This window comes from Micromonospora sp. CA-249363 (assembly GCF_050950185.1).
Taxonomy (GTDB): Bacteria; Actinomycetota; Actinomycetes; order Mycobacteriales; family Micromonosporaceae; genus Micromonospora.
This window is the reverse complement of record NZ_CP192020.1, coordinates 2,444,381-2,501,539: the sequence shown is the minus strand read 5'-3', so window position 1 is coordinate 2,501,539 and position 57,159 is coordinate 2,444,381. Positions and strand designations below refer to the sequence as shown.

The 57,159-nt window shown below is 73.0% G+C and carries 51 protein-coding genes (1 of these 51 running past the window's edge); 8 read left to right on the top strand and 43 right to left on the bottom strand.

Going from position 1 to position 57,159, the window contains the following annotated elements:
• The 5 genes in view from carB to pyrR are tightly spaced (each overlapping or abutting the next) and all read right to left on the bottom strand, a layout consistent with a single transcriptional unit that may run on beyond the window.
• Positions 1-748, bottom strand: partial view of a carbamoyl-phosphate synthase large subunit gene (carB, locus tag ACQPZK_RS11505; RefSeq protein ID WP_433538273.1) — the beginning only. 2,600 nt of this gene lie to the left of the window's left edge; only the first 748 of its 3,348 coding nucleotides appear in the window; the start codon lies at positions 746-748; its stop codon lies off the left edge, out of view.
• Entirely contained in the window at positions 741-1,934 is a 1,194-nt protein-coding gene (carA, locus tag ACQPZK_RS11500; protein WP_433538272.1) for a glutamine-hydrolyzing carbamoyl-phosphate synthase small subunit, read from the bottom strand. The genes carB and carA overlap by 8 nt, the downstream gene beginning before the upstream one ends.
• Positions 1,931-3,208: a dihydroorotase gene (locus tag ACQPZK_RS11495; protein WP_433538271.1), complete on the bottom strand. Its 1,278-nt coding sequence runs from the start codon at positions 3,206-3,208 to the stop codon at positions 1,931-1,933. The genes carA and ACQPZK_RS11495 overlap by 4 nt, the downstream gene beginning before the upstream one ends.
• Positions 3,205-4,131: an aspartate carbamoyltransferase catalytic subunit gene (locus ACQPZK_RS11490; RefSeq protein WP_433538270.1), complete on the bottom strand. Its 927-nt coding sequence runs from the start codon at positions 4,129-4,131 to the stop codon at positions 3,205-3,207. Before ACQPZK_RS11490 ends, ACQPZK_RS11495 begins: the two co-directional genes overlap by 4 nt.
• On the bottom strand, positions 4,128-4,712 hold the full coding sequence (gene pyrR / locus ACQPZK_RS11485) for a bifunctional pyr operon transcriptional regulator/uracil phosphoribosyltransferase PyrR (RefSeq protein WP_433538269.1): 585 nt from the start codon (positions 4,710-4,712) through the stop codon (positions 4,128-4,130). The genes ACQPZK_RS11490 and pyrR overlap by 4 nt, the downstream gene beginning before the upstream one ends.
• A 289-nt stretch (positions 4,713-5,001) precedes the next feature.
• On the opposite strand from pyrR, the gene bldD reads away from it, so the two are divergent.
• Positions 5,002-5,490, top strand: coding sequence for a transcriptional regulator BldD (gene bldD, locus ACQPZK_RS11480; RefSeq protein ID WP_007458348.1), 489 nt, complete (start codon positions 5,002-5,004; stop codon positions 5,488-5,490).
• Positions 5,491-5,598: 108 nt separating this feature from the next.
• Here the strand turns inward: bldD and nusB are convergent, their stop codons facing one another.
• From nusB to ACQPZK_RS11455, 5 genes are read right to left on the bottom strand one after another with little or no spacing between them, the layout of a single operon-like run.
• Positions 5,599-6,009: a transcription antitermination factor NusB gene (gene nusB, locus ACQPZK_RS11475; protein ID WP_355053144.1), complete on the bottom strand. Its 411-nt coding sequence runs from the start codon at positions 6,007-6,009 to the stop codon at positions 5,599-5,601.
• A gap of 23 nt (positions 6,010-6,032) precedes the next feature.
• Positions 6,033-6,590: an elongation factor P gene (gene efp, locus ACQPZK_RS11470; protein ID WP_433538268.1), complete on the bottom strand. Its 558-nt coding sequence runs from the start codon at positions 6,588-6,590 to the stop codon at positions 6,033-6,035.
• Positions 6,591-6,634: 44 nt separating this feature from the next.
• Entirely contained in the window at positions 6,635-7,102 is a 468-nt protein-coding gene (gene aroQ / locus ACQPZK_RS11465) for a type II 3-dehydroquinate dehydratase (protein ID WP_433538267.1), read from the bottom strand.
• A 58-nt stretch (positions 7,103-7,160) separates the two neighbouring features.
• Positions 7,161-8,240 (bottom strand): 3-dehydroquinate synthase, encoded by a 1,080-nt coding sequence (gene aroB, locus ACQPZK_RS11460; protein WP_433538266.1) that lies wholly within the window; start codon positions 8,238-8,240, stop codon positions 7,161-7,163.
• 10 nt (positions 8,241-8,250) lie between these two features.
• The gene (locus ACQPZK_RS11455) at positions 8,251-9,249 is read right to left on the bottom strand and encodes a helix-turn-helix transcriptional regulator (RefSeq protein ID WP_433538265.1); all 999 of its coding nucleotides are present in this window, start codon (positions 9,247-9,249) and stop codon (positions 8,251-8,253) included.
• 79 nt (positions 9,250-9,328) lie between these two features.
• On the opposite strand from ACQPZK_RS11455, the gene ACQPZK_RS11450 reads away from it, so the two are divergent.
• Entirely contained in the window at positions 9,329-10,057 is a 729-nt protein-coding gene (locus ACQPZK_RS11450) for an alpha/beta fold hydrolase (protein WP_433538264.1), read from the top strand.
• Between the two features lie 131 nt (positions 10,058-10,188).
• Here the strand turns inward: ACQPZK_RS11450 and ACQPZK_RS11445 are convergent, their stop codons facing one another.
• From ACQPZK_RS11445 to ACQPZK_RS11375, 15 genes are all read right to left on the bottom strand, one after another.
• Positions 10,189-10,692: a shikimate kinase gene (locus ACQPZK_RS11445; protein WP_433538263.1), complete on the bottom strand. Its 504-nt coding sequence runs from the start codon at positions 10,690-10,692 to the stop codon at positions 10,189-10,191.
• Positions 10,692-11,870, bottom strand: coding sequence for a chorismate synthase (gene aroC / locus ACQPZK_RS11440; RefSeq protein ID WP_433538262.1), 1,179 nt, complete (start codon positions 11,868-11,870; stop codon positions 10,692-10,694). Before aroC ends, ACQPZK_RS11445 begins: the two co-directional genes overlap by 1 nt.
• 104 nt (positions 11,871-11,974) lie before the next feature.
• Positions 11,975-12,895, bottom strand: coding sequence for a glycosyltransferase family 2 protein (locus tag ACQPZK_RS11435; protein ID WP_433538261.1), 921 nt, complete (start codon positions 12,893-12,895; stop codon positions 11,975-11,977).
• A complete protein-coding gene (locus ACQPZK_RS11430; RefSeq protein WP_433539182.1) occupies positions 12,892-13,500 on the bottom strand; it encodes a glycosyltransferase in 609 nt (202 codons plus the stop codon). Before ACQPZK_RS11430 ends, ACQPZK_RS11435 begins: the two co-directional genes overlap by 4 nt.
• 68 nt (positions 13,501-13,568) lie before the next feature.
• Complete coding sequence (locus ACQPZK_RS11425) at positions 13,569-14,045, bottom strand: UDP-N-acetylglucosamine--LPS N-acetylglucosamine transferase (protein ID WP_433538260.1); 477 nt, start codon at positions 14,043-14,045, stop codon at positions 13,569-13,571.
• A gap of 215 nt (positions 14,046-14,260) precedes the next feature.
• Positions 14,261-15,523 (bottom strand): hypothetical protein, encoded by a 1,263-nt coding sequence (locus tag ACQPZK_RS11420; RefSeq protein WP_433538259.1) that lies wholly within the window; start codon positions 15,521-15,523, stop codon positions 14,261-14,263.
• Complete coding sequence (locus tag ACQPZK_RS11415) at positions 15,520-16,422, bottom strand: sulfotransferase domain-containing protein (RefSeq protein WP_433539181.1); 903 nt, start codon at positions 16,420-16,422, stop codon at positions 15,520-15,522. The genes ACQPZK_RS11420 and ACQPZK_RS11415 overlap by 4 nt, the downstream gene beginning before the upstream one ends.
• Before the next feature lie 8 nt (positions 16,423-16,430).
• The gene (locus tag ACQPZK_RS11410; RefSeq protein ID WP_433538258.1) at positions 16,431-18,038 is read right to left on the bottom strand and encodes a lipopolysaccharide biosynthesis protein; all 1,608 of its coding nucleotides are present in this window, start codon (positions 18,036-18,038) and stop codon (positions 16,431-16,433) included.
• On the bottom strand, positions 18,035-19,396 hold the full coding sequence (locus ACQPZK_RS11405; RefSeq protein WP_433538257.1) for an O-antigen ligase family protein: 1,362 nt from the start codon (positions 19,394-19,396) through the stop codon (positions 18,035-18,037). The genes ACQPZK_RS11410 and ACQPZK_RS11405 overlap by 4 nt, the downstream gene beginning before the upstream one ends.
• Positions 19,397-19,399: 3 nt before the next feature.
• On the bottom strand, positions 19,400-20,998 hold the full coding sequence (locus ACQPZK_RS11400) for a lipopolysaccharide biosynthesis protein (RefSeq protein WP_433538256.1): 1,599 nt from the start codon (positions 20,996-20,998) through the stop codon (positions 19,400-19,402).
• Complete coding sequence (locus ACQPZK_RS11395) at positions 20,991-21,542, bottom strand: acyltransferase (RefSeq protein ID WP_433538255.1); 552 nt, start codon at positions 21,540-21,542, stop codon at positions 20,991-20,993. Before ACQPZK_RS11395 ends, ACQPZK_RS11400 begins: the two co-directional genes overlap by 8 nt.
• Positions 21,543-21,636: 94 nt before the next feature.
• Positions 21,637-23,574 (bottom strand): hypothetical protein, encoded by a 1,938-nt coding sequence (locus ACQPZK_RS11390; protein WP_433539180.1) that lies wholly within the window; start codon positions 23,572-23,574, stop codon positions 21,637-21,639.
• 225 nt (positions 23,575-23,799) lie between these two features.
• Positions 23,800-25,500, bottom strand: a complete 1,701-nt coding sequence (locus ACQPZK_RS11385; protein ID WP_433538254.1) for a glycosyl hydrolase — start codon at positions 25,498-25,500, stop codon at positions 23,800-23,802.
• Positions 25,501-25,755: 255 nt separating this feature from the next.
• Positions 25,756-26,097 (bottom strand): hypothetical protein, encoded by a 342-nt coding sequence (locus ACQPZK_RS11380; protein WP_433538253.1) that lies wholly within the window; start codon positions 26,095-26,097, stop codon positions 25,756-25,758.
• 221 nt (positions 26,098-26,318) lie between these two features.
• Positions 26,319-27,149 (bottom strand): shikimate dehydrogenase, encoded by an 831-nt coding sequence (locus ACQPZK_RS11375; RefSeq protein ID WP_433538252.1) that lies wholly within the window; start codon positions 27,147-27,149, stop codon positions 26,319-26,321.
• 154 nt (positions 27,150-27,303) lie between these two features.
• On the opposite strand from ACQPZK_RS11375, the gene ACQPZK_RS11370 reads away from it, so the two are divergent.
• A complete protein-coding gene (locus ACQPZK_RS11370; protein ID WP_433538251.1) occupies positions 27,304-27,795 on the top strand; it encodes a peptidoglycan-binding domain-containing protein in 492 nt (163 codons plus the stop codon).
• 96 nt (positions 27,796-27,891) lie between these two features.
• Here the strand turns inward: ACQPZK_RS11370 and mltG are convergent, their stop codons facing one another.
• The 8 genes from mltG to ACQPZK_RS11330 form a co-directional block, all read right to left on the bottom strand.
• Positions 27,892-29,085: an endolytic transglycosylase MltG gene (mltG, locus tag ACQPZK_RS11365; RefSeq protein WP_433538250.1), complete on the bottom strand. Its 1,194-nt coding sequence runs from the start codon at positions 29,083-29,085 to the stop codon at positions 27,892-27,894.
• Positions 29,085-29,543, bottom strand: coding sequence for a Holliday junction resolvase RuvX (gene ruvX / locus ACQPZK_RS11360; protein ID WP_433538249.1), 459 nt, complete (start codon positions 29,541-29,543; stop codon positions 29,085-29,087). The genes mltG and ruvX overlap by 1 nt, the downstream gene beginning before the upstream one ends.
• A 73-nt stretch (positions 29,544-29,616) precedes the next feature.
• A complete protein-coding gene (alaS, locus tag ACQPZK_RS11355) occupies positions 29,617-32,295 on the bottom strand; it encodes an alanine--tRNA ligase (protein WP_433538248.1) in 2,679 nt (892 codons plus the stop codon).
• Positions 32,292-32,597 carry a hypothetical protein gene (locus tag ACQPZK_RS11350; RefSeq protein ID WP_355053621.1) on the bottom strand — a complete coding sequence of 102 codons (306 nt, stop codon included), beginning with the start codon at positions 32,595-32,597 and terminating at the stop codon, positions 32,292-32,294. The genes alaS and ACQPZK_RS11350 overlap by 4 nt, the downstream gene beginning before the upstream one ends.
• A gap of 28 nt (positions 32,598-32,625) precedes the next feature.
• Positions 32,626-33,090, bottom strand: coding sequence for a DUF948 domain-containing protein (locus tag ACQPZK_RS11345; RefSeq protein ID WP_355053620.1), 465 nt, complete (start codon positions 33,088-33,090; stop codon positions 32,626-32,628).
• Between the two features lie 148 nt (positions 33,091-33,238).
• On the bottom strand, positions 33,239-33,937 hold the full coding sequence (locus ACQPZK_RS11340; RefSeq protein ID WP_433539179.1) for a hypothetical protein: 699 nt from the start codon (positions 33,935-33,937) through the stop codon (positions 33,239-33,241).
• A 2,531-nt stretch (positions 33,938-36,468) separates the two neighbouring features.
• Entirely contained in the window at positions 36,469-38,064 is a 1,596-nt protein-coding gene (locus ACQPZK_RS11335; RefSeq protein ID WP_433538247.1) for a replication-associated recombination protein A, read from the bottom strand.
• 75 nt (positions 38,065-38,139) lie between these two features.
• On the bottom strand, positions 38,140-38,352 hold the full coding sequence (locus ACQPZK_RS11330; RefSeq protein WP_433538246.1) for a hypothetical protein: 213 nt from the start codon (positions 38,350-38,352) through the stop codon (positions 38,140-38,142).
• 1,662 nt (positions 38,353-40,014) lie between these two features.
• Here ACQPZK_RS11330 and ACQPZK_RS11325 point away from each other — a divergent pair.
• Positions 40,015-40,764, top strand: coding sequence for a GNAT family N-acetyltransferase (locus ACQPZK_RS11325; protein WP_433538245.1), 750 nt, complete (start codon positions 40,015-40,017; stop codon positions 40,762-40,764).
• Here ACQPZK_RS11325 and ACQPZK_RS11320 read toward each other — a convergent pair.
• The 4 genes from ACQPZK_RS11320 to aspS form a co-directional block, all read right to left on the bottom strand.
• The gene (locus ACQPZK_RS11320) at positions 40,761-42,230 is read right to left on the bottom strand and encodes an MFS transporter (RefSeq protein ID WP_433538244.1); all 1,470 of its coding nucleotides are present in this window, start codon (positions 42,228-42,230) and stop codon (positions 40,761-40,763) included. The genes ACQPZK_RS11325 and ACQPZK_RS11320 overlap by 4 nt on opposite strands.
• Positions 42,231-42,285: 55 nt before the next feature.
• Positions 42,286-42,888: an ArsR/SmtB family transcription factor gene (locus ACQPZK_RS11315; RefSeq protein ID WP_433538243.1), complete on the bottom strand. Its 603-nt coding sequence runs from the start codon at positions 42,886-42,888 to the stop codon at positions 42,286-42,288.
• Between the two features lie 64 nt (positions 42,889-42,952).
• Positions 42,953-43,762: an SDR family oxidoreductase gene (locus ACQPZK_RS11310; protein ID WP_433538242.1), complete on the bottom strand. Its 810-nt coding sequence runs from the start codon at positions 43,760-43,762 to the stop codon at positions 42,953-42,955.
• A gap of 96 nt (positions 43,763-43,858) precedes the next feature.
• Positions 43,859-45,664, bottom strand: a complete 1,806-nt coding sequence (aspS, locus tag ACQPZK_RS11305) for an aspartate--tRNA ligase (RefSeq protein WP_433538241.1) — start codon at positions 45,662-45,664, stop codon at positions 43,859-43,861.
• 155 nt (positions 45,665-45,819) lie between these two features.
• On the opposite strand from aspS, the gene ACQPZK_RS11300 reads away from it, so the two are divergent.
• Positions 45,820-46,536: a DUF998 domain-containing protein gene (locus ACQPZK_RS11300; protein WP_433538240.1), complete on the top strand. Its 717-nt coding sequence runs from the start codon at positions 45,820-45,822 to the stop codon at positions 46,534-46,536.
• 61 nt (positions 46,537-46,597) lie between these two features.
• Here the strand turns inward: ACQPZK_RS11300 and ACQPZK_RS11295 are convergent, their stop codons facing one another.
• Both ACQPZK_RS11295 and ACQPZK_RS11290 read right to left on the bottom strand, forming a co-directional pair.
• The gene (locus tag ACQPZK_RS11295; RefSeq protein ID WP_433538239.1) at positions 46,598-47,641 is read right to left on the bottom strand and encodes a S1 family peptidase; all 1,044 of its coding nucleotides are present in this window, start codon (positions 47,639-47,641) and stop codon (positions 46,598-46,600) included.
• 345 nt (positions 47,642-47,986) lie between these two features.
• Positions 47,987-48,463 (bottom strand): winged helix-turn-helix transcriptional regulator, encoded by a 477-nt coding sequence (locus ACQPZK_RS11290; protein ID WP_433538238.1) that lies wholly within the window; start codon positions 48,461-48,463, stop codon positions 47,987-47,989.
• A 55-nt stretch (positions 48,464-48,518) separates the two neighbouring features.
• On the opposite strand from ACQPZK_RS11290, the gene ACQPZK_RS11285 reads away from it, so the two are divergent.
• Positions 48,519-49,025, top strand: coding sequence for a PaaI family thioesterase (locus ACQPZK_RS11285; RefSeq protein WP_433538237.1), 507 nt, complete (start codon positions 48,519-48,521; stop codon positions 49,023-49,025).
• 193 nt (positions 49,026-49,218) lie between these two features.
• Here ACQPZK_RS11285 and ACQPZK_RS11280 read toward each other — a convergent pair whose 3' ends face one another.
• The 3 genes from ACQPZK_RS11280 to ACQPZK_RS11270 form a co-directional block, all read right to left on the bottom strand.
• Complete coding sequence (locus ACQPZK_RS11280; protein ID WP_433538236.1) at positions 49,219-50,160, bottom strand: acyl-ACP desaturase; 942 nt, start codon at positions 50,158-50,160, stop codon at positions 49,219-49,221.
• Positions 50,161-50,231: 71 nt separating this feature from the next.
• On the bottom strand, positions 50,232-51,560 hold the full coding sequence (hisS, locus tag ACQPZK_RS11275; protein WP_433538235.1) for a histidine--tRNA ligase: 1,329 nt from the start codon (positions 51,558-51,560) through the stop codon (positions 50,232-50,234).
• 72 nt (positions 51,561-51,632) lie between these two features.
• Positions 51,633-52,343 (bottom strand): MBL fold metallo-hydrolase, encoded by a 711-nt coding sequence (locus ACQPZK_RS11270; RefSeq protein ID WP_433538234.1) that lies wholly within the window; start codon positions 52,341-52,343, stop codon positions 51,633-51,635.
• 266 nt (positions 52,344-52,609) lie between these two features.
• Here ACQPZK_RS11270 and ACQPZK_RS11265 point away from each other — a divergent pair, with 266 nt between their 5' ends.
• Together ACQPZK_RS11265 and ACQPZK_RS11260 are read left to right on the top strand one after the other, a co-directional pair.
• Positions 52,610-53,482: a peptidylprolyl isomerase gene (locus ACQPZK_RS11265; RefSeq protein WP_433538233.1), complete on the top strand. Its 873-nt coding sequence runs from the start codon at positions 52,610-52,612 to the stop codon at positions 53,480-53,482.
• 59 nt (positions 53,483-53,541) lie between these two features.
• Positions 53,542-54,381: a peptidylprolyl isomerase gene (locus ACQPZK_RS11260; protein ID WP_433538232.1), complete on the top strand. Its 840-nt coding sequence runs from the start codon at positions 53,542-53,544 to the stop codon at positions 54,379-54,381.
• A 69-nt stretch (positions 54,382-54,450) separates the two neighbouring features.
• Here the strand turns inward: ACQPZK_RS11260 and ACQPZK_RS11255 are convergent, their stop codons facing one another.
• Positions 54,451-56,976: a RelA/SpoT family protein gene (locus ACQPZK_RS11255; RefSeq protein ID WP_433538231.1), complete on the bottom strand. Its 2,526-nt coding sequence runs from the start codon at positions 56,974-56,976 to the stop codon at positions 54,451-54,453.
• Between the last annotated feature and the right edge of the window lie 183 nt (positions 56,977-57,159).

Genomic DNA, 57,159 nt, shown 5'->3' with positions numbered 1-57,159 from the left:
CCATCGGGTCGATGTTCTCGATGGAACAGACCACCACGACGTTGTCGTGCCGGTCGCGCATCAGCTCGAGCTCGTACTCCTTCCAGCCGAGCACGCTCTCCTCGATGAGCACCTCGTGCACCGGGCTGGCCGCCAGGCCGTCGCCGGCGATGCGGGCCAGGTCCTCCGGGGTGTGCGCCATGCCCGAGCCCAGGCCACCCATGGTGAACGACGGCCGGATCACCACCGGCAGACCCAGCTCGGCGACGGTCGCCTCGACCTCGTCCATCGAGTGGCACACCCGGGAGCGGGGCACCAGCGTGGTCGGGTCCTCGACGCCGAGGCGTACGCCCGCCTTCGCGACGATCTCCTTGAAGAGCTGGCGGTCCTCACCCCGGTTGATGGCGTCGATGTTCGCGCCGATCAGCTCGACGCCGTACTTCTCCAGGACGCCGTTGGAGTGCAGGGCGACGGCGGTGTTCAGCGCGGTCTGCCCGCCGAGGGTCGGCAGGATCGCGTCCGGGCGCTCCTTGGCGATGACCAGCTCGACGAACTCCGGGGTGATCGGCTCGACGTAGGTCGCGTCGGCGAACTCGGGGTCCGTCATGATCGTGGCCGGGTTGGAGTTGACCAGGCTGACCCGGATCCCCTCGCTGCGCAGCACCCGGCACGCCTGGGTGCCGGAGTAGTCGAACTCGCAGGCCTGCCCGATGACGATCGGCCCGGAGCCGATGACGAGGATGTGCTTGAGATCAGTCCGCTTAGGCATTGCTGCGCCCCTTGCTGTGCGTCCGGCCCTCACTGGGCCGCCGGTCGAGGGCGCGGCCCTCGATCAGCTCGGCGAAACGGTCGAAGAGGTAGTCCGCGTCGTGGGGACCGGCCGCCGCCTCCGGGTGGTACTGGACGGTGAAGGCGGGCACGTCCACGGCCCGCAGCCCTTCGACCACGTTGTCGTTGAGGCAGACGTGCGACACCCGAACGCCACCGAAGTCGGTGTCGATCACCTGGTCGGGCACCACCGCGCCGACGCCGGCACCGGGCACCTGCACGGCGAAGCCGTGGTTGTGGCTGGTCACCTCGACCTTGCCGGTGGCCCGGTCGAGCACCGGCTGGTTGATGCCCCGGTGGCCGTAGCCCAGCTTGTACGTGCCGAAGCCGAGCGCCCGACCGAGGATCTGGCTGCCGAAGCAGATGCCGAACAGCGGCACCTGCCGCCGCAGCGCCTCCCGCGCCACGGCCATCGGACCGTCGGCCGTGGCCGGGTCGCCGGGGCCGGGCGACAGGAAGATCGCGTCGGCACCCGTGGCGAGCAGGTCCTCGATGCTCGACGAGGCCGGCAGCACGTGCGTGGTCACCCCGCGTGCGGCGAGCCGGCGCGGCACGTTGCGCTTGATGCCCAGGTCGAGCGCGGCCACCGTGAACCGGTGCTCGCCGACCGCGTCGACGACGTACGGCTCGGGGGTGGTCACCTCGGCGGACAGGTCCGCGCCGACCATCTGCGGTGACTGCCGGACCCGGGCCAGCAGGCTCTGCGGGTCCTTCTCGACGCTGGAGATGCCCACCCGCATGGCGCCCCGATCGCGCAGGTGCCGGGTCAGCGCCCGGGTGTCCACCCCGCTGATGCCCACCACACCCTCGGTGGCGAGGCGGTCCTCGAGGCCGCCGGTGGCTCGCCAGTTCGAGCCGATGCGGGCCGGGTCACGAACGACGTACCCGGCCACCCAGATCCGGCCGGACTCGTCGTCCTCGCCGTTGACGCCGGTGTTGCCGATGTGCGGGGCGGTCTGCACGACCACCTGACGGTGGTAGGACGGGTCGGTCAGCGTCTCCTGATAACCGGTCATGCCGGTGGTGAAGACCGCCTCGCCGAAGGTCTCCCCGACGCTGCCGTACGCCTCACCGGGAAACGTGCGTCCATCCTCGAGCACGAGGATCGCGGAACGTCTACGCGTCACTTGATTGCCTTTCCGTCCAGGACCGTCGGCTCGCCGCGCAGGAAGGTCGCCACGATGCGACCCGGCAGCGTCATGCGGGCGTACGGGGTGTTGCGACTGCGGCTGGCCAGCTCCGCCGGCTCGATGGTGCGGCGCGCGGCCGGGTCGACCAGGGTCAGGGTGGCCGGGGCGCCCGGGGCGGGGTCGACGCCGTGCCCGGTCAGCCCCGCGATCCGGGCGGGGACGCGGGACATCCGCTCGGCGATCAGATCCCACTCGGGCCCGAGCACGTCCAGCGCGATGGACAGCGCCGTCTCCAGGCCGAGCATCCCCGGCCGGGCGTACGCCCACTCGCACTCCTTGTCCTCCACGGCGTGCGGGGCGTGGTCGGTGGCGATGATGTCGATCACCCCGTCGGCGAGCGCGGCGCGCAGCGCGGCGACGTCCGTGGCGGTACGCAGCGGCGGGTTCACCTTGAAGACCGGGTCGTAGGACTCCGCACGCTCGTCGGTGAGCAGCAGGTGGTGCGGAGTGACCTCGGCGGTGACGCGTACGCCTCGGGCCTTGGCCTGGCGCAGCACCTCGACGCTGCCGGCGGTGGAGACGTGGCAGACGTGGAGTCGGCTGCCCACGTGCTCGGCGAGCAGCACGTCGCGGGCGATGATCGCCTCCTCGGCGACCGCCGGCCAGCCGATCAGACCGAGCCGGGTCGAGACCTCACCCTCGTGCATCTGGGCGCCCTCGGTGAGGCGGGGCTCCTCGGCGTGCTGGGCGATGATCCCGTCGAACGCCTTGACGTACTCCAGGGCCCGGCGCATCAGCAACGGGTCGGCGACGCAGTGCCCGTCGTCGGAGAAGATCCGTACCCGGGCCGCGGAGTCGGCCATCGCCCCCAGCTCGGCGAGGCGCTCGCCGGCCAGCCCGACGGTGACCGCCCCGATGGGCTGCACGTCGACCATTCCGGCTTCCCGGCCGAGCCGCCAGACCTGCTCGACCACGCCGGCGGTGTCCGCGACCGGCGACGTGTTGGCCATCGCGCAGACCGCCGTGTAGCCGCCCAGCGCCGCCGCCCGCGACCCGGACTCGACGGTCTCGGCGTCCTCCCGGCCCGGCTCGCGCAGGTGGGTGTGCAGGTCGACGAGGCCGGGCAGGGCCACGAGGCCGGTTCCGTCGATGACGGTGGCGTCCGGCGCGGACAGCCCCGGACCGACCTCGGCGACGACGCCGTCGCGGATCAGCAGGTCGGTCGGCGCGGCGCCGACGATGCTCACGCTGGTGATGAGGTACGCGGTCACCGGTTGTTCCCTCCGAGCAGCAGGTACAGAACAGCCATCCGGACGGAGACCCCGTTGGTGACCTGTTCGACGATGGTGGAGCGGGGTGAGTCGGCGACCTCGGGGGTGATCTCCATCCCCCGGTTCATCGGGCCGGGGTGCATGACGATCGCGTGCTCGGGCAGGCGGCGCATCCGGGGACCGTCCAGCCCGTAGCGGCGGGCGTACTCGCGGGCCGAGGGGAAGTAGGAGTCCCGCATCCGTTCCCGCTGCACGCGCAGCATCATCACCGCGTCCACGTTCGGCAGCACCGAGTCGAGGTCGTACGAGACGTCGATGCCCGGGGCGAGCGCCGCGGCGATGTCGACGGGGATGAGCGTGGGCGGGCCGACCAGGGTGACCTTCGCGCCGAGGGTGGACAGCAGCAGCACGTTGGAGCGGGCCACCCGGGAGTGCAGCACGTCCCCGACCACCGCGACCGACAGGCCGGCGAGCCGGCCCAGCCGGGCCCGCATCGTGTACGCGTCGAGCAACGCCTGGGTCGGGTGCTCGTGGGTGCCGTCGCCGGCGTTCACGACCGACCCGTCCACCCAGTTGGCCAGCCGGTGCGGGGCGCCGGAGGCGGGATGCCGTACGACGACCGCGTCGGCGCCCATGGCCTGCAGGGTCAGCGCCGTGTCCTTCAGGCTCTCGCCCTTGGCGACGCTGGACCCCTTGGCGGAAAAGTTGATCACATCGGCGCTGAGTCGCTTCGCCGCCGCCTCGAACGAGATCCGGGTCCGGGTGGAGTCCTCGTAGAAGAGGTTCACCACGGTCCGTCCACGCAGCGCGGGCAGCTTCTTGATCTCCCGGCCGGCGACGGTGGCCATCTCGGCGGCGGTGTCCAGGATCTCGGTGGCGGTGTCGGCGTCCAGGTCCGCGCCGGAGAGCAAGTGCCTGATCATGAGTGAGCCCCCCCGTAGAGCTTGACCTCGTCCGTCCCGTCGGTCTCGGCGAGCGTCACCTTGACGCTCTCGGCGAGCGCGGTGGGGATGTTCTTGCCCACGTAGTCGGCGCGGATCGGCAGCTCGCGGTGGCCGCGGTCGACCAACACGGCGAGTTGCACGGATGCCGGGCGGCCGACGTCGTTGAGCGCGTCGAGCGCGGCCCGCACGGTGCGGCCGGAGAAGAGCACGTCGTCGACGAGGATCACCCTCTTGCCGTCGATGCCACCGCTGGGCACCTGGGTGGGGCCGATCGCGCGCGTGGCGTGCCGGCGCAGGTCGTCGCGGTAGAGCGTGATGTCGAGCACACCGACCGGGACGACGACGTCCTCGAAGGTGCTGATCCGTGCGGCGAGCCGCTGCGCGAGGGGCGCGCCCCGAGTGGGAATCCCGAGCAGCACCGTGTCGGCCGCTCCCTGGGTCTTCTCCAGGATCTGGTGGGCGATGCGGTCGACCACACGCTGCACGTCGGCGCTGGCGAGGATCACCTTCACCGAGGGTTGTCGCGGTGGTGACGGGCGGGCAGCCGGCGGGGACGCCACGGCGGACCTCCTTCCCCGCCTCACGGGACGGGTCGTTAAAGGATGTCGGGCACCTCCGGCCGGGGAGCGCGAGCTGCCCGGACCGGGGCTTCACGCCACGTTACCAGTGGTCACCGCGCCGGCCGACGGCGGCCGCTGACCACCGGATCAGATCCACGGAAGACCGCTGACCCCCTCGGCGCTCCCCAACGGTAAGGTCACGACCACTTGACCAGGTGTCCCATTCCCCGTACCGTCACGCTCCGTAGCGATCGACGGGAGAACCCCGAGCAGCACTGGGAGTGTCCGAATGCCCTCTGAATACGCCAAATCTCTGGGCGCCCGCCTGCGCTCCATCCGCCAGCAGCAGGGTCTCTCCCTGCAGGGTGTGGAGGAGAAGTCGAACGGGCGGTGGAAGGCCGTGGTGGTCGGCTCGTACGAGCGTGGCGACCGGGCCGTGACGGTGTCCCGTCTGGCCGAGCTGGCCGAGTTCTACCGTGTCCCCGTCTCGGAGCTGCTGCCCGACGGCAGCGGTGTCCGGCACGAGCCCACCAGCAAGATCGTCCTGGACCTGGAGCGGCTCTACGACGAGGCCTCCGAGGACCTGGCCTACGTCGCCCGCTACGCCCGCGCGATCCAGCAGCAGCGCGGTGACTACAACGGCCGGGTGCTCTCGATCCGCGCCGACGACCTCCGGGCGCTCGCCATCGTCTACGACGCCTCACCGTCGGGTCTGATCGAGCGGCTCACCGAGCACGGCGTGCTGGTGGCCGACCCCCGGGCGTTCTTCGCCTCCTGAGCTGTCGCTTTACCGTAGAAGGGCCCGTGCCGTCCGGCACGGGCCCTTCTGCGTGGCGCGGGTGTCTCTGTGACGCGGGTGTCTCTGTGTCGCGGGTACGCGGAGCTGTCAGCGGGTGGCGTACTCGGCGATGCGGCCGAGAACACCGTTGAGGAAGCGCGGCGAATCATCGGTCGACATCTGCCGAGCCAGCTCGACCGCCTCGCTGATCGCCACCGCGTCGTCGATCTCGTCGACGTAGAGCAGCTCGTAGACGGCGATCCGGGCCAGGTTGCGGTCGACCACCGGCATCCGGTCGAGGGTCCAGCCCTCGGCGTAGCTGGCGATCAGCTCGTCGATCCGGTCCAGGTGCTCGGCGACCCCCTCGACCAGCCCCACGGTGTAGCCCAGGTGCTCCGGGCGGGGCTGCTCGATGCGCTGGAGGTAACCGGCCAGGACCTCGACGGGCGGACGATCCCGCAGATCGGCCTCGTACAGGACGTCCAGCGCCCGCTTACGCGCCTTGCGGCGCGCCGGCATCTGCTGCTTGGGACCCTCAGCCATCAGGCGCGGCCGAGGTAACGGCCGTCGCGGGTGTCGACCTTGATCTTCTCACCGGTGGTGATGAACAGCGGAACCGGCACGGTGGCGCCGGTCTCGACGGTCGCCGGCTTGGTGCCGCCGGTCGAGCGGTCGCCCTGCAGACCCGGCTCGGTGTAGGTGACCTCGAGCACGACGCTGGTGGGCAGCTCGATGTAGAGCGGGACGTCCTCGTGGGTGGCGACGGTCGCCTCCGCCTCGGGCAGCAGGTAGTTGGCTGCCTCCCCGACGGTGCCGCCGGGCACGGTGATCTGGTCGAACGTCTCCAGATCCATGAAGACGTAGTCCTCGCCGTCGGCGTACAAATACTGCATCGTGCGCTTGTCCACGGTCGCGGTCTCGACCTTGGTGCCCGCGTTGAAGGTCTTGTCGACCACCTTGCCGGACAGCACGTTCTTCAGCGTGGTGCGGACGAACGCACCACCCTTACCGGGCTTGACGTGCTGGAACTCGACGACGGACCAGAGCTCGCCGTCAAGGTTGAGTACCAGGCCGTTTTTGAGGTCGTTGGTGGAGGCCATTTCCTGCCTTGATCATCAATTGGCGGACAGACCTCACGAGTCTACTAGCTGCCCCGAATCGGCCGCCCGCCGCTTCCGGCGGCATCCGCACGGCCGGCCAGATGGTGCAGCGCGAGACGATAGCCGTCAATGCCGAGCCCGCAGATCACCCCGGTCGCCACCGCCGAGATCACCGAGTGGTGCCGGAACTCCTCGCGGGTGTGGATGTTGGAGATGTGCACCTCCACCAGCGGCCCGCGCAGCATGGCGCAGGCATCGCGCACCGCGTACGAGTAGTGCGACCAGGCGGCCGGGTTGAGCACCACGGCGGCACCCTCGTCGGCGGCGTCGTGCAGCCAGCCGAGCAGCTCGTGCTCGGCGTCGGTCTGCCGGACCGTGACGTCGAGCCCCAGCTCCCGACCGGTGGCCGCACAGAGCGCCACGAGGTCGGCGTAGGTGGTCGAGCCGTACACGGCGGGCTCCCGGGTGCCCAGCCGACCCAGGTTCGGCCCGTTCAGCACGTACACCCTCATGCGGTGTTTTCTTTCGTTCGCGACTGCGGGGCTCGCAGAACCGGCTCACTCCTCGCGCTCACGGGGTGGCCAGCTCGCGGTAGGCGGCTTCGAGCAGGGCGTCGTCCGGGCCCTCCAGCATCGCCGGGCGGGCCAGGCCGTCCAGCACCACGAACCGCAGCCGTGCGCCGCGGGCCTTCTTGTCGACCCGCATCGTGGCCAACAGCCGCGGCCACGCCTCGGCGGGGTAGCTCACCGGCAGGCCGAGCGCCGTCAGGGCGCTCCGGTGCCGATCGGCGGTCGGGGCGTCCAGTCGGCCGGCGAGCCGGGCCAGTGTGGCGGCGTACACCAGGCCGACCGCGACCGCGTGGCCGTGTCGCCAGCGGTAACCCTCGTTCTGCTCGATCGCGTGCGCCAGGGTGTGGCCGTAGTTGAGCACCTCCCGCAGGCCCGACTCACGCAGATCGTCGGCGACCACGTCGGCCTTGACCCGGATGGCCCGCTCGATCAGCTCCCGCGTCACCGGTCCGCGCGGGTCGGTGGCCGCCGCGGGGTCACGCTCGACGAGGTCCAGGATCACCGGGTCGGCGATGAACCCGCACTTGACCACCTCGGCGAGCCCGGCCGCGAGGTCGACGGCGGGCAGGCTGTCGAGGGTCGCCAGGTCGGCGAGCACACCGACCGGCGGGTGGAACGCGCCCACCAGGTTCTTGCCGGCGGCGGTGTTGATCCCCGTCTTGCCGCCCACGGCCGCGTCCACCATGCCCAACAGGGAGGTGGCGACCGGCACCCAGCGCACCCCGCGCAGCCAGCAGGCCGCGACGAAGCCGGCCAGGTCGGTCACCGCGCCGCCGCCGACCCCGACCACCGCGTCGGTACGCGTGAAGCCGGCCGCGCCGAGCCGGTCCCAGCAGCCGGCCGCCACGTCGATCTGCTTCCCCGACTCCGCGTCGGGCACCTCGATCGGCAGCGGGTCGACGCCCGCCGCGCGCAGCCGTTCACCGATCGCGTCGGCCAGGGCCTTGAGCGGGGGCGTGTGCAGCACCGCCGCCCGGGTCGCGCCGGGCAGCAGCCCCGGCAGCGCGCCCAACAGGTCGCGTCCGACCAGCACGTCGTACGGTCGTTCGCCGCCGACCGGAATCCGGGTCACCTCGTCCATCGCCGGCAGCCTAGTCGAGCGGACGGCGTGGCGCGGGCGGCTGTCCACCTGCTGGCCGGGCCGCCCAGCCGGCGAGGAGGCGGGCGTGCTCGGCCACGGCGGCGCGCAGGGCGTCCGGGTGTCGCACGGTGAACGGGCAGCCCAGGCCGGCGAGCAGCGCGGCCATGCCGGGCAGGCTCTCGGCCCGCGCCCGCAGCAGCACGCCGTCGGCGGTGGCGGTCAGCTCGGCCACACTCGCCAGGATGCGGCGGCGGGCGGTCACCAGGTCGGTCTCCAGCAGCACCTCGATCTCGTGGGTGTACGGCACACCGGCCAGCGACCGGGTGACCCGGGCCACCGGGTCGAAGCCGTCCGGCACCGTGAACGTCGCCGTGCCGAAGGTGACGGCACCGACCCGGTCCAGCCGGAAGGTGCGGACCTCCCCGCGCCGGTGGTCGTGACCTGTGACGTACCAGCGGCCGGCGTGGAAGACCAGCCCGTACGGGTCGAGTTCCCGGTGCGACCGCTCGCCGCGCCAGGAGCGGTAGTCCAGGGCGACCCGTCGTCGATGCCGGGCGGCCTCGGCCAGCGCGAGCAGGGTGCCCGACGCGGGTCGTGGCTCCGGCCCGGGCCGGCGCAGGGTGAAGCCGAGGTGCTCCTGCACAGCGGTCAGCCGGTCGGCGAGCGCCACCGGCAGCACCCGGCGGATCTTCGCCAGCGCGGTGGCCGTGGCCGGCTGCTCGGTGCCGAGACCGACCCGCTCGGCGACGACCAGGCCGAGCAGCACGGCCACCGCCTCGTCGTCGGTGAGCATCAGCGGCGGCAGCTTGAAACCGGGGTGCAGACGGTAGCCACCGTGGCGGCCCCGGTCGGCGGTCACCGGGATGCCCAGCTCGACCAGGGTGGCCGCGTACCTGCGCACGGTCCGCTCGTCCACGCCGAGGCGGGCGGCGAGGTCGCCAGCCGTGGCCCGGTGCCGGGCCTGGAGCAGTTCGAGCAGGGCGAGCACCCGGCCGGCGGGATGCGACAACTACCACTCCTTCAAACCGGGCGGATCCTGTCCGGTTCAGATCGTACGGTCTGTCGGTAGCCGAGAGAAGGAGCGACAGATGGCGACGTTCGTGCTGGTGCCGGGGTTCTGGTTGGGTGCGTGGGCGTGGCGGGAGGTGACCGGACTGCTGCGCGCGCAGGGGCACGACGTCTACCCGATGACCCTGACCGGACTGGCTGAACGCGACCACCTCGCCGGGCCGCAGGTGAGTCTGGAGACGCACACCACGGACATCGTCCGGCTGATCGAGGTCGAGGACCTGCGGGACGTGCTGCTGGTCGGGCACTCCGGCGGGGGGATGCCCGTCGCGCAGGCGGCGGACCGCGTCCCGGACCGCGTCGCCCGGGTGGTCTACGTGGAGAGCGGGCCGCTCCCGGACGGCACGGCACAGTTCGACACGGTGCCGCCGCAGGAGCAGGACCGACTACGCGCCCTGATCGGCGACGGGCACCTGCTGCCGCCGCCCGCCTGGGACCCGGCGGCCGACCCGACCAACCTGGCCGGCCTGGACGAGTCGACGCTGTCCCTCCTGCGCGAGCGCTCCACCGCACAGCCCCTGCGGGCGGCGACCGATCCGGTACGGCGCACGGGTGGCCGCCCGGTGCCGACCGCGCTGGTCGCGAGCACCTTCCCGCTGGCCGTGGTGCGCCAGATGATCGACGAGGGGCACCCGTTCTTCACCGGCCTGGCCGACGGCCAGCTGCACGAGCTGCCCACCGGGCACTGGCCGATGCTCAGCGAGCCGAAGGCGCTGGCCGACGTCCTCGGCCTGATCGCGCACAGCTGACACCGCGCCGATCTTGCGGTTGCGGTTGTCGAGATGCGGGGGATGCCCCGGTACGTCGGCACCGCAACTGCAAGATCGCGCGGAGGGGCGGGGCCGGGGGCGGGGGCAGAGCGGGGGTGGCCTGGCCGGCGTCAGCGCGGCAGTAGCGCCTCGACCTCGGCGACGACCGCCGCCGGCGTCCGGCCGTCGGTGACCACCGTCTCGGTCGCCACCTCGGCGTACAGCGGCCTGCGCTGGTCCATGAGGTGCTTGAGGGTGGCTCGCGGGTTGATCGCCAGCAGCGGCCGGCCCGCGCCGAGCCCCACGCGCTTCACCGCGTCGGGCAGCTCCACCGACAGGTGGACGACCCGGTGCCCCACCAGGGCGGCCCGGGTCTCCTCGGCCAGCACCGCGCCGCCGCCCAGGGCGAGCACACCCGTGCCGGCCGCGAGGGCCGCCGCCACGGCGGCCCGCTCCAGTGCCCGGAAGTGCTCCTCACCCTCGTCGATGAAGATCTCCGGGATGGTCTTGCCGGCCATCTTCTCGATGTCGGTGTCGGTGTCCCGGAACTCCACGCCGAGGGAGTTCGCGAGCGCCTGCCCCACGGTGGTCTTGCCGCAGCCGGGCACCCCGACCAGGACGACGACCGGCGCCATCAGCGGATGACCAGCGCGTCGAGGTAGCCGGTCACGTTGCGGCGGATCTCGGCGACCGAGTCGCCGCCGAACTTCTCGGTGGCCGCCTCGGCGAGCACGAGTGCCACCATCGCCTCGGCGACGACCGCGGCGGCGGGCACCGCGCACACGTCGGAGCGCTGGTTGATGGCGGTCGCCGGCTCACCGGTCACGACGTCCACGGTGGCCAGCGCCCGGTTGAGCGACGAGATCGGCTTCATGGCGGCGCGGACCCGGAGCGGCTCGCCGGTGGTGATGCCACCCTCCAGCCCTCCGGCCCGGTCGGTGACGCGGCGGACGCCGGTGGCCGACGGGATGATCTCGTCGTGCGCCTCCGAGCCACGGGAGCGGGCCTGCTGCCACCCGTCGCCGATCTCGACACCCTTGATCGCCTGGATGGACATCAGCGCCGTGGCCAGTCGGGCGTCGAGCTTGCGGTCCCACTGCACGTGACTGCCCAGGCCCGGCGGCACCCCGTACGCCAGGACCTCCACCACGCCGCCGAGCGTGTCGGCGGCCTTCTTCGCGGCGTCGACCTCGGCGATCATCAGGGCGCTGGCCTCCGGGTCGAGGCAGCGCAGCGGATCGGCGTCGATGCGGTCGGCGTCCTGCGGCGTCGGACGCAGCCCGGGCTTCGCGGCCACCGGGCCCAGCTCGACCACGTGCGAGACGATCTCGATGCCGAGGGCCTGCCGGATCAACGCCTTGGCGACCGTCCCGACGGCCACCCGGGCGGCGGTCTCCCGGGCGCTGGCGCGCTCCAGGATCGGCCGCGCGTCGTGGTGGCCGTACTTCTGCATGCCGGCCAGGTCGGCGTGGCCCGGCCTCGGGCGGGTCAGTGGGGCGTTGCGGGCCTGCCGAGCCAGCTCGTCGGGGTCGACGGGGTCGGCGGCCATCACCGTGCGCCACTTGGGCCACTCGGAGTTGCCGACCCGGATCGCCACCGGGCTGCCCAGCGTGACGCCGTGCCGCAGCCCGCCGATCACCTCGACCTCGTCCTGCTCGAACGACATCCGGGCGCCACGGCCGTAGCCCAGCCGACGGCGGGCCAACTCGCCCGCGATCTCGGTGGTGCTCACCTCGATGCCGGCCGGCACCCCCTCCAGCAGCGCGACGAGGGCGGGGCCGTGCGATTCACCTGCAGTCAACCAGCGCAACACAGCGGTCAGTCTGTCACGGCGCGCGACCGGCACGTCGCGCTGCCCGCCGTGTCCCGCCCTGCGGACGGCCGGGACCGTCCGCAGGGCGGAATTCGCGCGACGGATCAGATGCCCCGACCGCGCTTGTGCAGGGTGCGCAGCACCGAGTCGGCCCGGACGACCCGTCCGGCGACCGCCAGCGCCAGGTAGGCGCGTGGCTCGCGAGGATTGCGGCGCAGCGTGTGCCGGGCCCACCGCAGCGCGCCCCGTCGGTCGCCGGAGGCGGCCCGCGCGAAGGCGATCTGCCCGGTGACCCGGGCCTCGCCGGCCGGTTGCCCGGCGAACTCCGGGTAGCGACTCAGCAGCCACTGCAACGCCTCGGAGATGGTGTCCCAGCGCTGCGCGAAGTAGGACCGCTTGTGCCAGCGCACGAGCACCGACGGCGTCCGCAGGTTGATCAGCGGCGCGCTGCGGGCGGCACGCAGCAGGAACTCGTAGTCCTCCGCGTAGCTGCCCGGGATCTCCTCGTCGACCAGTCCGAAGCCGTCGCGCAACGCGGTCGCCCGGATCAGGAAGGTGGACGGGTGCAGCTCCGTCATCCGGTCCCGCAGGAGGTCGTCCAGGGTGATCCGGTCCTTGTCGAGCACCCGGTCGACGGTGTGCCCGTCGTAGCTGACCCGGATGCCGCAGCAGACGAACTCGGCCCCGGGGTCGGCGGCCAACGCGTCGACCTGGGCGGCCAGCTTGCCGGGCAGCCACTCGTCGTCGTCGTCGCAGAACGCGATCAGGTCGCCCTCGGCGGCGAGGGTGCCGCTGTTGCGCGCGCCGGCCAGCCCGGGCGACCGCCCGTTCGCGATCACCCGGACCGTCCGGTCCGGCCCGGCCAGAGCGGTCAGCGACTCGTCCGGCGTGGACTGGTCGAACACGACCACGGCCTCGATCGCGCCCGGGTACTCCTGGGCGAGGATCGCGGCGAGGGCCGCGCGCAGCAGCTCGGGGCGGTCCCGGGTGGGCACCACCACGCTGACGCTCGGCTGCCGGGTCATCGGGTCTCCTTCGTCGTCCGGCCAGGACGCGGCCAGGTCCGCCAGCGGGATCGGCGCCGGGCCGAACGGGCCACCAGGTCGTCCACGATCTGCCCGACCCGGGCGACGGCCGCCCGGCGGGCCTCGTGCGCGGCCGGGTCCGCCTGCACGGCGTACCGCGACGGGTCGGCCTGTCCGGCGGCGAGCGCCTCGTGCAACTCCTCCCGGGTCTCGCAGAGCACCACCAGCCCGGCCGCGCCGAGGCGGCGCGCGAAGAGCTGCTGGTGGTCGTCGACGTGCTCGCCACGACCTGGGTCGCGGGGCACCACGATCGGCAGGTGACCGTGCCGGCGGGCCTCCAGGATCGTCGCCGGACCCCCGTGACACACCACCAGGTCGGCGTCGGCCATCGCCTGTTGCAGGGCGTCGTGACCGAGGAACGGCACCGCGCCGGGCAGGGACGGCGCGACGGTGTGCCCGTGCTGCACGGTCAGCCCGATCGGGCCGGCCTGCGCGTGCCACTGCGCCAGCCAGTCCACGAGCCGGTCGAAGGGATGCTTGTCCGTGCCGACCGCGACGAGCAGCCAGGGTCGCTCGACGGGTGTCGTGTCGCGCTGGCGTGGCAGCCGGGACGACTCGGCGGCGACGTCGGGCCGGGTCGACTCGGCGCGACGGGCGGTGCCCGTCTCCCCGCTCACAGGAGCGTCCCCACGACGGTCGCCTCCGGGTACTGCCGGCGCTGCTCGTCCCACTGCACGAGCATCGCGGACAGGAACGGGCGGCAGAGCCGGGCCGTCAACGTCGCGGTGTCGATCCGGTCGTACACCTCGATGTAGACCGTCGGGATGCGACGCAGGCGGGCCAGCACCACGAACGGCACGGCCACGCCCGCGCCGGTGGTGACCACGGCGGCGACGCGCCGACGCCGGAGCACCCGCCAGGCCAGCCGTGCGTTGCGCAGCAGATTCGGTACGTTCCGGGTGGTCGGATGGTGCGCCGGCACCAGGTCCTCGCCGGTCAGCAGCGACACCGCCTCCGGGGTGTCGAAGGTGACCCAGCAGCGCCGCCACCGTTCGTACCAGGGCCGCAGGGCGAGAAGTTGGGCCAGGTGACCGCCGCTGGATCCCACCAGCAGCAGCACCGGCGATTCGTCGTCGTCTTTCGTGTCCACGCGACTCCCCACAAGTCAGCTTGGAATTCCGATTCACGCAAGGCAGAAGCAGATCACAGGTTTTCCGGTCGTTGAATAGCGCGACCGGACGAGGCGACGATCTCCTCCCGGCGTGCTCAGGCCCCCTGTCGCGCCGACAGCCCATCGACCACCGTCACGACCTGCCATTATGCAGTCACTCTATGACGCCTCCCCGGCGTCGGGAATTCTCCTGTTCACTCGCTATGTCGTTTCTCGATGACGTCCAACAATCCGGGATGCAACGCGGGGTTCCACCCGGCCCCGGCGTCCGCGAGCCGCCACGTACGCAGCCACATCTCGAGCAGGTACGCGTCGGCCACCAGGGCGCGCCGCGCCGCGTCGAGGCCGAGCCGTCCACCGTGTCGTCCCAACCACGTGTCCACGGCCTCGGCGGCCACCTCGGCCGGCTCGCCGCGCAGCACGAGCGACCGCTGGAACGCGTCGTGGGCGAGATCGAAGCCGACCGGCACGTCCGGGCCGCTGTGCTCCCAGTCCCAGGCGACCAGCCGGCCGTCGTGCGTGCCCAGGTTCCACGGCACCCAGTCACCGTGCCAGTGACCGAACTCGACGCTCGTGTCGCCGTGCCGGCGGGCCAGCGCGGCGACCGCCGCCACCGCCCGCGCCCCGGCCGGGCCGGTGACGGCGGCCCGCTCCGCCTGGGCGGCCAGTCGGGCCAGGAACGTCGACGCGGCCAACGGACGGGGCACGCCGGGCGCGCCGCCCCGGCGGGCGACCGCGAGCAACGCCGCGATCCGCGGCGGATCGTCGGCCGACACTCCACGTACGTCCGGCGGCAGCGGCTCGATCACCGCGACGGCCTGGCCGGCCCACGCCGTCTCGGTGAGCAGCCCCGGCGGCGCCGGATGGTCGGGCACACCCGTCACCGCGCGCAGTGCCCGCAGCGCGGCGGCCTCGGCGGTGACCAGGGCGCGGGTGGCGTCGTTCCAGCCGATCTTCGCGTACCCGCGGGGACGACCGTCGACGGTGAACAGTTGCAGCGTGGGCTTGGCGTTCGGGTCCGGCGGACGGACACCGCAGGCGGCCAGCAGGGGCGTACCGCCCAGCGCGGCGGCGAGCCGCTCGGTCAGCACCAGGTCGGCCACGTCCGCCCCCTCCGGCACCCACACGGTCAGCGTCGGAAAGGGGGCGAGGCCCGCCTTGCCGAACCGGGCCAGCCCACCGAGCGCCGCCCGCAGCGCCCGCACCTTCGGCGGCCGCAACGCGTTGTAGGCCAGCAGCGACGCCGCGCCGGCCCGGGGCGCGCCCAGCGGCACGAGGAACCGCGCCCGCGCCACCGACGGCACCACGGCGTACCGGGCCACCGCCCGCTGCCCGGCCGGTACCGCTCCGCCCAGCGTCAGCTGGACCCGGTCGTCCGGGAACACCGCACGACTCACCCAGCCCAGCCCGTCCACCCGCGAGCGGGGGTCGGTGGCCGGGGTGACCCCGGTCGTCACGCCGCCCGGTCCGCCCAGTCGAGGTCCAACCCGAGCCGCTCGCGCAGCGCGTCGTTGTACGGGCGGTAGTACTCGGTCAGCTCGGCGCGGACCGCCGGCTCCAGCGGCGCCGAGCGCCGGTCGTTGTAGACCTTGAAGTTCGGCAGGTCGTACGGGGGCAGCCCGAGGAAGTCGAGGGTGCGCCGGTAGGTGGCGCGGGAGTCGCGGTACAGGTCCTCGCTGGGCAGGAAGAGGATCTGGGCCGGGTCGAAGCGGTCCAGCCACGGCTCCAGGTGCTCCAGGTAACGCCCGCGCGCCCGGTAGGTGTACCAGTCGTACGCCTCGCTGAACGCCTCCGGCTCGGCGATGAGCCGCTCCCGCTCCCCCGCCGTACGCTCCGGCTCGGCGGCCAGGGCGGCCGCGAAGTCCAGCGGCTCGATGCCGTGCGTACGGCGCTCCTTCCAGTGCGAGTACGCCCGCTCGACCGGGTCGCGCAGCAGCACGATCAGCTTCACGGTGGGCATCAGCGCGGCGACCCGCTGCGCCGCGAGCGGGTGGAACATGTACAGCGGCGCGGCCTCGCCGACGCGGACCGGCCCACCGTGCCGCTTCGCGAGGGCATCACGCTGCCGATCGGTCGGGAAGTGCGAGCGGTACCACGCCTCGCCGCGACCCCAGTGCTCCTCGAAGTAGTGGGCCGACTTGGTGTTCCACGCGGGAAAGAGCCGGGGCACCAGCGGATGCTGGATGAGGTAGTTCCACAGCGAGGTGGTGCCACCCCGCTTGGTGCCGATGATCAGGAAGTCCGGCAGGGGCCGCCGGTCACTGGTGCGTACCCCGTAGTCGACCAGGGACTCCTTCACCCGGGTGGTCACCTGGGTCGGCACCAACTGCTTGACCCGGTCACGGATGGACACCACGACGGCCCTCACCTGCCTCTCGTCGATGCCGGGGCCGGCCCGGCGGCCGTGGGCGCCTCGTCGGACCCACGGATCTGCCTCATGGTCACCCGGATGCCGGCGCGCACCTGGGGCAACGTCAACAAGCCGACGCAGCCGGCCACCAGCACGGCGAGCGCCACCGCCAGGCCGGGCAGGCCACGCCCCGCGGCCAGCACCCCGGCCGTCGCCGCGACGCCGACACCGCCGACGGTGGCCGCCGCCGCGCGCAGCGTCGCCGTGTCGACGAGCGGTTCACCGACCACCGACCGGGCGAGGCCGGCGGCGGTGAGGTTCTCGGTGGCGATGCCGGCGGCCCAGGCCAGCGCGGCGCCCGTCGCGCCGTGTCCGGGGATCAGCCAGAGTCCGAGCGAGACGGTCACGGTGAGCCCGGCCAGGGTGGAGACCAGGTGCAGGCCGCTGCGTCCGCCCATCAGCAGCAGGCTCTGCACGTTGCCCACACCGGTGTTCACCAGCATCGCCAGCGCCAGCACCGTCATCGCCGGCACGCCGGCGGTGAACTCCCGGCCGAACAACTGCAGGAACGCGAGCGCGAACACCGCCAGCAGCAGGTACACCGGCCAGGACAGCACCAGCCCCCAGATGGTCAACTGGCGGTGCACGGCCGCCGCGGCGGCCCGCTCACCGCGCCCGAGCAGCCGGGACAGCTGCGGTGACACCGCGACCCGCAGGCCCTGCATGGCGAGCTGACCGGCCAGCACGTAGCGGCCGACCGCGCCGAACACGCCCGCGTCGGCCGGTCCGGCCAGCACCGACGTCAGCAGCACCCCCACCCACATGCTGCCGGCGTCGATGGCCGCCGAGGCGGCCCGGGGCAGCGCGAAGCGCCAGAACGTCGACCAGTCGGACCGGGTCGGCCGCACCGCCGCGCCCCGACCCAACCCGAGCGGACCGGCCACCAGCACCAGGCAGACCAGCAACGCCAGCGCCGCCGGCACCAACCAGCCGGTCATGCCGGCGAGGAGCCCACCGCTCGCCAGCGCGGCGGCGCCGACCAACGCCGGGCGGGCCACCGGCAGCAGGAGGAACTGGACGCCGACGTACGCGCGGATGGGTCGTACGCAGCGCAACGCGGCCAGCAGCAGGGTCATCGCCACCACCACCGGCACGGCGGCGAAGGTCAGGGTCAGCAACCCGTGGGCCGCGTCGCCCGAGCCGCGCAGCAGGCGGGGGGCGAGCGCGTCGGCGCTCAGCACCCCCACGACGGCGACGACGAGCCCGGCCAGCAGCGGCGGGATGAGCGCCACCGGCAGCACCCGGGCCGCGTCTCCCCGCACGCCCAGGCGTCGCCGGGGCACCGCCCACATGAGACCGGTCTCCGCGCCGAGCGTGCAGACCGCGGTGGCCACGGTCACCACGCCGATCGCGACGAAGAACGCACCCGCGCCGGCCGTCCCGTACCCCCGGGTGATCACCACGGCCAGGACGAAGCCGAACAGGCCGCTGGTGGCCGCGCCGAGCAGTCCGGCCACCCCGCTGCGGGCGCTGCGGCGCGTCTCGACCGCGCCGGCGTCGGCGGCCGCGCCCCGCGGGCCGTCCCGGCCGGCATCGGCCGGCGGTCGGGTGGCGGCCGTCATGCCGGCACCGCCGTGGCGGCAACGAGCGGCGGTTGCCGCCGGTACGGGCGGGGCGCACGTTCGGATTCGGTGAGCGCCATGGCGAAACCGACCGCGAAGAACGCGACGGCCAGGTTCTGGTTGGCCATGCCGTAGAACGGAATCTGCACGAGGCAGACCACCGGCACCACCGCGAGCCACTGACCGGCCGCCGACCTCGCCCGCGCGCAGACCACCGCGGCGGCCACGAACCAGCCCAGGAAGCAGAGCAGCGCCGGTACGCCGTGGCTGAACAGCACCATCCACAGTTGCCCCTGCGTGCCGATCGGCGCGTTTGCGGAGACCGTGTCCACGTTCACCGGAGCGCCGTAGCCCAGCCACGGGGAGTCCTGCACACGGCGGATCACCTCGGTGTAGAGCGACAACCGGTCGGTGTTGGTGTCGCTGGAGTCGACCCGGTTGTTGATCAGCTCGGTGATCGGGATGACGAGCGTGGCCAGTCCCCCGGTCACGACCACGCCGACGATGGACGCGGCGACGCGGACGTTGCCCCGCAGGCTGGCCCGCACCCCGAGCACGGCGAGCCCCGCGCCGAGGCTCAGGAACATCGCCCGGTTCAGGGTGAGGAACGCGGGGGCCAGCGACAGCGGCAACGACGCCAGCAGCGCCCACCGCAGCAGCCCGCGACGGCGCAACATGGTGTACGCCACCACGCACGGCAGGGTCATCGCGTACGCGCTGCCGTAGTTGTTGGTGTACGCGAACGGCGCGGCGGGCCGGTAGATCGGGTTGAGCGAGCGGGGGCTGTACTCCGCGGTGGTCAGGTGCACCATGTCCTGGATGAACGGGGTACGGGCGACGCCGGCCGGCAGCAGCACCTCCATCGGGGTGGTCATCGCGAACCGGGGCACCAGCACACCGAGCCAGCCCAGCACCACCAGCGCGAACCAGAACGCGCAGAGCGGGGTGAGCACCGCCACCAGGTCGGCGCGTTCCCGAGCGGCGACGTAGACGTAGACGCCGACCACCAGCGCGGTCAGATAGAAGGCCAGGCGCAGGGCGAACGTCAGCAGCGAGGCCGGCGACGACAGTTGGGTGGCGCTGACGACCACGATCGCGAGGAACAGCAGCCAGATGCCGGCCAGCGGGGGCAGCGGCACCCGACCCCGGGTGAGCAGCATCGCCAGCAGCAGCGCGCCCAGCAACGACCACCCCAGGTAGAACGCGCCGAGCACCCACCAGATCGGCACGAGGCCGAACATCAACGCCAGGGGCCAGAGCGGCAGCCGGGCGGGTGGCGGTGTGGGCGGCGTCAGCGCGACGGCGGCCGGGATGTCGCCGGGTGGCGGCTCGGTCGCCGGGGCGCGGGTGACCGACACCGATCAGGCCCGGCCGTTGCGGGTGAGGACGAAGCCCAGCGGGGTGACCCCGGCGGCGCGCAGCCGCTCCACGAGCCGCCGCAGGTCGCTCTGACGGGTGCGGTCCCGCTCGATGACCACCACGGCGCTGCCCTGCCGGGCGACCGCGACGCCACGCTCGTCGGACTCGGCCGGTGGCGCGTTGAACAGCACCAGGCCGTGGTCGGCGCCCTGCCGCCAGGTGCCGAAGCGGACGCTGCCCACTCCCACGGTCACCTCGTCCGCCGACGTCGGCCGGCCGTTGTCGGTCCGGGCGGACGACACCCGGGGAAGGGTGAGCGTGGCGTCCGGGTCGGTGGACGGGCGACTGCCGGGCGGGTGTGGGGAGGGCCGTCGAGCAGCCGGCGCCTCGGCGGGAGCACCGCCCGCCGCCGGCGTACCGGCCGGACGCGGCTTGGGCACCAGCGGTCGGGACGGGTCGACGGGCAGCCGCCCACGGTCGGCGAGGACGGCGGCACGCAGCCGCTCGACGCGGCCACTGTCGTCGGCGACGAAGACCTCCCGGCCGTCGGCGGCCAACGCCACGGCCAGCCCGGCGGTGAGTGCCGTGGCGTCCTCGCGGGAGGTGACCAGCGCGACCCGGGCCGGCTGGCGTACCCGCTCGGCTACCGCCATCGCCACGTACCGGATGTCCGCGTCGACAGCCCGTGGACTGCCCCGAAGCGGCGGCCGGCGGACCGTGCCGAGCAGCGGCAGGCCGGTGGCGTCCCGGCCGTCGGTGACCGAGCGGACCCGCCGGTCCGCCGACTCCCACGCGTACGCCAGCACGACACCGATCAGCGCGCCGCCGAGCAGGCCGGCGACCAGGTAGAGCGGCCGATGACCGGCGGAGTTCACCAGCGCCCGCTCGGCGGTCTGGGTGACCCAGCCGGGGTTGACGTCGACGGCGGCGATCTCGGTACGGGCTGCGTTGAGCTGAGTGAGCTGGTTGTTGATGCCGGACAGTTCGGCCAGCGCCGCGTCACCGGCGGCGGTGCCCTTGGCGCTGCTCGCGCGCTTCTGCACCGCGGTCTGCTGGGCGACGACCTTGGCGACGCTCGTGTCGTAGGAGCGCAGCATCTCGGCGCGCTGCTGCTCGTACATGGCACGGCGCACGTCGAGGTAGGCCCGCGCGGCGAGGTTGGCGCCCTGCACCGCCCGCTGCGCGTCGTGCGTCTGGTAGGTGAAGCGCAGGATCTGCCCGCCGGTGGGTACCTCGACCTCCAGGGCGTTGCGGATGTCGCGCGGGTCGCCGCCGACGGCGTCGGCGAGCCGCTGGACCACCTCGGTGCCGGTGGCGAGGCCGCTCTCCACGTTCATGTTGACGGCGCGGTCGGCGCCCGCGCCGCTGGGTGTGAAGGCGTCGGTGACCACCGGCCGGACCGCCACGACCGCGCTCGCGGTCACCGCCGCCGGCACCAGCAGCACGTAGCCGAGGGCGGCGAGCAGGCCGACCAGGGCGACCGCGAGCACCAGCCGCAGCCGGTGCATCGGCACCCGCAGCAGGTCGGTGAGCGTCACGACGCGGGCGGCGCCGGAGCTCGACGATTCGGGTGGCCAGGAGGCGGACGTCGCGTCAGTCATGGAACTTCTTCACCGTCTGTTGAGGATTGCCCACGACGACGACACCCGGTGGCACGTCGGCGCGCACCACCGAGGCCGCGCCCACGACGCTGTCCCGGCCGATCCGGACCCCCTTGAGCACCAGGGCGTGCGCGCCGACCCAGACGTTGTCCTCCAGCACGATGGGCGCACGGGTGGCCGGGCTGGGCGGTGCGTGCCGTTGGTCGGGCGGCAGGTTGTGGAAGTCGTTGTCGAGCAGCTCGCAGTCGGACAGCAGGCACCTGTCGCCGATCGTCACCGACGTCCAGGTGCCGATCCAGGTGGCGTTGAGCAGACAGTCGGCGCCGACGCGTACCTCGCCGGGGCCGGCGAAGCGGACCAGCTTGTTGATGCGGGTGCGGTCGCCGATGGTGACCCGGACGCCCCGACGCAGCCGGATCCGGCCGCGGATCTGCACGTCCCGTCCGAGGGTCAGCCGCCGGTAGCGCAATCCGTACCAGGCGCGTTTGAGCGCGAAGACCAGGTGGACCGCGCGTTTCGCGCGGAATCCAGCGCCGCCGACCAACGACCCCTCCCCACATCGCGGGGTCGGCGGCGGTGGTGCCGCCGCCGACCCGACGTGAACAATCTACCGATCCTCCGTTACGTTTGGTTGACCGTCACTGTACGGAGAAGAACATCGAGGGGATAGACCATGACAACTCGGGCGTCGCTGCGGCGATGAGCGTCGTCGCCAAGCCGTTCACCACCGCGGTCGGCGCGGCCGTCGGGTCGAACGGGACGCTGCGCAACCCGCCGTCCGTCGCACCGTAGACGATCCGACCGTCCACCCAGGCCATGCCACGCACGCTCGACCAGGTGACACCGCTGGTCGGCAGCGCGAACTCGGTCGCGCCGAGGTAGTTGCCGTCGATCTCGAAGTAGCGGTAGTAGAGGTTGTTGGCGCCGGTACGGGTGTAGTAGAGCCGGCCGTCGAGGTAGAAGGCGCCGGTGAGGCCCGCCGGGTTGAACCAGTCGTTGTAGCCCGACGCCTCCCACGGCGAGCCGATCGCGCCGCCGTTGAACAGCGAGACGTCGATCCGGCTACCGGTGGGCGTACCCGCCACCGTGTGCGCCCAGTAGATCCGGTCGTCCACCCGCCAGGTCGCGCCGGACGCGGTGTAGGCCGGCTGGCTGACGGTGGTCGGGGTGCCCAGCGTCACGCCGTCGAACGGCACCTTCGACACCGCGCCCGACCCGGCGCCCAGGTAGAGGTTGCCGGTGCTCCCGCTCGGCGGGTTCTTCGCCGTGAAGGTGCGACCGCCGGCGAGTGGGAACATGCCGAGCCGCCCGTGGTACTCCTCGCCCATGCCGTCGGAGTTGTGCCCGAAGTAGAGGCCGTCCGAGCCGCGCCACAGCACCGGCACCGAGGAGCCCCAGGCGGTGGTGCCGGACGGCATCGAGGCGCTGCCGCTGCGCCGCGGGTTCCAGTTCACCGGCATGCCGGTGGCCGGGGTGACCGCGCCGATGCCGAGCCTGTCGATGGCGCCCGCGCCGGCGTTGTCGCTGGCGTTCGGGTTGTTCAGCCAGCGGAAGTGACCGCCGAGGTAGATGACGTTGTCGGCCACCTCGACCGAGGTGATGGTGTCGTTGCCGGTGAAGTCGACCCAGGTGGCGACCTGGCCGGTGCCACGGGCGGCGGTCTCGAAGCGGACCAGCGCGTCGCAGTACGCGCTCGGCCAGCCACCGCCACCGTTGCTGCCGACCACGAACCAGCTACCGTCCTCGCCGAACTTGATGTCCTGCACGTAGTGCACGAAGGTCGTCGGGGCGGCGCACGGCGCGACGTACTTCTCGCTGCTCCAGTCCAGCACCGTCGGGGTGCCGGAGACGTCGACGAGCGCGATCTGGTTGCGCGGCAGGTCGTTGAGGAGCGTGAAGTTGCCGCCGACGGCCAGGGTGTTGCCGTCCGGGGTGACGTCGATGGTCCACACGTACGAGGTGGTGCTGTGCCGCCCGACGGTGGCGTCGACGGAGAACGTCGGGTCGATGGCTCCGGTGGTCGCGTTCAGCCGGCCGAGACCGGAGTGCGCGGTGCCGTTGAGCCAGTTGAACGCGCCGGCCACGTAGAGCCAGTTGCCCGACAGCGCCAGATCCCGGACGGTGCCGCCGTCCGAGCGACCCACCCAACTGTCGATGATCGCGCCGGTGCTCGGGTTCAGCGCGACCAGGTTCTTGCGGGAGACCCCGTTGACGTTCTTGAAGGCGCCGCCGACGATCAGCGTGCCGCCGGGCCCCGCCAGCAGCGTGTTGACCGCGCCGTCGAGCACCGGCAGGAAGGTGGTGGACATCGTGCCCGTGGTGCGGTCGTACGCGAAGAGGTAGCGCTGCGTGACCCACGCGGACGTGGCGGTCTGCCGCAGCTGGGTGAAACTGCCGCCCACGAAGACGGTGTTGCCGACCTGCGCGAAGGCGCGGGTCTCACCGTCGCGGGCGTGCGGGGTGTTGTCGGCGGGGTTCGCCGACACCAGGGTCGCGGTCCCGGGGACCGGAACCACCGCCGCCGAGGAGGCCGTGGGGGCGCTGAGCACCGCGGCGGCGACCGCCAGCGCGACCACCCCCGCCCGGGTACGACGTCGTCCTGACAAACGCCATGAGTGCGAGAGTGTGGGCACGCTACGCCTCCAAGATGGATGAGAACCCGAGGTAGCGTGCCTCGCCCAGCCTGGTAGGCGCATCCGCCGATTGGGCGGTGCGTGAATCTGCTAGCCGACAGTACAGCGGAAGATCAGCTGGTAGACCTCCGATGAACGGCGGCTGTGTTCACAGTGTCGTCATTAGCGTCAGTTGCTTCCTCCGGTGGGCTGTCGCAGGTATTCGTCCTTGCCGGCCTGGGCGAACCCGGCCACCGAGGCGGCGTCGTGGTTCATCGTCATGTCACAGGTCGCCGTGCGGCTCGTCATGCCCGCCGAGTTGAAGTAGATGGCGGCCTTGATCTTCGGGTGCGCCTTCAGGGCCGCCGGGAACTCCTGGAACCAGCGCTGCTTCGCGCTCGGGTCCTTGGCGTCGAAGTTCGTGCCGAACTCGGCGAGCATCCGGGGCTTGCCCGCACCGATGCCGTTCTCGTCGAGCCAGCGGTAGAAGCCGTCAACTGTCGTGCTCGGGCTCTTCCACACGGTGCTGCCGTTGCAGACGTGGAAGTTGTACGGGTCGTAGGCGACCCAGTCGACGTACCGGTCGCCGGGGTAGAGACCGGCGTACCGCGAGTAGTGCCCGGACCAGCCCATCATCGTCCACACCCAGACGGCGTTGTCCGCGCCCGCCTTGGCGAACCGCTCGTACACGTACTTCCAGGCCCGGACGAAGTCGGCGTCGCTGCCCTTGCCCGGCTCGTCCTCCGGCTCGTGGTCGAAGCCGATGAACACCGGTACCTTGGCGGCCCGGATGCGACCGGCGACCGCGTCGATGGTGGCGTCCTGCCGACCGCCGTACACGTCGGACCACTTCAGCGTCGTACCGGCGGAGAAGTCGCGCGACTCCCAGGCGAAGAACATCAGCCGGCCCTGGCGCATCTGCTCCTGCTCGTACGCGTCGGGGAACGCGCCGTTGCTGCCGGCGTTGGAGAAGTCGTGGTAGCGGTGCACGATGTCGAACTTGCGCCCGACCTGGGCCTCCACGTCGGTGATCGCCTTACCGTGGTCCCACCCGCTGCCGGCGTTGGCGGGTGAGTACATCCCCCACCAGGCGCCGCAGGAGGGCACCAGCGTGTCGGACACCTGGCCGCACTTGCCGGACGGGAGGGTGGGGCTTCCCGTCGGAGTGGGCGTACGGGTCGGCGCGACCGTCGGCGTCGGCCGGGGCGCGGCGGTGGTCGGCGCGACCGTGGGCGTCGGCGCGGGTCGGGTGGTCGGCGCCGACGTCGGCCCGCTACCCAGGTCGTAGCTGATCACCAGGCTGGGACGCAGGTCGGCGTTGCGGTTCTCGACCGACGCCCAGTAGACGCGGGTCTCCAGGCCGGTCTGGGCCAGCGACACCGTCCAGGTGCCGTTACCGGTGACCAGCTTGGAGACGTCCCACTCGTTGACGCCCTTGGCCACACCGGTCACCGTGTCCAGCACGGTTCCCGCCTTCGCCGGGGCCGGCCGCGCCTCCCGGGCGCTCACCGACGAGGCGTGCGCGGTCACCGTCGCGGCGAACTGCTGCCAGGCGTGCATGCGCAGCGTCGCCCGGACGTTGACGGCGGCGGCCGGAAGGGTGGTCACCGCGAACTCGACGACCGCCTCCCGGCCGCCGCGCGGATTGCCGTCGCAGCGCGCGGCGCAGGTCGCCAGGGTCCCCTTGGTGGAGTTGTCGCCGTCCTGCGACACCATCGTCGCGGTGGTGTCCGCCACCGCGCGGATCGACACGTCGTCGCTGGCCAACAGGGGCATCATGGTCGCCACGATGCCGGCCACCACCGAGCCGCCGACGACGCCGATGGCGATCGCCTTGCGTCGAGGGCCGTTGCGGAGCCGGGTGATGCGGTGCAGTCCGTGCCTGGTCAAGGAGAACTCCCTGTGTCTGGTGCGATAACCGTCAGCAGCGTATCGATGACCAGGGCAGGTCGTCGGCAGGACAGTTTTCCGTAAGCGCGTCTTAACCGTCAGCTAAGGATCCCGGCGGAACGAGGTGTCCGGCGCGCCTCGTCAGCGAATCAGCCCAGGTCGCGCCGGGGATTCGATCATCCCCCGACCCGGCCGCGAGGAGCCCTCCGACGCCCGCACCGACCGCGATCAGCACGCCCCCGTCCAGCCGGGACGTCAGCTGCGGCGTTGCAGAAGGCCGGCGGCCAGGAGACTCACGCACGGGACGAGGAGCAGCGCCAGCGCGTACGATGGCACCGAGATGTCGAAGGTGAGGTACAGGACCACTCCCACCAGCCACAACACGGTGACGAAGCCGCCAAGCAGCAGATGCCGCCTGCCACCGTCATGCGGCAGCGCCACACCGGAGCGGCCCTTCCTCCACGCCAGAACGACCACGACAGCAGCCAACGCCGCCACGACGGCCACGAAGGGCCAACCAAGTGAGCCGTACCCGAGGGCGGCGACCAGCGCCAGGACGCTGAGGGCACCGATGACGAGAAGCACCAGGACGGACATCAATACCTCCGCCGGAGGAGGATCACGAAGCGACTGCCAGCGGAAGCCCTGCGGAACAACCAGCTCCGGGAAGTCCGGCCGGTCGATGATCTCCCCTGCCCGCTGCCGGCTCACGCCCAACCGGCGGGCGATTTCACCACGTCCGTAAAGGTGCTTCGGCATCCGCGCAGAGCCGTCACGACACGCTTCCCCGGGGGCCGCTGGGCCCTCCGCCTGCGTAATCAGCGGCGCGCCGCGACCAGCGCCTCGCGCATCGCCTCGACCGGCGCCGCGACCCCGGTGAACTGCTCGAACTGACCCACCGCCTGCGCCAGCAACAGGTCCAGGCCGGACACCACCCGCAGACCGGCAGCGCGGGCCGAGGCCGCCATCGGCGTCGGCCACGGGTCGTAGAGCGCGTCGAAGTAGACCCCACCCGATCGCCACGCCGCCGCGCCGGCGAGCGGGTCCGCGACGCCCTTCGGCACGGTGGCGATGACCACGTCCGCGTCGGCCAGCCCGGCAGCCTCGGACCAACCCGCACCGGTCAGGGCGAGGTCGAGCGCGTCGGCCACCGGCCGCAGCTCGTCGACCGCCTCGACCCGGCGGGCCACCACCGTGACCGACGAGCAGTCCAACCGCGCGGCGGCGGCGAGCGCGGCGCGGGCCGTTCCGCCCGCACCGAGCACCGTCATCGTCGCGCCGGGCACCACCCCGGCCTCGGTGAGCACGTGCACCATGCCGCCGACGTCGGTGTTGTCCGCGTACCAGGAGCCGTCGTCACGTCGTACCAACGTGTTGGCCGCGCCGACGGCGACGGCGACCGGCGACGCGGCGTCGGCCACGGCGAGCGCCGCCTCCTTGCCCGGCATGGTGACCGACAACCCGGCCCACTCCGGGCCCAGGCCGGCGACCAGGTCTGGCAGCTCCGCGGCCGCGCACTCGATCCGGGTGTACGACCACCCGGTCAGCCCGGCGGCGGCGTAGCCGGCCGTGTGGATCACCGGCGAGAGCGAGTGCGCGATGGGCTTGCCCAGCACCGCGGCCCGACGGGCCGCCCCGGTCCGCGTCATGGCCGCCCCTTCGTACACGTCGTCCCGACCCTACCGACCGCACCGAGCGCCGCACCAGCCGTCACCGGCGGCGGGGATGGTATTCGCTTGACGTTCCATCGATGACGGTGAAAGCATTTCGAGTAGGACGATCGATCAGAAACAGGGGGGAAACATGAACAAACGGATTCTGCGCGTCCTCATCGCGATTGCCGCCGCCCTCAGCCTCTCGCTGCTGGCCGGGGCGCCCGCACGGGCGGACAGCGCGGCCGGCAGCTGGTCCGACAACCACCAGCTCTGCAACTCCAGCTCGTGCGTACGGACCGGCAACATCGTGCGACTCTGGCAGTCCATCATCTGGGCCGACGACCTGAGCGGCACCGTCGGCACCAGCTTCATCGACGGGGAGTTCGGCTCCAACACCGCCGCCAAGACCAGGACCTGGCAGGACGTGATGAACATCGGCATCGACGGGTCGGTCGGGCCGCAGACCTGGGGCGAGGCGTACGGCGCGGTCAACCGGAACACCGGCTACGACACGAGCACGCAGACCGGGTACTTCTACTACGGCTACAACCGCACGTTCGCGCTGCGCAAGCAGAACAGCAACGGCGTGTGGACGTTCCTGAACCCGCGCACCGGCTCCTGGACCGGCACGAGCCACTGACGCACGCCAGGGACTGACGCCGAAAGGCTCCCCTCTCCGACGCGACCGATTCCTGGTCGAGGGAGAGGGGAGCCTTTTCCGCGTCGGCGGAAAACCTCAGATGATGCCGGCCTCGCGGGCCCTGGCCTCGTTGCGCTGGTGCTGCTCGTACGTCTCGGCGAAGGCGGAGTGGCCCTGCTTGTCGATCGCCACGAAGTACAGCCACTTACCCACCGGCGTGTCCATCGCCCCTTCCAGGGCCTGCTTGCCCGGGTTGTTGATCGGGGTGGGGATCATGCCGCGCAGCTTGCGGTTGTACGGGTTCTTCGGGTCGTCCAGCTCAGACGCCGTCATCTGCTTGGACGACTTCGTGGGCTTGCCGATCGACTCCAGGTAGTAGTTGACCGTGACGTCCATCTCCAGGCAGTTGCAGTCGAATTCGCCGTACGCCCGGTTGTAGGCGACCCGGGCGACCTTGCCGAGGTCGTCCTTGTTACCGGCCTCGGCCTGGGCCAGCGACGCCACGATCAGCGCCTCGTACGGGCTGACCTTGCGCTCCTTCTGCACCCGGTCGGCGAACTTCATCTCGCCGGTCACCGAGAGGAAATTGTCCACCATGAGCTTGAGGATGCTCTCGGCGGTGGCCTTCGGCGGGATCTCGTACGTGTCCGGGTAGAGGAAGCCCTCCACGGACTTGACGACCTTCTTGCCGTCGTCGCGCTTGAACCACCAGTCCGGGACGCCGAGCGCCTCCGGGTCCTTGGCCGCGGCCTCGAAATCCTTGACCGGGATCTTGGTCTTGTCGGAGAGCAGCTTGTAGATGTTCTTGCTGGTGCGACCCTCGGGAATGGTCAGCCCGTTGACGATCTTGTTCTTCAGGTCGAGCATGGCCGTCACCGCGCTCGCGCCGCTCATCTGCTTGCGCAGCTTGTACGTGCCCGGCTGGATGTTCTTGCTGCGCGAGTTGGCCTCAGCCGCCTCGATGAACGCCTTCTGGCTCTTGACCACGTCGGCCGCGACCAGGGCGTCGGCCATGTCGGCCAGCAGCGCGCCGTTCTTGATCTCGACGGTGATCTCACCGGAACCGGCGCCGTCGTAGTCGGGCGTGACGAAGTAGTTCTGGATCCGGTCGAACCCGTAGTACGCGCCGCCGCCGATGCCGCCCAGCAGGACCAGGGCCATCAGCAGCGCAAAGAACGTCTTGCCCCGACCGCCGCCGGAGCCTTTATTGCGCTTGCGGAAGCTACGCCGGTGCCGACCCTTCTCACCCCGCTCCGGCTCGTCGAACCCAAGGTCCAGATCGTCGATCATTACGTCCGCCTCCGCTGCGCGTCCAGCCAGCTCTGCAGGATCTCCACCGCGGCCGCCTGGTCGACAACCGCACGTTGACGCTTGCCACGAACGCCACGTTCGGCAAGCCTACGAGAAGCGACCACGGTCGACATCCTCTCGTCAGTGAGCGTTACCGGAACCGGCGCTATCACATTGACCAATCGGTCAGCGTACGCCTTCACGCTGACCGCCGCCGGGCCATGCTTACCCGCCAGGTTGACCGGAAGCCCGACGACCACCTCGACGGCCTCATGCTCGGCCACCAACGCCGCGAGCTGGGCAATGTCGCTCGGCACCGCGTCCGGCGCGGCGGTCAGATCGCGGGCGAGGGTCACCAGCGGCGTGGCCAGCACCCCGTGCGGATCCGAGCGGGAGACGCCGACACGCACCTGGCCGATGTCCACACCGAGGCGAACTCCCCGTGTGAGCCCGCTCACCGTGGGTCACCCGTGGGCTGTCGACGAACCAGGGCGGACCATTCGGTCCGCCCTGGTCGACACTGACCGTCCATCACGCCTCGGTGATCGCCTTCTCGACGGTGAGCAGCAGGTTGGGCGCCTCGGTCGCGGGCAGACCGCCACCCTGGGCCAGGTCGGGGCTTCCCCCGCCGCGGCCGGAGAACGCCGCCTTCACCAGGTCCGATGCGGTGAGGCCGCGACTGCGGGCCGCCGCGTTGACCGCCACCACCAACGACGCCTTGCCGTTCGCCCGAGCCGCCACGGCCACGACCGCCGGCCGCGCCGGGTCGATCTTGCCGCGAATCTCCTGCGCGAGGGTCCGCACGTCGTTGCCGGCCGCGCCCTCCGGCGCCTCGGTGCCGACGTACGCCACCCCGCGCACGTCCTTCGCCTGCGCGGCGAGCGCGCCCGCCCCACCCAGAACCAGCTGGGCGCGCAGCTTCTCCAGCTCCTTCTCCGCGTCCCGGAGCTGGGTGACCGTCTGCTCCACCCGGTCGGCGACCTGGTCGTTGGGCACCCGGTACAGCTCGGCCAGCCGGGACACCAGCAGGTGCTCCTTGGCCAGGAAGCCGAAGGCGTCCATGCCGACCAGCGCCTCGACCCGGCGTACGCCGGAGCCGATCGACGACTCGGAAAGGATCTTCACGAGGCCGAGCTGCGCCGAGCGGGCCACGTGCGTACCGCCGCACAGCTCCCGGGCGTAGTCGCCCACCTCGACGACCCGCACCTCCTCGCCGTACTTCTCGCCGAACAGCGCCATCGCGCCGATCCGCCGCGCCTCGTCCAGCGAGGTGATGAAGGCGTGCACCTCCAGGTCGGCCAGCAACACCTCGTTGACCTGCTGCTCCACGTCCCGCAGGACCGTCGGCGACACACCCGTCGGGGTGTTGAAGTCGAACCGCAGCCGGCCCGGCGCGTTCAACGAACCCGCCTGGGTCGCCGACTCGCCGAGGAAGTTACGCATGGTCTGGTGCACCAGGTGGGTGGCCGTGTGCGACCGGGAGATCGCGCGGCGCCGGGTGGTGTCGATCTCGGCGTAGCCGGTGTCGCCCGGGTGCACCTCACCCCGGATGACGCGGGCCCGGTGCACGATCAGGCCCGGCACCGGCTGCTGCACGTCGAGCACCTCGACCTGGCCGTCGCCGACCGTGATGATGCCGTGGTCGGGCTGCTGGCCGCCGCCCTCGGCGTAGAACGGGGTCGTGTCGAGCACCAACTCGACCATCTCGCCCTCGGTCGCCGCCGCGCGCGGGCCGTCCGAGCCCAACAGCGCCCGCACCCGCGACTCGCGCGCCACCTCGCTGTAGCCGGTGAACGTCACCGGGCCGCCCTCGTCGAGCACCGACCGGTACGCCGACACGTCGGTGTGCCCGGTCTTGCGCGCCTGCGCGTCCGCCTTGGCCCGGGTCCGCTGGTCGGCCATCAGCCGGCGGAAACCCTCGTCGTCGACCTTCAGTCCCTGCTCGGCCGCGATCTCCAGGGTCAGGTCGATCGGGAAGCCGTACGTGTCGTGCAGCTGGAACGCCTTCGCCCCGGACAGCGAGGTGCCGCCCGCCGTACGGGTCTCGGCGATCGCCGTGTCCAGGATCGTCGTCCCGGCACGCAGCGTCGACAGGAACGCCTCCTCCTCCGCGTACGCGTACTGCGCGATCCGGTCGAAGTCGGTCGCCAGCTCCGGGTACGACGGCGCCATGCAGTCCCGCGCGACGGGCAGCAGCTCGGGCAGCGCCCGGTCCTGCCAGCCCAGCAGCCGGATCGACCGGATCGCCCGACGCATGATCCGCCGCAGCACGTACCCACGGCCCTCGTTGCTCGGCGTCACGCCGTCGCCGATCAGCATCAGCGCGGTCCGCACGTGATCCGCGACCACCCGCAGCCGGACGTCGTCCGGGTGCGACTCACTCGCCACGTGCCCGGAGTGCGCCCCGTACCGCTTGCCGGTCAGCTCGGCCGCCCGGGCCAGGATGGGCCGAACCTCGTCGATCTCGTACAGGTTGTCGACGCCCTGCAGGATCGAGGCCATCCGCTCCAGGCCCATGCCGGTGTCGATGTTCTTCGCCGGCAGTTCACCCAGGATCGGGTAGTCCTCCTTGTTGGTGCCCGGACCCCGCTCGAACTGCATGAACACGAGGTTCCAGTACTCCATGTACCGGTCCTCGTCGACCGCCGGACCACCCTCGGCGCCGTACTCCGGGCCCCGGTCGTAGAACAGCTCCGACGACGGACCGCACGGCCCGGGGATGCCCATCGACCAGAAGTTGTCCGCCTTGCCCCGACGCACGATCCGCTCGGCCGGCACGCCTACCGACCGCCAGATCTCGAACGCCTCGTCGTCATCGAGGTAGATCGTCGGCCAGATCCGCTCCGGATCCAGCCCGTAACCGCCCTCGGCGATCGGCTTCGTGGACAACTCCCAGGCCAGGGGAATCGCGCCGGCCTTGAAGTAGTCGCCGAAGGAGAAGTTGCCGTTCATCTGGAAGAACGTGCCGTGCCGGCTGGTCTTGCCGACCTCGTCGATGTCCGGGGTGCGGATGCACTTCTGCACGCTGACCGCCCGCTGGTAGGGCGGGGTCTGCTGGCCCAGGAAGTAGGGCACGAACTGCACCATGCCGGCGTTGACGAACAGCAGGTTCGGGTCGCTGATGGCGGGCAGCGGAGCGGACGGCACCACGGCATGGCCGTTCGCCTCGAAGTGCGCGAGGTACCGCCGCTTGATCTCCGCCGTCTTCATCGCTGGTGTTCCTCCGGAAAAATCTCTCGATCGCCGATCCGCGGGGACTCCCGCAGCTCGGCGAACTGGTCGTCGAACGCCTCGCCCTGGACGAACGCCTGGTGGATTTCCTGCTCGCGCTCGGCCATTCCGACCCGCACGTCCTCCACGAAGCTACGCACCGACTCCACCAGGCTGCCAGCGGATTCCGACAACGAGCTGGCGATGCCGGCCGGGGTGTACGCCTGCGCGGTCCGGGTCGCCCTGCGGACCACCACCACGCCCACGGCCACGCCGATGCCGAGCCAGAACAACCGCTTCATGTCGCGCTACCTCCTGTGGCCGGGTCGGTCAACGGTTGCCGCGCCGGGCGGCCCGCCGCTGCTGCTTGATGGTGTCGCGCACCTCGCGCTCGGTCTCGGCGTGCCGGCGGCTCGCGGCGGCCCGACGGACGCTGTAGCCGAAGGCGGCCACCTTGACCAGCGGGTTCGCGGCCGCGGCGGAGACCACGGTCGCCAGGTTGGCGACGTTGGCGGTGACGTTCTGGGCGTGGCTGGTCATCGTGTCGACCTTCGCCAGCTGCAGGTTGACACCGTCCAGCGAGGTCTGCACCTGCTCCAGCGCCACGTTGACGTTCTTCACCGTGGTGTTGACGTCGCCGAGCAGCGGTCCCGTCCGGTCGTTGAGGTCGTTGATCATCCGGGTGGTGGCGTCCACCGTGTGCCGCAGCCGCAGGATCGGCAGCGTCAGGATGAGCACCAGCACCGCGAACGCGCTCGCCGCGATCAGCGCCGCGACCGCCAGAATGTCGCCCACGCGTGTCCTCCTCAAGCAGATTTCCGCCGGACCCGACGTCCCCGGAACGCACAACCGTGGTGCCCACCGAACCCACCGGGCCGTCGCCGGCCGGCGGGCGTGGGCGGCCCGCCAGCCCCAGACCCTACCGTCCGTGATGGAGAGCGGCTCAGGACGGTGAGGGTGTCACGTCGCCCAGCGGATCCCCGCTGACCGTCGGGAACGGATCCTCGCCGGTCAGTGACGGATCGGTGCTGGGCTGCGGCCTGGTCCGCTCGTCGTCGATCGCGTTGCGCACCTTCACCGATACCAACGAGCCGGCGCACTCCCCCGCAGCGGCCGACGGCTCGGGGGACGGCACGATCGCCGGCTCCCCGTCGACCGGCGGCGGCACACAGGACGGCGCCCGCACCCACAGGTCGAGGGTCAACTCGTCCTGCCGCCAGCACGTGTAGCTGCCCTTCGTCTCCTGCTCGGGGCAGCGGCCCACCTTCCACGGCCGCCAACCGTCGCCGCGCAGCGCCTCCTCGTAGACCTTCGCCGTCTCCTCGGGTGACTTCTCCGAGGTGACGGTGCGCTCGCGCAGCCGGCAGTCGAGCAGGCACCAGCGGCTGCCGCTGACGTCGTCGACCGTCTTCGTCGCGGCCCACGCGGGCACGTCGAGCTGGTCCAGGTTGTCGAAGACCGGGTCCCTGCTGAGCGTACGGAGACCGAAGAAGAGAGGCACCGCGCCGAGCAGCACGACGCTGACCAACGCCAGGACGGCGACCCGCAGCCGGCGTCGTTCGCGCGACTGCCGGTGGTGCTCGGACCGGGCGCCCGGGGCCGTGTCCTCGTCGTCGGCGACATCCTGGCCGGCCGCGCGCAGCGCCGGCTCGTCGGCCGGTTCGGAGGGTGGCCGGTCCACTGGGCCCACCGCGCCCGGCGGCACGACGGCGGCACGGGCGACCGGCTCGCCGCCGGTACGGCCGGACGGCGGCACGGGGGCGACACCGGTGGGCTCGGGACGGCCGCCCTCGCGGGGCGGTGGCAGTGCTCGGCCCGCGGCGCGGTCCACCGGCCGCGGGGCGGCGGCACGCGCGGTCACGGGTGACCCGGGGCCGGGTTGCTCGGCACCTGTCCGGACGTCGCCGCCGGGTGGCTGGGCGACGCCCGGGGGGCGGACGGCGGCGCGCGCCGGACCATCCGGTCGAGGTGGGGCGTCCGGGCCGACGCCCGGCGGGACCGCCGCACGGGCCGGACCGTCCGGGCGGGGCCGGGTCGTACCAGGCCGGTTCGGAGCGTCCGGACCGACACCGGGCCGTACCGCCGCACGAGCCGTACCCGGCGGATCGATGGCGGACGGGACGGCGGCGCGGGCCGTCGCGTCGGGACCGACGCCCGGTGGCGTCGCCGCGCGAGCGGAACCATCGGTGACCGGAGGCACCGCAGCGCGGCCCGGACCGTCGGGGCGGGACCGGGGCGGGCCGTCCGGACGTGGACCGGGTGGACCATCGGGGCCCGCGCCCGGCGGCACCGCCGCGCGCGCCGGTCCGTCGGGGCGGGCGGCACCGGGACGGGGTGGACCATCGGGCCCACGGCGGCCGGCGCCGGAGACCGGAGCGTCGCCGGGCGCGAGCCGGGCCCGGCCACCGGGTGGGCCGGATCGGACGCCCCGAACGGGCGCGCCGGGCGCGGGGCGGCCTCCGCCGGGCGGACCGGCGTACGGGTCGTCACCGCGCTCGCCCGCCGGGCCGGACCGCCCCTCGGCAGCCGGCTCGGCCGACGGGCGGCGGCGACGGTTGATCGGGTCCGGGGCGGTACCCGGAGCACTCCGACGGCCGACGGGGCGCTCGCCCGGGACCGGCGGCGGCACCGGACCGCTCGGGTGCTCGCCGGTCGTCTCCGGCGCGCGGGCGGCCCGACGGCCGGTGGGAGCGTCCGCACCCGGATCGGCGGGCGGCCCGGCGGCCCGACGGCCGGTGGCGCGCTCCGCGGCCGGATCGGGTACGGCGATCGGACCACCGGAGCGGTCGTTGAGGTCACCGGCGGGCGGCGGGCCGGTACGGCGACCGCCGGGCCGCTGCTCCGCGGGCTGCCCGCCGGCACCGCGACGGTTGACCACCGGCAGGCCCGGGTCGGTGTGCGGCAGCCGGCCCGCCTGACGCAGCCAGTCCGCCGGCCGCTCCGGACGGTCCCGGCGTTCCGGCTGCGGCTCGCCGCCGGTCGCCACGCGCCGGTCCTGCTCGTCCGGAACCGCCCGACGGCGACCGGCGCCGTCGGTGGTCGGGACGCCGGTGGGAACGGCGCCACCCGGCGACGCGTCGGGCAGTGGCGGGGCGTTGCCGGAGCGGGGCACCGCCGGCTCGTCCGGTTCGGCGGCACGACGGCGACCACCGCCGGTGGGGCGGGAGGGCTCCGGCGCTCCCGGGTCGACCGGCCCGGGACGACGCCGGGCCGTACGCGGGTCGTCGGCGATCGCAGGGTCGGGTCGCAGGCCTTCGGCGACCTGCGCGGCGACACCGGCCACGGGTCCGTCGAAGCGGGCAGCGCCACCGGCGGGCCGCGTCGGTTCGGGTGTACGCCGTCCGGCGGGCGGGCCGTCACCGCCGAGCGGCCGGCCGCCCGTGCCCGGCTCGGGCGCGGGTCGACGGCCCGGTGGTACGGCGTCGGGCCGGCGCAGCGGCGGCACGGCCTCCGCCCGGCCGCCCGGAGCGGGTACCTCGGGACGGGGGCCGGTCGGAGCGCTCACCGCCGCTGCCCCCGGAGGCGGGCCGGACGGCCCGACGGTCGGACGCCCTCGCGCGGGGCCGGTGGGAACGCCGCCCCTCGGTCGGGGGCCGGCGGGGTCCGCCGGGTCGACGCCTCTGGGGCGAGGGCCGGCGGGAGCGCCCGGGTCGACGCCGCCCGGGCGGACGGCCGGCGGCGTGCGGGGTCCTGCGGCGGCGCGCGGGTCGACGCCGGGAACCGGCTGGGTCCCGCGCGGCGACGGCTGGCCGGGGACACCGCCGGCCGGCCCGGGCTGCCCGGGCTCACGGGGGCGCTCGACGGGCGCCCGGTCGGCGGGCGGGCGGGCGTCCGGGCGACGACCGGGCGGGGGCGCTTCGCCCGGCCAGGGTCCGTCGACACCTCGACGTGCTCCGGCGGCCTCGGTGTCCGGCCGGCGCGGGCCGGGCGGCGCGTCCGGGGGCGTCGGCACGCCGGCACGCGGGGGCACGGGCTCGACCGGGACCCCGTCCGGGCCCAGCTCGCCCCGTTGCTGCTTGGCCGAGCGCAGGTCGTCGATCCAGCCGAACTCCTCGCCGGCTACCGGTTCCTCCGGCTCGGCCTCGGCTCGGCCTCGACCCCAGCGGCGGCCCTTGGCGCGGGGATCACGCCGCTCGTCCGGGCCCTCGTCGGGGCGGTCGGCACCACGCGATCTCACTGTTGACCCTCTCCTGCGGCGTTCGTGCCGCCGTCCTGCGTCGTAGCGGCACCGTCCACACCCGTGGCCGCCCGGCCGTTCCGACCAGCTAGCGCCGTCGCCGGCGGCGGCGTTACCGGGTCCCCGGCGGCCGGCGCGACTGTCGGGGGCGCTCCGGCGGTCACGGGCGCCGTGGACGGCGCGGCGGCCAGGCCTTCCGGGCGGGCCGGTGGGACCGGCAGCCCTCGTACGATCCGGCGCAGCAGCGGCAGCCGCGTCGCCACGGACCGTTCCGCCCCGTGTGGGCCGGGCTGGTAGTAGTCGACGCCCACCAGGTCGTCGGGGACGTACTGCTGGGTGACCACGCCGCGCTGGTCGTCGTGCGGGTAGCGGTATCCGGTGCCGTGGCCCAGCCCGCGCGCGCCGGCGTAGTGCGCGTCGCGCAGGCCCCGGGGCACCGGGCCACCCCGCCCGGCCCGTACGTCGGCGATGGCGGCGCCGATCGCGGTGGTGGCCGAGTTCGACTTCGGCGCGGTGGCCAGGTGGATCACGGCCTGGGCCAGGTTGAGCTGCGCCTCGGGCAGGCCGACGTACTCCACCGCGTGCGCGGCGGCGGTGGCCACGCTCAGCGCGGTGGGGTCGGCCATGCCCACGTCCTCGCTGGCGAAGATGACCAGGCGTCGGGCGATGAACCGGGCGTCCTCCCCGGCGACCAGCATCCGGGCCAGCCAGTGCACCGCGGCGTCGACGTCCGAACCGCGCATGCTCTTGATGAAGGCGCTGACCACGTCGTAGTGGGCGTCTCCGTCACGGTCGTACCGCACCGCCGCCACGTCAACCGCCTGCTCGGCGGTGGCCAGGTCGATGCGCCCGGCACCGAGAGCTGCGGCGGAGGCCGCCGCCGCCTCCAGCGCGGTCAGCGCCTTGCGGACGTCACCGGCGGCGAGCCGGACGAGGTGGTCCTCGGCGTCGGTGGCCAGGCTGAGCGTGCCGCCCAGGCCGCGCTCGTCGGCGACCGCGCGGCGCAGCAGGCCGCGTACGGCGTCGTCGTCGAGCGGTTGCAGCGTGAGCAGCACGCACCGGGAGAGCAGAGGCGAGATGACCGAGAAGTACGGGTTCTCGGTGGTCGCCGCGAGCAGCGTGACGGTCCGGTCCTCGACGGCGGCGAGCAGTGAATCCTGCTGGGTCTTGCTGAACCGGTGCACCTCGTCGATGAACAACACCGTCTGCGGGCCGCCCGAGCGGCGCTGGCGACGGGCCGTCTCGATCACCGCACGAACGTCCTTGACGCCGGCGGACAGCGCCGACATGGCGACGAAACGGCGGTCGGTCGCGCCGGCCACCAGGTGCGCGATGGTCGTCTTACCACTGCCGGGCGGCCCCCAGAGGATGACCGACATCGGCGCGCCACCCGAGACCAGTTGCCGCAGCGGCGCGCCGGGGGCGAGCAGGTGGTCCTGCCCGATCAGCTCGTCCAGGCTCGCGGGTCGCATGCGGACAGGCAGGGGCGAATCCTCCGCTACCGGAGTGAAGCCGTCTACACCGGTGGGACCCTCGGGCGCGCCACGCGACCCGGTGGGGGCACCGAGGGAGAAGAGAGCGTCGGACTCCATCACGAAGACAGTACCGGGCCCGACCCGAGACGCCGGAATCGCGCTACGGGCCGGGCCACCGCTGATCGGTCTCGGTCAGCCACGACCGGGGCGACGACCCCGGTACCAGCGGCCGCCGCCGCCACCGCGCGGCCCGCTGCCGACGCCACCCAGGTACAGCGCGAGCAGGAAAAGGCCGATGAGCACGAGGGTGTTCCAATTGAACAGGTCGGGCGCGCCGAAGTTGGTGTCGAGCAGGTCAATCAGCAGGGCGAAGCCAAAGACGATGGCCGCGAGAATGGCGAGCATGTCGGTCCTCCGGTGGGGGTTCCCAGTAGGTCGGCGCGTGATGTACCCAATCGGTCGACCCGCCAATCTCCACCATGGATCGGCCGCCCGCCCCGTCCCCGAGCGCCGTCGCGCCCGCAGGCCGGGCCGCCCGCAAGATCGCACTGAATCCGGGATGTAGTGGTATCGACACGTCCACGAGGCCACTACATCCGGGATCGAGCGCGATCTTGCCGGGTGGAGAGCGGTCGCTCGGCCCCGGCCCGGTCGCCGGCCCCGGCCCTGGCCCGGGTCGCCGGTCGCCGGTCGCCGGTCGCCGGTGGTCGCTGGTCGCTGGTCGCTGGTCGCTGGTCGCCAAGACCAGCGCAACTTCGGCGATACTGCTGCCTCCGACGCGCGTGAAGCAGCAACATCCCCGAAGTTGTGACGATCTTGAGCGTGCGGCGGGCGCGAGGCGCGGGCGAGGCGGGGGGCGCGAGGCGCGGGCGAGGCGCGAGGCGCGAGGCGCGAGGCGCGAGGCGCGGGCGAGGCGCGAGGCGCGAGGCGCGGGCGAGGCGCGAGGCGCGAGGCGCGGGCGAGGCGCGAGGCGCGAGCGAGGCGCGGGGCGCGAGTCGCGAGGCGCGGGCGAGGCGCGGGCGAGGCGCGGGCGAGGCGCGGGCGAGGCGCGGGCGAGGCGCGGGGCGCGGGCGAGGCGCGGGCGAGGCGCGGGCGAGGCGCGGGGCGCGGGCGAGGCGCGAGGCGCGGGCGAGGCGCGAGGCGCGGGCGAGGCGCGAGGCGCGGGCGAGGCGCGAGGCGCGGGCGAGGCGCGAGGCGCGGGCGAGGCGCGAGGCGCGGGCGAGGCGCGAGGCGCGGGCGAGGCGCGAGGCGCGGGCGAGGCGCGAGGCGCGGGCGAGGCGCGAGGCGCGGGCGAGGCGCGGGCGAGGCGCGGGCGAGGCGCGAGGCGCGGGCGAGGCGCGAGGCGCGGGCGAGGCGCGAGGCGCGGGCGAGGCGCGAGGCGCGGGCGAGGCGCGAGGCGCCGGCGAGGCGCGAGGCGCCGGCGAGGCGCGAGGCGCCGGCGAGGCGCGAGGCGCCGGCGAGGCGCGAGGCGCCGGCGAGGCGCGAGGCGCCGGCGAGGCGCGAGGCGCCGGCGAGGCGCGAGGCGCCGGCGAGGCGCGAGGCGCCGGCGAGGCGCGAGGCGCCGGCGAGGCGCGAGGCGCCGGCGAGGCGCGAGGCGCGGGCGAGGCGCGAGGCGCGAGGCGCGGGCGAGGCGCGGGGCGCGAGTCGCGAGGCGCGGGCGAGGCGCGGGCGAGGCGCGGGCGAGGCGCGGGGCGCGGGCGAGGCGCGAGGCGCGGGCGAGGCGCGAGGCGCGGGCGAGGCGCGAGGCGCGGGCGAGGCGCGAGGCGCGGGCGAGGCGCGAGGCGCGGGCGAGGCGCGAGGCGCGGGCGAGGCGCGAGGCGCGGGCGAGGCGCGAGGCGCCGGCGAGGCGCGAGGCGCCGGCGAGGCGCGAGGCGCCGGCGAGGCGCGAGGCGCCGGCGAGGCGCGAGGCGCCGGCGAGGCGCGAGGCGCCGGCGAGGCGCGAGGCGCGGGCGAGGCGCGAGGCGCGGGCGAGGCGCGGGCGAGGCGCGAGGCGCGAGGCGCGGGCGTCGAGGGGGCGGATCCCTGGGCCGGCGCGGTCGCCCGTACGCCGGCTCCTAGGCTGGTCCCATGATCATCGAGGACCAGGCGCTGCACGACCGGGCCACGATCCTGGCCGCCGCCGGAGGTCACCCCTTCGTCCGGCACTCGCTCTCGCCGGGCATCCCGGCGCGTGGTTGGCGGCGCGACGGCGCCGTGCTGTGGTTGTTGCCACCCGAGCGTGGCTACGGCGCAGATGCTGTGGGCCCCGCCGGGCCGGTACTGGACCTCTGCGCCGCGCTGGTCGCCGAGGGACTGCTGCGACCGGAGCAGCGCATGCACCTGCCCCGGTTCGACCCCGCCCTGGCGATCGGGCGGCTGGCGGTGGCGCAGCACGTCGACTGGGACTTCCACTGGACCACCGTCGCGCCCCCACCGCAGCCGGAGGAGCAGCGGGTCGTACGGCTGACCGACGCCGACCGCCCAGCGCTGGAGGCTCTCGTCGACCAGGCGTTCCCGACCACCACCACGCGCCCGGGCGACCCGACGGTCGTCGACTGGTACGGCATCCGCTCCGGCGACCGGGTGGTCGCGTGCGGCGCGGACCGCAGCCGGGGGGACATCGGGTTCCTGGCCGGACTGACCGTCGCCCCCGATCAGCGCGGCCGAGGACTGGGCGGGGCGCTGACCGCCGGCATGACCCGGGCGCTGCTGGCCCGGCATGACACCGTCGCGCTCGGCGTCTACCCGGAGAACGTCGGGGCGGTGCGGCTCTACCGTCGCCTCGGCTTCACCAGCACCCTGCCCCGCACCTCGATCCGTCTCGGTCCCGAGCGCTAACCCCGCTCGACCGGCACGGCGGCCACGCCACCACCCGCCGGGGCCACGCCACCGCCCGGCAGGCCCACGCCACCGCCCGCCGGGGCCACGCCACCGCCCGCCGGGTCCACGCCACCGCCCGCCGCGCTGACGGCATCGGCTGGCGGAGTCGCGCGCCCGCCGCGCGGAGCGGGCGGATCGACCGCAGCGCCGGGGTCGGACGGGCCCTGTCCACCGGCCGGGTCCGACGCGGACCGGCGGCCGGCCCGCCAGGCCGGCAGGTAGAGCGGGGCGGCGACGGCCAGCACGACCGCGCCGACCACCATCGCCGTACCCACGCTGGTGGCGGCCGCGAGCGCGGTCAGCACCACCCCGCCGAGCGCGGCGGCCGGCTGCCCCATCATCGAGTTCAGCGAGAGCACGCTGGTGCGGTACGGGCCGTCGACCTGGCGGTGCAGCAGGCCACTGTGCAGCGGGTTCGACGCGCCGTGCACGGCGTAGCAGGCCAGGTAGGCGACGAGCACCCCGACCGGGCCGGCGAACAGGCCCATCCCGACGACGGTCACCCCTTGCAGGATGCGCATCAGGGCCGCGGCCGGCGCAGGACCGGGCCAGCGCAGCAGCAGCGGGGTCAGCGCCGCGCCGGCCGCGTTGGCGATCCAGGCGGCGGAGCTGGCCGGCCCGAGCAGCGCGGCGGCGCGTTCCGGGTCGCCGACCACCTCGGCGAGCCGTACCGGCAGCAGCGACTCGAAGGTGATCATGCCGAAGCCCCAGAACAGCTCCACGGCCACCAACGCGAGCAGTACCCGGGACCGGCGCAGCAGGCCGACCGCCTGGCCGATCATGCGGGGCGCCTGCGTCACCGACGTGCGCACCGCCGCCAGACCGGTGGCCGGGCGCTCCTCGACCAGCAGGACCAGCAACGCGCCGAGCGCCACCGCCTGGGCGAGGAGCGCGGCCAGCACCGGCACGGTGAGGGCGCTGACCGGGCCGAGCGGCCCGAGCGCGACCAGTCCGCCACTGATCAGGGCCCCGCCGCCGATGGCGACGCCGACGACGGTGCCGGCGTACCCGAGGCCCTTCTCGTACTCGGCCTGCGGGTCGGCGGCCAGCGTGGCGTCGACGTACCAGGACTCCAGGGGGCCGCTGTCGAGCGCCCGGTAGACGCCCTGCAGGGCCCAGACCAGGAAGAACAGCGCGAACGAGTCGGCCACCGTGAAGACCGCGAGGGAGGCGAGGTTGAGGACTCCGGCGGCGAGGAGGACCGGCTTGCGCCCGAGGGCGTCGGCGAAGCCACCGGTGGGCAGTTCCAGCGCGAGCACCAGCAGCCCCTGCGCGGTGCCGACCAGGCCGATCTGCGGCAGCGACAGGCCGCGCTCCTGCATGAGCAGGATCATCACCGGGATCATCAGGCCCGTGGGCAGCCAGCGCAGGCCGTACAGCGTGAGGTAGCGACGACGAACCTGGCGTACGGACAGCGCGCTCACCGGACTACCTGCGCTCGCGACTGCGGGGCTCGCAAACCCCGCTCACTTCTCGCGCTCACCAGCGCTCCTCGAATCGTGGGAACCCGGCGACGAACATGTGCACCGGCTTGACGTCCCCGTCCGGGGCGGGTTGGTCGCGGTAGCGCATCAGCACCGCCCACAGCTCGTCATTGAGCGCCCGCAGGCGGGCCGGATCGAGCGGCAGCACCAGGTCACCCATGCCGGCGGCGTCGCGCCACTCGCGGGACTGGTGGTGCTCGACGCCCATCCAGCGCTCGGCCAGGTCGGCCATCACCCGCACCTGGTCGGCCTGGATCCACTGCACGGCCGCGCGGGCGTCGGGGTCGTCGTCGAAGTCGGTGGGCTCGAAGTTGCTGATGTCGTGGGCGGCCTGCCACCAGCGCTGCCGACCGCTGCCCCGGGCCGGGTCCTCGGCCACCAACCCGACCTCGGCGAGCTGCCGGAGGTGGTAGCTGGTCGCGCCGGTGTTCGTGCCCAGCTTCTCGGCCAGCGCGGTCGCGGTCGCGGGGCCGTCGACGCGCAGCGAACCCAGCAGGCGCATGCGCAGCGGGTGGGCCAGGGTGCGGACCTGTCGGCTGTCGAGGTGGACCTGCCGGGGCTCGGGCGGCTTGTTCGCGGGACCGGGGGCGGCATCCATGAGTGCACACTATCTCTGCACACTTTCCGTGCACAAGAGTTGTGCACAGAAAGTGTGCATGATGTCAGGCCAGCAGCTCGCGCACCCCCCGCAGACGGGTCCGCAGCAGGCCGGCCGCACGAGCGGAGTCGAGACGTACGTCGCTGGGGCGCACCACACCGACGGCGGCGGCCGTGGTGGTCTTCAGCCCGGTCGCGTCCAGCCCGAACCGCTCGGCGACCAGCAGCCCCAGCTCGGCCCGGCTGACGGCGTCGGCGCCGGCCACGTTGAGCAGACCGGCGTACGACGAGTGGGCCAGCTCCAGCACGGCGTCGGCCAGGTCGGTGACGTCGACCGGACACCGGAACTCGTCGGTGAACAGGACGGCCCGGCCAGCGAGGGCGTCCCGGCAGAGTTGGATCTGCTTGCTGCCCTCCCCCAGGATCAGCGAGGTACGCACCAGCGCCGCGCCGGGATCGATCGCGCGTACGGCGGTCTCGGCCGCCGCCTTCGCGGCCCCGTACGCGTTGACCGGGCTGGGCGGCTCGCCGTCGGCGTACGGTCGGGGCCGCCCGCCGTGCAGGGCGTCGCTGGACAGGTGCACCAGGCGCGCGCCCACCTCGGCGGCGGCGAGGGCCACGTGGGCGGCGCCGTCGGCGGTGACCGTCCAGTCGTCGTACCGGTAGGGGGTGGCGACCACGGCGTCCGGCCGCACCTCGGCGACCAGCGTGCGCACGGCGGCCCGGTCGGTCACGTCCAGCCGTCGCGCCACCACCCCCGGCACACCGACCTCGGCGCGGTGGAACGTGCCGACGACCGAAAGCCCAGCCCGGATCCCCCGCCGACACACCTCCCGCCCGAGAAACCCACTGCCTCCGACGACAAGTACCCGCATCCCGGCCCACTCCGTTGATCAAGAGGTTTGCGTCATCTCGCGGGGCGATGATGACGCAAACCTCTTGATCAACCAAGTAAGGGAGGGGTGGGTGGATCAGACCGGGTCGGCCACCGGGGCGGCCGGGCCGGCGGTGCCGGTGTGGGCGGTGGCCGCGGGCTTGGGCTTGGCGTCGATGCCCGCCTCGGCGCGCTGCTGGCTCGTGATCGGCGTCGGTGCGCCGGTCAGCGGGTCGAAGCCGCCCCGGGTCTTCGGGAAGGCGATCACCTCGCGGATGGAGTCCGCGCCGGCCAGCAGCATGCAGACCCGGTCCCAGCCGAACGCGATGCCGCCGTGCGGCGGAGCGCCGTACTTGAACGCCTCCAACAGGAAGCCGAACTTGTCCTGCGCCTCCTCGGGGGTGATGCCCAGCAGGTCGAAGACCCGCTGCTGCACGTCGCCCCGGTGGATACGGATCGAGCCGCCGCCGATCTCGTTGCCGTTGCAGACGATGTCGTACGCGTACGCCAGCGCCCGGTCCGGCGCCTCCTCGAACCGGTCCATCCACTCGGCGTTCGGGGAGGTGAACGGGTGGTGCACGGCCGTCCAACCGCCCTCGTCGGTGCGCTCGAACATCGGCGCGTCGACCACCCAGCAGAATGCCCAGGCGCTCTCGTCGATCAGGCCGGAGCGCTTGGCGATCTCGATACGCGCCGCGCCGAGCAGCTCCTGCGCCTCGCGGGTGGTCGTGCTCGCCGCGAAGAAGACCGCGTCGCCCGGCTTCGCGCCGACCGCGTCGGCGAGCCCACCCAGGTGCTCGGCGGAGAGGTTCTTCGCCACCGGGCCCCGCGCCTCGCCGGTCTCGGCGTCCAGCACCACGTACGCCAGGCCCCGCGCGCCGCGCGCCTTGGCCCAGTCCTGCCAGCCGTCCAGCTCCTTGCGGGTCTGCGACGCGCCGCCCGGCATGACCACCGCGCCCACGTAACCGCCCGCGTCGATCGCCCCGGCGAAGACCCGGAACTCGGTGCCGCGCAGGTACTCGGTCAACTCGGTCAGCTCGACGCCGTAGCGCAGGTCCGGCTTGTCCGAGCCGTACCGGGCCATCGCGTCGTGCCAGGTGATCCGCGGGATCGGTCGGGTGATCTCGTGCCCGGCCAGGTCCTTCCAGAGCGCCGAGACGATCGCCTCGCCGAGGTCGATCACGTCGTCCTCGGTGACGAACGACATCTCGATGTCGAGCTGGGTGAACTCCGGCTGCCGGTCGGCACGGAAGTCCTCGTCGCGGTAGCAGCGGGCGATCTGGTAGTACCGCTCCATGCCGCCGACCATCAGCAGCTGCTTGAACAGCTGCGGTGACTGCGGCAGCGCGTACCAGCTGCCGGGCTGGAGCCGCACGGGCACCAGGAAGTCGCGGGCGCCCTCCGGGGTCGACCGGGTCAGCGTCGGCGTCTCGATCTCCAGGAAGTCCCGCTCGTGCAGCACGCCCCGGGCGAGCTGGCTGGCGCGCGAGCGCAGCCGCAGCGCGTTCGCCGGGCCGCTGCGGCGCAGGTCCAGGTAGCGGTACTTGAGCCGGATGTCGTCACCGGCCTCGACCTGGTCGTCAACGGGAAGCGGCAGCGGCGCGGCCTCGGAGAGCACCTCCAGCGAGGCGGCGGTCACCTCGACCTCGCCGGTGGGCAGGTCGGGGTTCTCGTTGCCCTCGGGTCGGCGGGTCACCTCGCCGGTGACCTTCACGCAGAACTCGTTGCGCAGCGCGTGCGCGTCCTCCTCGCGGAACACCACCTGCACGACGCCGGAGCCGTCGCGCAGGTCGACGAAGATGACACCGCCGTGGTCGCGCCGGCGGGCCACCCACCCGGCGAGCGTCACCGTCGAGCCGGCGTCCGCGGCGCGCAGGCTTCCGGCATTGTGGGTACGGATCACGGCTGGCAACTCCTCATCGTGGAACAGTCCTTCACCCGCATTGTGTCAGGGGTGGCCGCCCTCGCTGGGGGGCACCCGTCAGGCCCGGGTGATTCGCTGGTGGGTGAGCCGACGAACCCGGGGCGACGGACCCGGGCGGCGGTTACCGTGGCCTGATGCGCGCCGTACCGAACTGGGGCGTCGCCACGGCGGTGGCCGCGCCGGTGCTGCTGGTGGGCGGCTGGACGGTCGCCGGCGCCCGCCAACCCGCCGGGTACGACCCGATCCGGGACACCATCAGCGAACTCGCCGGGCACGACGCCACCGACGCCTGGATCATGATCAGCGCCCTGGTGCTGCTCGGGTGCTGTTACCTCGCCATCGCCGCGGTGCTGCACGCGGCCGGACTGCCGAGTCGTTTCCTGCTCGCCGTCGGCGGCGTGGCCACCATCGCGCTCGTCGCCTTCCCCCGGCCGACGGTCGGCGGCTCGCTCAGCCACGGCATCGTGGCGACTGTCGCCGTCCTGGCGCTGGCGCTCTGGCCGGCCGGGTCGGCGCTGCGGCTGCCGCGCGGCCCGGACCCCGCCCACCCAGGGACGCCGCAACCACCCTGGGCGTTCCGGCGCGGCGTGGCGTTGAGCGCCACGCTGGTGCTGCTGGCGCTGTTCGGCTGGTTCGCGTTCGAGGTGACCAGCGGATCCCGCACCGGCCTGGCCGAACGCGTGACGGCGGTGGGCGTCTCGCTCTGGCCGCTGCTGGCGGTGCTGTCGGCTCGCCGGGCGCACCTCGCGTGGGCCGCCGGGGTCAGGCCGCTCGGACCGGCCCTGCCGGCGACCGGTGTCGTACCCCCGGATCCTCTGCTGCCGACGGACGGGCCTGACCGGCTCGCGTGAGCGGACCCGGACGCGCGACGCGGGCCGCCGGAGTCCCGGCGGCCCGCGTGCGGTACGTCGATCAGAAGACGCTGACGCCGTAGCGGCTCAGGACCTCGGTGACCGGCTGGAAGAACGTGGTGCCTCCGCTGCTGCAGTTGCCGCTGCCACCGGAGGTGAGGCCGAGCGCGGTGCCGCCGGAGAAGAGCGAGCCACCGCTGTCGCCACCCTCGGCGCAGACGTTGGTGCGGATCAGGCCGGAGACCGAGCCCTCGGCGTAGTTCACCGTGGCGTTGGTCGCGGTGACCGAGCCGCTGCGCAGGCCGGTGGTGCTGCCGGAGCGCTGCACCGACTGGCCGACCGACGCGTTGCCGCTGCCGGTGATGTCCCGGTAGCTGCCGTTGTAGAGGTAGACGTTACCGGCGGCGTTCGCGGAGTTGCTGTGCCGCACGATGCCGTAGTCGTTGCCCGGGAAGCTGGTGCCGTAACGGGTGCCCAGCAGGCTGGTCTGGCTCGAGTTCGAGTACCAGTTGGTGCCGAGGTTGGTGCAGTGCCCGGCGGTGAGGAAGTAGTAGGTGCTGCCGCTGCGCACGTTGAAGCCGAGCGAGCAGCGGTAGCCGCCGGTGTAGATGGCCTGGCCACCGGAGATCCGGGTGCTCAGCACGCCGGACTCGGCCTCGACCCGCACCGCGCCGTTGGCGCGCGCGGCGGCCGCCTTGACCCGCTCCAGCTTCGCGCCGGTGACGGTGCTGTCGACGGAGACGACCACCTGGTTGGTGACCGGGTCGCTCCACCAGGCGGTGCCCGGGATCTTCGCCGAGCGCTCCAGCTCGGCGGTGGCCCGGTTGAGTTCCGCGGCGCCACGGGTGACGTACCGGACGCTCGCTCCGGCCTTGCTGACCGCGCTCGCGGCGGCGGCGTCGGTCACCGTGACGACGGTCTTGCCGCTGGCGTCGATGTACGAGCCGGCGGAGCGGTCGCCGAGCTGAGCGGAGAGGGCCGCGCCGGCGTCGGGCGAGGCGGCGGGGGCGGCCTGGGCGGGTGCGCCGATGAGCGAGCCGACGACCAGGGTTCCGCTCACGGCGACGGTCGCCGCAACGCGGAAGGAGGACCTCGTGGGTCGCATGTAACAAACCTCCTGGGCGGGGGAGACGGGTCTGGCCGGGGGTGGCTGACCCGAGGGCAACCCGGCCGATCTGCGAAAACCGGCCGAGTGAACTGAAGTATTCACATACTTAAGATCATTGACAAGACCTGGTTTCGCCCGAATTCGTCGACCGCCACCGAAACCCTCGCCGCAACACCATGGACACACTCGTTGACATCTGGCGTCACACCCGGAGCGCCGTCGGATCCCTTTCGGACAGCGCCGGGCAACCGAGGCGGTTGATGCCACAACGGGCGGAGGCGTGCGACGCCCCATCCCCGAGCGGCCCACGCGAGCGACCTCCCGGGTGGGCGGCAGGCGGTGTCAGGGGGTACGGCGGCGCGCGCCGGGCCCCGGACGGGGCAGCACGTCGCGCGGGTCCCGCACCGGATGCCCGTCGGCGCAGCGCAGCTCGGCGCGCACCTCCGCGCCGCAGTCACGGTGCTCCACCCGCAGCGGCGCGCCCTCGGGGTCGGCCAGGTACCTGTCGCCCCAGCCGAGCACGGCGACCAGCACCGGCCAGAGGGCGAGGCCCATCTCCGTCAGCCGGTACTCGTGGCGCAGCCGACTGCCGGGCTCCCGGTACGGCTCACGACGCAGGACGCCCCGCTCGACCAGCAGGGCCAGCCGGTTGGTGAGGACCTGCCGCGGAATTCCGGTCCGGACCCGCATGTCGTCGAAGCGTCGTACGCCGCTGAACACCTCGCGCAGCACCACCATGGTCCACCGCTCGCCGAGGATCTCCATCGCGCGCGCGATGGTGCAGTTGTCCACCGACCAGTCCAGTGCCGCGGGCCTCATCCGACCAGGCTAGGTCTCATTGACAGACTCAGCAACATGCTGCCAGGCTGCGTCCATGACACAGACTCAGGAGCCGGCGCGCAGCCGTACCTTCACCTGGTCGGACCCGGCCGCGAACGCCGCGCAGGTCGGCCGGCGCAGCGGCCTCGACATGCTCCGCGCGATGATCGCGGGGGAACTCGCCGCACCGCCGGTGATGCACCTGCTCGACATGGCCCGCATGGAGGCCGACGAGGGTCGTGTCGTCGTCGAACTGACCCCGCAGGAGTTCCACTACAACCCGCTGGGCACCGTGCACGGCGGCGTCCTCTCGACACTGCTGGACACCGCCGCCGCCTGCGCCGTACACACCACGCTGCCCGCCGGGGTCGGCTACACCTCGCTGGACCTGAACGTGAAGTTCCTCCGGCCGGTCACCGTCGCGAGCGGCACGCTGAGGTGCGAAGGCACGGTCCTGCAACGCGGTCGCCGCACCGCCCTGGCCGAAGCCCGCCTGACGGACGCAACGAACCGCCTGATAGCCCACGCCACCAGCACCTGCCTGATCCTCCCCCTCCCCTAGCCCCCACCCCACCCCACCCCACCCCGCCCCGCCCTCGCCCCCTTCGCCGCCGATCTTGCAGTTTCGGTGGTCGATATGAGGGCTGTGCCCTGATTCGTGACGACAGAAAGTGCAAGATCGACGGGGCAGGGGGCGCGGGGTGACGGGGCAGGGGGTGCGGGGGGGCGGGGCAGGGGGCGCGGGGGGACGGGGGTCAGCGCTGGGCCAGGCGGGCGGCTCGGGCGTCGCGCTTCTCCTCGAAGCGGGACGCTGCCCGGTCCAGGTCGTCGAGCTGGGTGGCGAGCTGCTCTCGCGCGGCTTCGCCGTCGGCGTCCAGGCCGGTCACGTTGAAGACGTCCCACTGGCGCAGCACCGGCTGCAACACCTCGTCGCGGTGCTGACGCAGGTCGTAGATGCCGGCGAGGGCGATCGCCACCGACTTGCGGGCGAAGCCCTCGATGCCGTTGCCGGGCATCTGGAAGTCGGCGACCACGTCGGCGACGGCCCGCATGGCCTGACTCGGGGCCAGCTCGAACGCGGCGGCGAGCAGGTTCCGGTAGAAGACCATGTGCAGGTTCTCGTCGGCGGCGACCCGGGCCAGCAGCGCCTCGCAGACCGGGTCACCGGTGGCCTTGCCGGTGTTGCGGTGCGAGATCCGGGTGGCCAGCTCCTGGAACGAGACGTACGCCAGCGAGTGCAGCACCTCGTCGTCGTGCACGTTGACGTAGCCGGCGGACATGTGGGTCATCCGGGCCCGCTCCAACGCCACCGGGTCGACGGCCCGGCTGACCGTCAGGTAGTCGCGGATCGCGACACCGTGACGACCCTCCTCGGCGGTCCAGCGGTGCACCCAGGTGCCCCAGGCGCCGTCGCGGCCGAACAGGGTGGCGATCTCGTGGTGGTACGAGGGCAGGTTGTCCTCGGTCAGCAGGTTCACGATCAGGGCGGTACGGGCGACGTCCGGGATCGTGGAGTCGGTGGGCGACCACGCCTCACCACCGAGCGGCCCGTCGAACGTACGACCCTCGCTCCACGGCACGTACTCGTGCGGGAACCACTCCTTCGCGAGCGAGAGATGGCGGTCCAGGTTGCGCGCGACGACCGGCTCCAGCTCGACGAGCAGGGCGGTCTGGCTCAGTGTGGTGCTCACGGTCACGAAGAACTCCCTACGGTGGCGTAACTTACGCTACCGTAGGTCCCCGCGACCGTTAGCGCCAGTGGAAGCCTTCAGTTCACCGCCGGTTTGAGGTCGCCGGCGGGCGGCGTCCAGGCCTGCGCGTCGGCCGTGACCTGCTCGCCGGAGCGGATGTCCTTCACCTCGTCCGCCGCGCCGTCGGCCCCCGGGAACCAGACGTACGGAATGCCCCGCCGCTCGGCGTACCGGATCTGCTTGCCGAACTTCGCCGCGCTCGGCGACACCTCGGTGGCGATCCCCCGTCGGCGCAGCTCCGCCGCGATCCGGTCACTGACCCCCCGGTGCTCCTCGTCGGCGAGCGCCACCAGGACACAGGTGGGCACCGAACGGGAGACGGTCAGCTCCCCCGCGCCGAAGAGCAGCCCGAGCAGCCGGGTCACCCCGATGGAGATGCCCACCCCCGGGTAGGACGTCGCGCCCGCGGTGGCCAGGTTGTCGTACCGGCCGCCGGAGCAGATCGACCCGAACCGCTCGTAGCCGCGCAGCTGGGTCTCGTAGACCGTGCCCGTGTAGTAGTCCAGGCCACGGGCGATGCGCAGGTCGGCCACGCAGAGGCCGGGCGAGTGGTCGGCGGCGGTCTGGACCACCCGGACCAGCTCGTCGACGCCCTCGTCCAGCAGCGGGTCGGAGACGCCCAGCGCGCGTACCGCGTCGGCGAACGAGGCGTCCGGCGCGGAGATCTCGGCCAACGCGAGACACGCCTTGGCCTGTGCATCGCTCGCCCCGGCGGTCTCGACCAGCAGCTCGACCACCTTCGCCGGGCCGACCTTGTCGAGCTTGTCGACGGTACGCAGCGCCGCCTCCGGGTCGGTCACGCCGACGCCCCGGAAGAAGCCCTCCCAGATCTTGCGGTTGTTGACCTGGATGGTCACCGGCGGGATGGGCAGGGCGCGCAACGCGTCCCCGATGACCAGCGGCATCTCCGCCTCGTGGTGCGGGGCCAGGGTGTCCCGGTCGACGATGTCGATGTCGGCCTGGACGAACTCCCGGTAGCGGCCCTCCTGCGGCCGCTCCCCGCGCCACACCTTCTGGATCTGGTAGCGGCGGAACGGGAAGGCGAGCTTGCCGGCGTTCTCCACCACGTAGCGGGCGAACGGCACGGTCAGGTCGAAGTGCAGCCCGAGCTGGTCGTCCCCGCCGGCGCTCTCGGCGTCGGCGTGCAGCCGCCGGATCACGTAGACCTCCTTGGAGGTCTCCCCCTTGCGCAGGAGCTGGTCCAGCGGCTCCACCGCGCGGGTCTCCAGCGGGGCGAACCCGTACAGCTCGAAGGTGTCGCGGATCCTGTCGAGCACGAACTGCTCGATCATCCGCTGGCCGGGGGTCCACTCCGGGAACCCGGAGATGGGCGTGGGCTTGCTCATGGCGTACTCCTTGCGGTTCCGCGCCCGCGGCGCGGTGGTGTCGTGGGTCCGCGCGCGGCGCGGACGAGGGGGCTAGAGGCCCCGGGTGGGCGCGGCCGGCGACGTGCCGGCCACCTCGACGAGGTACGGGTTGCTGGCGCGCTCGCGGCCGATGGTGGTGCTCGGGCCGTGGCCGGGCAGCACGACGGTGTCGTCGGCCAGCGGGAGGATCTTGTCGCGCAGGCTGGTGAGCATCGCCGGCATGCTCCCGCCGGGCAGGTCGGTGCGGCCGATCGAGCCGGCGAAGAGGACGTCGCCGGAGAGGCAGATCTCGTCCGCCTCCCAACCCGACCCCGCGCCGGGCAGCCGGAACAGCACCGACCCGCCGGTATGGCCCGGGGCGTGGTCGACGGCGATCTCCAGGCCGGCGAGCGTGAGGGTGGCGCCGTCGGTCAACTCGGCCACGTCCTCGGGCTCGCTGTAGCTCAGCCGGCCGCCGAAGAGCGACGTCAGGTCGGCCGAGAGGCCCTTGGCCGGGTCGGCGAGCATCTCCCGGTCGCCCGGGTGCACGTACGCGGTGATCCCCCGGGCGTCGCAGACCGGCGCCACCGAGAACGTGTGGTCCAGGTGGCCGTGGGTGAGCAGCACGGCGGCCGGATGCAGACGGTGTTCGGCGAGCAGCGCGTCGAGCTGGTCGAGCACCCCGATCCCGGGGTCCACCACCACGCACTGCTCCCCCGGCGCGGTGGCGACCACGTAGCAGTTGGTGCCGAAGGCGTCCGCGGGAAAGCCGACCACGAGCACGGTCGCTGTCCTCTCCGTCGAGCTGTCGTCCTGCCCAGCAGCCTATCGGGCGGGCCGAGCGGGTTTGCCGCGTCCGTCCCGCACGCCCCGACCGGCACAGTGACAACGTCCGATAAGCGCTGCTCGGGGCAGGGTCGACCTCGTACACCACATTCCCAGTGACTAGCCGTACACTCTGGCGGGCGTGTGGCGCGGCACACGCGACGCCCGGACGGGCCGGGAGAGCCGGCCGCCGGTGACGATCAGGCGAAGAAAGGGGAGCACCTGTGGCTTCCAGCAGGGACCGGCAGCGCAAACTGGCGCGGGCCAAGCTCGACCGGCAGATGGCACGCCGGGCGGCCGCCACACGGCGTCGTCGGCAGATCCAGGCCGGTGTCGGCGCCTTCCTGGTCCTCGCGGTGATCGTGGCCGGCTCGGCCTGGGCGCTCGGGGCGTTCGACTCCGACCCGAAGCAGAACACGGCGGCGGAGGACACCTGCCTCTGGACGCCGCAGGACGCGACGGCGAACACCAACCTCAAGGACGTCGGTACGCCGCAGACCAGGGACCTGCCCACCGACGGCACCCGGCCGATGACCGTCACCACCAACCAGGGTGCGCCGATCACCGCCGAGCTGAACCTGACCAGCTCGCCGTGCGCCGCCGCGAGCATCGCCCACCTGGCGAGCCGGTCGTTCTACGACAACACCAAGTGCCACGAGATCACCGCCGACGGCGCGCTGCGCTGCGGTGACCCCAGCGGCACCGGCCTGGGCGGGCCCACCTACTCGTTCTACGACGAGGACCTGCCGACCGCGCCGTCGCCCTCGGCCAGCCCCGCGCCCGGCCAGCCGCCGACGTACCCCAAGGGCACCGTCGCGATGATCTCCAACCCGCCGGGCACCAACGGCAGCCAGTTCCTGATCTTCTTCAAGGACTTCACCACCGCGGACCCGAAGTACCCGGTGATCGGCAAGGTCACCGGCGGCCTGGACGTGGTGGAGAAGATCGGCGCCCAGCCGACCGTGGACAATGGGACCGGGGCGAAGGTCAAGCCCAAGACCGACGTGGTGATCCAGAGCCTCACGGTCGGCGAGCCGGTCACCGGCGCGGCACCGCCGCCGTCCGGCGCCCCGGCCAGCAGCCCGAGCGCCGGCTGACCGGTCGCCCCCACCCACCCGAGCGGCACCCCGCAGCAGACAGCCAGGAGGATCCAGGCGTGACGTCCACCAGAGAGCGGCAGCGCGCGGCGGCACGCGCCCGACTCGAGAAGGAGATGGCCGAGCGCTCGGCCAAGGCCCGCAAGCGCCGCCAGACGCAGGCGATCGTCGGCGCCGCCGCCGTGCTCGTGCTCGTGGTCGCCGGCACCGTCTGGCTGGCCACGACCCTCGGCGGCGACGACGACAAGGACAAGAACGCCGCGTCGGCGCCCGGGGCGTCCGAGTGCGTCTACAACGCGATGCCCGCCGACCAGCGGTCCCCGCAGATCAAGGACGTCGGGGTGCCGAGCAATCAGCAGTCCGCCGAAGGTGTGCAGACCATGACGATCGACACCAACCTGGGCCCGATCACGGCCAAGGTCGACCGGTCGCAGGTGCCGTGCACCGCGGGGGCGTTCAGCCTCCTCGCCGAGAAGAAGTTCTTCGACAACACCAAGTGCCACCGCCTGGTGACCGAGGGCATCAAGGTCCTGCAGTGCGGTGACCCGAGTGCCACCGGCAAGGGCTGGCGGGACACCGACGGCACGGGCGGCCCGAGCTTCCGGCTGCCCGAGGAGAACCTCCCCACCGACAAGCGCCCGCCGTACCCGGAGGGTGTCATCGCGATGGCCAACTCCGGTCAGCCCGGCAGCACCGGTAGCCAGTTCTTCATCGTGTACGGCGACTCGCCGCTCGACCCGGCGTACACCGTACTGGGCACCATCACCGGCGGCATGGACATCGTCAAGGACGTGGCCAAGGCCGGCGACGACGGTGCGTTCGCCCAGCAGGCCGGTGGCGGCCACCCGAAGAAGGAGGTCGTCATCAAGACCCTCACGATGAGCGCGCCGCAGGGCTGACGCCCGCAAGGTTGACGAAGCGCCCGCCGGCTGAGTCGGCGGGCGCTCTCGTGTGTGGGGTACGACGTGTCAGGCGCCGGAGGTGACCCGGTACGCGTCAAACACGCCGTCGACCTTGCGGACGGTGGCCAGCAGGTGGCCCAGGTGCTTCGGGTCGGCCATCTCGAAGCTGAACCGGCTCACCGCCACCCGGTCGCGGGTGGTGGTGACGGTCGCGGACAGGATGTTGACCCGCTCGTCGGAGAGCACCCGGGTGACGTCGGCGAGCAGCTTGTGCCGGTCCAGGGCCTCGACCTGGATCGCCACCAGGAACGTGGAGGCGGACGTGAGCTTCCAGCTCACCTCGACCACCCGCTCGGCCTGCGCCCGCAGGTCCTCGGCGTTGGCGCAGTCGTCGCGGTGCACGCTGACCCCGCCGGAGCGGGTGACGAACCCGAACACCGAGTCCGGTGGCACCGGGGTGCAGCAGCGCGCCAGCTTGATCCAGACGTCGCTGACGCCCCGCACCACCACACCCGGGTCACTGCTGCTCTGCCGGCTGCGCGGCGGCCGGGTGGCGACGGCGGTCTCGGCGATGTCCTCCGCCGCGCCCTCCTCGCCGCCGTACGCGGCCATCAGCTTCTGCACCACCGACTGCGCGGAGACCTGGCTGTCACCGACCGCCGCGTAGAGCGAGGCCACGTCGGCGAGGTGCAGGTCCCGGGCGATCGACATGAGCGCGTCGGAGGTGAGCATCCGTTGCAGCGGCATGCCCTGCTTGCGCATCGCCTTGACGATCGCGTCCTTGCCGGCCTCGATCGCCTCCTCGCGCCGCTCCTTGTTGAAGTACTGCCGGATCTTGGTGCGGGCGCGCGGGCTCTTGACGAAGCCCAGCCAGTCCTGCGTGGGGCCGGCCGTCTCGGACTTCGACGTGAAGATCTCGATCACGTCGCCGTTGGACAGCGTCGACTCCAACGGCACGAGCTTGCCGTTGACCCGCGCGCCGATGCACTTGTGCCCGACCTCGGTGTGCACCGCGTACGCGAAGTCGACAGGCGTCGACCCGGTCGGCAGCGGGATGACGTCACCCTTCGGGGTGAAGACGTACACCTCCTGGCTGGACAGGTCGAAGCGCAGCGCGTCCAGGAACTCGCTCGGGTCGGCCGCCTCGCGTTGCCAGTCCAGCAGCTGCCGCAGCCAGGTCATCTCGTCGATGTGCGCCGGCGGGCCGACCACCGGGGTGCCCTTGTGCTCCTTGTACTTCCAGTGCGCGGCGATGCCGAACTCGGCCGTGCGGTGCATGGCGTACGTGCGGATCTGCATCTCCACCGGCTTGCCGGTGGGCCCGATGACCGTCGTGTGCAGCGACTGGTACATGTTGAACTTGGGCATGGCGATGTAGTCCTTGAACCGCCCCGGCACCGGCTGCCAGTTGGCGTGGATGACCCCCAGCGCCGCGTAGCAGTCCCGCACCGTGTCGACCAGGATCCGCACACCGACCAGGTCGTAGATGTCGTTGAAGTCGCGACCCCGCACGATCATCTTCTGGTAGATCGAGTAGAGGTGCTTCGGCCGGCCGGTCGTCTCCGCCTTGATCTTGGCGGCCTTCAGGTCGGTGCCGACCTTCTGGGTGACCTGCCGCAGCAGCGACTCACGCTGCGGCTGGTGCTCACCGATCAGCCGGTTGATCTCCTCGAACCGCTTCGGGAAGAGGGTGCCGAAGGCCAGATCCTCCAGCTCCCACTTGATCGTGTTCATACCGAGGCGGTGAGCCAGCGGCGCGAGGATCTCCAGGGTCTCCTTGGCCTTCTGCTCGCGCTTCGGCGCCGGCAGGAAGGACAGCGTACGCATGTTGTGCAGCCGGTCGGCCAGCTTGATCACCAGCACCCGCGGGTCCTTGGCCATCGCCACGACCATCTTGCGGATCGTCTCGGCCTTGGCCGCGTCGCCCAGCTTGACCTTGTCCAGCTTGGTGACGCCGTCGACCAGCAGGGCGACCTCGCCGCCGAAGTCGGCGCGCATCGCGTCGAGCGTGTACTCGGTGTCCTCGATCGTGTCGTGCAGCAGCGCGGCGACCAGCGTGGTGGTGTCCATCCCCAGGTTGCCCAGGATGGTCGCGACGGCGAGAGGATGCGTGATGTACGGGTCGCCGGACTTGCGGTACTGCCCGGAGTGCCACCGCGCGGCCGTGTCGAAGGCGCGCTGGAGCAGCCGCGCGTCGGCCTTCGGGTGGTTCTCCCGGTGGCTGGCGATGAGCGGCTCCAGCACCTCACTGACCTGCGAGGTCTGCCAGGGCGCGTTGAACCGGGCCAGGCGGGCCCGCACCCGCCGGCCGGTGGGGGCGTTGGAGAGCCCGAAGCCACCGCTCGGCGACGGGTCAACGCCGGCGTCGGTCGGGAACGGAACCACGACCCCGTCCGCGCTGGGCGAGGCCTCGACGGCGCTCGCCGTGACACCGGTCGGAGCCGTCGCGCCGTCGACAGGAGCCCTGCCGGAGCCGTTGTCGGTGCCCGTCACCCGGGCCGGCGCGTCGCCGTTCCGGTCGGTCACCGAGCCGTCAGCGTCGCCTGTGGGGTGCACCGTGCCCTCCGCCGGAGGGACGACATCGTGGGACACCGGCCTCCTCACCGCTCGCCGGAAACACGCCGGCCGTGTGTCGGCCGGCCTGGTCTCGCGTCGCCGACGGCGTACCGCCGGCGTCAGCAATGGGCAATGCTACCCGCACGGACGGTCCCCTGCCGCTCCGCCGGACGGTCGACGCCCGGGCGGCCGGGCCGTGGTCCGGGCCGCCGCCGCGCC

What these genes read in the sequence shown, in the direction of transcription:
- ACQPZK_RS11490 (WP_433538270.1), bottom strand. Translation starts at nt 4,131, where the DNA reads ATGATCAGGCACTTGCTCTCCGGCGCGGACCTGGACGCCGACACCGCC.
- bldD (WP_007458348.1), top strand. Translation starts at nt 5,002, where the DNA reads ATGCCCTCTGAATACGCCAAATCTCTGGGCGCCCGCCTGCGCTCCATC.
- nusB (WP_355053144.1), bottom strand. Translation starts at nt 6,009, where the DNA reads ATGCCGGCGCGCCGCAAGGCGCGTAAGCGGGCGCTGGACGTCCTGTAC.
- efp (WP_433538268.1), bottom strand. Translation starts at nt 6,590, where the DNA reads ATGGCCTCCACCAACGACCTCAAAAACGGCCTGGTACTCAACCTTGAC.
- aroQ (WP_433538267.1), bottom strand. Translation starts at nt 7,102, where the DNA reads ATGAGGGTGTACGTGCTGAACGGGCCGAACCTGGGTCGGCTGGGCACC.
- aroB (WP_433538266.1), bottom strand. Translation starts at nt 8,240, where the DNA reads ATGGACGAGGTGACCCGGATTCCGGTCGGCGGCGAACGACCGTACGAC.
- ACQPZK_RS11450 (WP_433538264.1), top strand. Translation starts at nt 9,329, where the DNA reads ATGGCGACGTTCGTGCTGGTGCCGGGGTTCTGGTTGGGTGCGTGGGCG.
- ACQPZK_RS11445 (WP_433538263.1), bottom strand. Translation starts at nt 10,692, where the DNA reads ATGGCGCCGGTCGTCGTCCTGGTCGGGGTGCCCGGCTGCGGCAAGACC.
- ACQPZK_RS11435 (WP_433538261.1), bottom strand. Translation starts at nt 12,895, where the DNA reads ATGACCCGGCAGCCGAGCGTCAGCGTGGTGGTGCCCACCCGGGACCGC.
- ACQPZK_RS11410 (WP_433538258.1), bottom strand. Translation starts at nt 18,038, where the DNA reads ATGACGGCCGCCACCCGACCGCCGGCCGATGCCGGCCGGGACGGCCCG.
- ACQPZK_RS11400 (WP_433538256.1), bottom strand. Translation starts at nt 20,998, where the DNA reads ATGACTGACGCGACGTCCGCCTCCTGGCCACCCGAATCGTCGAGCTCC.
- ACQPZK_RS11380 (WP_433538253.1), bottom strand. Translation starts at nt 26,097, where the DNA reads ATGTCCGTCCTGGTGCTTCTCGTCATCGGTGCCCTCAGCGTCCTGGCG.
- ACQPZK_RS11375 (WP_433538252.1), bottom strand. Translation starts at nt 27,149, where the DNA reads ATGACGCGGACCGGGGCGGCCCGTCGGGCCGCGGTGCTGGGCAAGCCC.
- ACQPZK_RS11370 (WP_433538251.1), top strand. Translation starts at nt 27,304, where the DNA reads ATGAACAAACGGATTCTGCGCGTCCTCATCGCGATTGCCGCCGCCCTC.
- mltG (WP_433538250.1), bottom strand. Translation starts at nt 29,085, where the DNA reads ATGATCGACGATCTGGACCTTGGGTTCGACGAGCCGGAGCGGGGTGAG.
- alaS (WP_433538248.1), bottom strand. Translation starts at nt 32,295, where the DNA reads ATGAAGACGGCGGAGATCAAGCGGCGGTACCTCGCGCACTTCGAGGCG.
- ACQPZK_RS11350 (WP_355053621.1), bottom strand. Translation starts at nt 32,597, where the DNA reads ATGAAGCGGTTGTTCTGGCTCGGCATCGGCGTGGCCGTGGGCGTGGTG.
- ACQPZK_RS11335 (WP_433538247.1), bottom strand. Translation starts at nt 38,064, where the DNA reads ATGGAGTCCGACGCTCTCTTCTCCCTCGGTGCCCCCACCGGGTCGCGT.
- ACQPZK_RS11330 (WP_433538246.1), bottom strand. Translation starts at nt 38,352, where the DNA reads ATGCTCGCCATTCTCGCGGCCATCGTCTTTGGCTTCGCCCTGCTGATT.
- ACQPZK_RS11325 (WP_433538245.1), top strand. Translation starts at nt 40,015, where the DNA reads ATGATCATCGAGGACCAGGCGCTGCACGACCGGGCCACGATCCTGGCC.
- ACQPZK_RS11315 (WP_433538243.1), bottom strand. Translation starts at nt 42,888, where the DNA reads ATGGATGCCGCCCCCGGTCCCGCGAACAAGCCGCCCGAGCCCCGGCAG.
- ACQPZK_RS11310 (WP_433538242.1), bottom strand. Translation starts at nt 43,762, where the DNA reads ATGCGGGTACTTGTCGTCGGAGGCAGTGGGTTTCTCGGGCGGGAGGTG.
- ACQPZK_RS11300 (WP_433538240.1), top strand. Translation starts at nt 45,820, where the DNA reads ATGCGCGCCGTACCGAACTGGGGCGTCGCCACGGCGGTGGCCGCGCCG.
- ACQPZK_RS11295 (WP_433538239.1), bottom strand. Translation starts at nt 47,641, where the DNA reads ATGCGACCCACGAGGTCCTCCTTCCGCGTTGCGGCGACCGTCGCCGTG.
- ACQPZK_RS11290 (WP_433538238.1), bottom strand. Translation starts at nt 48,463, where the DNA reads ATGAGGCCCGCGGCACTGGACTGGTCGGTGGACAACTGCACCATCGCG.
- ACQPZK_RS11285 (WP_433538237.1), top strand. Translation starts at nt 48,519, where the DNA reads ATGACACAGACTCAGGAGCCGGCGCGCAGCCGTACCTTCACCTGGTCG.
- hisS (WP_433538235.1), bottom strand. Translation starts at nt 51,560, where the DNA reads ATGAGCAAGCCCACGCCCATCTCCGGGTTCCCGGAGTGGACCCCCGGC.